49 protein-coding genes and 4 tRNA genes (1 of these 53 only partly in view) are annotated in these 56,298 nt (G+C 69.3%); 22 read left to right on the top strand and 31 right to left on the bottom strand.

Annotated elements, in window-relative coordinates; all coding sequences use genetic code 11:
* The 8 genes in view from MTDSW087_RS20825 to MTDSW087_RS20790 are tightly spaced (at most 53 nt apart) and all read right to left on the bottom strand, a layout consistent with a single transcriptional unit that may run on beyond the window.
* On the bottom strand, window positions 1-1,526 hold the 5' portion of the coding sequence (locus MTDSW087_RS20825; RefSeq protein ID WP_144766815.1) for a response regulator. 352 nt of this gene lie to the left of the window's left edge; the window shows 1,526 of its 1,878 coding nt (coding positions 1-1,526); its start codon is at window positions 1,524-1,526; its stop codon lies beyond the left edge, outside the window.
* On the bottom strand, window positions 1,523-3,238 hold the full coding sequence (locus MTDSW087_RS20820) for a response regulator (RefSeq protein ID WP_144766814.1): 1,716 nt from the start codon (window positions 3,236-3,238) through the stop codon (window positions 1,523-1,525). The genes MTDSW087_RS20825 and MTDSW087_RS20820 overlap by 4 nt, the downstream gene beginning before the upstream one ends.
* Complete coding sequence (gene cheB / locus MTDSW087_RS20815; protein ID WP_144766826.1) at window positions 3,235-4,293, bottom strand: chemotaxis-specific protein-glutamate methyltransferase CheB; 1,059 nt, start codon at window positions 4,291-4,293, stop codon at window positions 3,235-3,237. The genes MTDSW087_RS20820 and cheB overlap by 4 nt, the downstream gene beginning before the upstream one ends.
* A gap of 29 nt (window positions 4,294-4,322) precedes the next feature.
* Window positions 4,323-6,551, bottom strand: a complete 2,229-nt coding sequence (locus tag MTDSW087_RS20810; protein WP_144766813.1) for a hybrid sensor histidine kinase/response regulator — start codon at window positions 6,549-6,551, stop codon at window positions 4,323-4,325.
* A gap of 19 nt (window positions 6,552-6,570) precedes the next feature.
* Window positions 6,571-8,241, bottom strand: a complete 1,671-nt coding sequence (locus MTDSW087_RS20805; RefSeq protein ID WP_144766812.1) for a methyl-accepting chemotaxis protein — start codon at window positions 8,239-8,241, stop codon at window positions 6,571-6,573.
* A 53-nt stretch (window positions 8,242-8,294) separates the two neighbouring features.
* Complete coding sequence (locus tag MTDSW087_RS20800) at window positions 8,295-8,855, bottom strand: chemotaxis protein CheW (RefSeq protein ID WP_144766811.1); 561 nt, start codon at window positions 8,853-8,855, stop codon at window positions 8,295-8,297.
* Window positions 8,852-10,387, bottom strand: a complete 1,536-nt coding sequence (locus tag MTDSW087_RS20795; RefSeq protein ID WP_144766810.1) for a CheR family methyltransferase — start codon at window positions 10,385-10,387, stop codon at window positions 8,852-8,854. Before MTDSW087_RS20795 ends, MTDSW087_RS20800 begins: the two co-directional genes overlap by 4 nt.
* 13 nt (window positions 10,388-10,400) lie before the next feature.
* Window positions 10,401-10,877 carry a chemotaxis protein CheW gene (locus MTDSW087_RS20790; RefSeq protein WP_144766809.1) on the bottom strand — a complete coding sequence of 159 codons (477 nt, stop codon included), beginning with the start codon at window positions 10,875-10,877 and terminating at the stop codon, window positions 10,401-10,403.
* A gap of 177 nt (window positions 10,878-11,054) precedes the next feature.
* On the opposite strand from MTDSW087_RS20790, the gene MTDSW087_RS20785 reads away from it, so the two are divergent.
* Window positions 11,055-11,130: transfer RNA gene (locus MTDSW087_RS20785), tRNA-Val, on the top strand.
* A gap of 239 nt (window positions 11,131-11,369) precedes the next feature.
* Here MTDSW087_RS20785 and MTDSW087_RS20780 read toward each other — a convergent pair.
* Window positions 11,370-12,167, bottom strand: coding sequence for a class I SAM-dependent methyltransferase (locus MTDSW087_RS20780; RefSeq protein ID WP_144766808.1), 798 nt, complete (start codon window positions 12,165-12,167; stop codon window positions 11,370-11,372).
* A gap of 619 nt (window positions 12,168-12,786) precedes the next feature.
* Between MTDSW087_RS20780 and MTDSW087_RS20775 the strand changes: the two genes are divergently transcribed.
* Window positions 12,787-13,527, top strand: coding sequence for a methyltransferase domain-containing protein (locus tag MTDSW087_RS20775; RefSeq protein WP_144766807.1), 741 nt, complete (start codon window positions 12,787-12,789; stop codon window positions 13,525-13,527).
* A gap of 252 nt (window positions 13,528-13,779) precedes the next feature.
* On the opposite strand, the gene MTDSW087_RS20770 is transcribed toward MTDSW087_RS20775, so the two are convergent.
* Window positions 13,780-14,718 (bottom strand): LysR family transcriptional regulator, encoded by a 939-nt coding sequence (locus tag MTDSW087_RS20770; RefSeq protein ID WP_144766806.1) that lies wholly within the window; start codon window positions 14,716-14,718, stop codon window positions 13,780-13,782.
* Between the two features lie 116 nt (window positions 14,719-14,834).
* Between MTDSW087_RS20770 and MTDSW087_RS20765 the strand changes: the two genes are divergently transcribed.
* The 4 genes from MTDSW087_RS20765 to MTDSW087_RS20750 all read left to right on the top strand — a co-directional run bounded on the left by MTDSW087_RS20765 (window position 14,835) and on the right by MTDSW087_RS20750 (window position 18,341).
* Complete coding sequence (locus MTDSW087_RS20765) at window positions 14,835-15,446, top strand: YceI family protein (protein WP_144766805.1); 612 nt, start codon at window positions 14,835-14,837, stop codon at window positions 15,444-15,446.
* 37 nt (window positions 15,447-15,483) lie between these two features.
* Window positions 15,484-16,380, top strand: a complete 897-nt coding sequence (locus MTDSW087_RS20760) for a VOC family protein (RefSeq protein ID WP_144766804.1) — start codon at window positions 15,484-15,486, stop codon at window positions 16,378-16,380.
* A gap of 66 nt (window positions 16,381-16,446) precedes the next feature.
* A complete protein-coding gene (locus MTDSW087_RS20755; protein WP_210248300.1) occupies window positions 16,447-17,040 on the top strand; it encodes a cytochrome b in 594 nt (197 codons plus the stop codon).
* Window positions 17,041-17,123: 83 nt separating this feature from the next.
* Entirely contained in the window at window positions 17,124-18,341 is a 1,218-nt protein-coding gene (locus MTDSW087_RS20750; protein WP_144766803.1) for a caspase family protein, read from the top strand.
* A 586-nt stretch (window positions 18,342-18,927) separates the two neighbouring features.
* Here MTDSW087_RS20750 and MTDSW087_RS20745 read toward each other — a convergent pair.
* Window positions 18,928-19,509, bottom strand: coding sequence for a PAS domain-containing protein (locus tag MTDSW087_RS20745; protein WP_144766802.1), 582 nt, complete (start codon window positions 19,507-19,509; stop codon window positions 18,928-18,930).
* Between the two features lie 444 nt (window positions 19,510-19,953).
* On the opposite strand from MTDSW087_RS20745, the gene MTDSW087_RS20740 reads away from it, so the two are divergent.
* A complete protein-coding gene (locus MTDSW087_RS20740; RefSeq protein WP_144766801.1) occupies window positions 19,954-20,367 on the top strand; it encodes a DUF3597 domain-containing protein in 414 nt (137 codons plus the stop codon).
* A gap of 47 nt (window positions 20,368-20,414) precedes the next feature.
* On the opposite strand, the gene MTDSW087_RS20735 is transcribed toward MTDSW087_RS20740, so the two are convergent.
* The 4 genes from MTDSW087_RS20735 to MTDSW087_RS20720 form a co-directional block, all read right to left on the bottom strand.
* The gene (locus tag MTDSW087_RS20735) at window positions 20,415-21,686 is read right to left on the bottom strand and encodes an aminopeptidase (protein ID WP_144766800.1); all 1,272 of its coding nucleotides are present in this window, start codon (window positions 21,684-21,686) and stop codon (window positions 20,415-20,417) included.
* Between the two features lie 64 nt (window positions 21,687-21,750).
* The gene (locus MTDSW087_RS20730) at window positions 21,751-22,044 is read right to left on the bottom strand and encodes a DUF2218 domain-containing protein (protein WP_144766799.1); all 294 of its coding nucleotides are present in this window, start codon (window positions 22,042-22,044) and stop codon (window positions 21,751-21,753) included.
* 310 nt (window positions 22,045-22,354) lie between these two features.
* Window positions 22,355-22,945, bottom strand: coding sequence for a hypothetical protein (locus MTDSW087_RS20725; RefSeq protein WP_144766798.1), 591 nt, complete (start codon window positions 22,943-22,945; stop codon window positions 22,355-22,357).
* Window positions 22,946-23,144: 199 nt separating this feature from the next.
* Window positions 23,145-24,587, bottom strand: a complete 1,443-nt coding sequence (locus tag MTDSW087_RS20720) for an FAD-binding oxidoreductase (RefSeq protein WP_144766797.1) — start codon at window positions 24,585-24,587, stop codon at window positions 23,145-23,147.
* A 189-nt stretch (window positions 24,588-24,776) separates the two neighbouring features.
* Here MTDSW087_RS20720 and MTDSW087_RS20715 point away from each other — a divergent pair, with 189 nt between their 5' ends.
* The 6 genes from MTDSW087_RS20715 (at window position 24,777) to MTDSW087_RS20690 (ending at window position 27,980) form a co-directional block, all read left to right on the top strand.
* Window positions 24,777-25,472 carry a fumarylacetoacetate hydrolase family protein gene (locus tag MTDSW087_RS20715; RefSeq protein WP_144766796.1) on the top strand — a complete coding sequence of 232 codons (696 nt, stop codon included), beginning with the start codon at window positions 24,777-24,779 and terminating at the stop codon, window positions 25,470-25,472.
* A 5-nt stretch (window positions 25,473-25,477) separates the two neighbouring features.
* The gene (locus tag MTDSW087_RS20710) at window positions 25,478-25,945 is read left to right on the top strand and encodes an NUDIX domain-containing protein (RefSeq protein WP_238178637.1); all 468 of its coding nucleotides are present in this window, start codon (window positions 25,478-25,480) and stop codon (window positions 25,943-25,945) included.
* A gap of 118 nt (window positions 25,946-26,063) precedes the next feature.
* Window positions 26,064-26,138 (top strand) — tRNA-Gly (locus MTDSW087_RS20705).
* A gap of 207 nt (window positions 26,139-26,345) precedes the next feature.
* A tRNA-Gly gene (locus tag MTDSW087_RS20700) sits at window positions 26,346-26,420 on the top strand.
* A gap of 383 nt (window positions 26,421-26,803) precedes the next feature.
* Window positions 26,804-27,538, top strand: a complete 735-nt coding sequence (locus MTDSW087_RS20695; RefSeq protein ID WP_186383939.1) for a class I SAM-dependent methyltransferase — start codon at window positions 26,804-26,806, stop codon at window positions 27,536-27,538.
* A 103-nt stretch (window positions 27,539-27,641) separates the two neighbouring features.
* A complete protein-coding gene (locus MTDSW087_RS20690) occupies window positions 27,642-27,980 on the top strand; it encodes a hypothetical protein (RefSeq protein WP_186383938.1) in 339 nt (112 codons plus the stop codon).
* A 125-nt stretch (window positions 27,981-28,105) separates the two neighbouring features.
* Here MTDSW087_RS20690 and MTDSW087_RS20685 read toward each other — a convergent pair whose 3' ends face one another.
* From MTDSW087_RS20685 to MTDSW087_RS20665, 5 genes are all read right to left on the bottom strand, one after another.
* Window positions 28,106-29,011: an ABC transporter ATP-binding protein gene (locus tag MTDSW087_RS20685; RefSeq protein ID WP_144766794.1), complete on the bottom strand. Its 906-nt coding sequence runs from the start codon at window positions 29,009-29,011 to the stop codon at window positions 28,106-28,108.
* Window positions 29,008-30,024, bottom strand: coding sequence for an ABC transporter ATP-binding protein (locus tag MTDSW087_RS20680; RefSeq protein ID WP_144766793.1), 1,017 nt, complete (start codon window positions 30,022-30,024; stop codon window positions 29,008-29,010). The genes MTDSW087_RS20685 and MTDSW087_RS20680 overlap by 4 nt, the downstream gene beginning before the upstream one ends.
* Complete coding sequence (locus MTDSW087_RS20675; protein WP_144766792.1) at window positions 30,021-30,935, bottom strand: ABC transporter permease; 915 nt, start codon at window positions 30,933-30,935, stop codon at window positions 30,021-30,023. Before MTDSW087_RS20675 ends, MTDSW087_RS20680 begins: the two co-directional genes overlap by 4 nt.
* Before the next feature lie 295 nt (window positions 30,936-31,230).
* Entirely contained in the window at window positions 31,231-32,175 is a 945-nt protein-coding gene (locus MTDSW087_RS20670) for an ABC transporter permease (protein ID WP_144766791.1), read from the bottom strand.
* The gene (locus MTDSW087_RS20665) at window positions 32,175-33,665 is read right to left on the bottom strand and encodes an ABC transporter substrate-binding protein (RefSeq protein ID WP_144766790.1); all 1,491 of its coding nucleotides are present in this window, start codon (window positions 33,663-33,665) and stop codon (window positions 32,175-32,177) included. The genes MTDSW087_RS20670 and MTDSW087_RS20665 overlap by 1 nt, the downstream gene beginning before the upstream one ends.
* 327 nt (window positions 33,666-33,992) lie before the next feature.
* On the opposite strand from MTDSW087_RS20665, the gene MTDSW087_RS20660 reads away from it, so the two are divergent.
* The gene (locus MTDSW087_RS20660) at window positions 33,993-35,612 is read left to right on the top strand and encodes a gamma-glutamyltransferase family protein (RefSeq protein WP_144766789.1); all 1,620 of its coding nucleotides are present in this window, start codon (window positions 33,993-33,995) and stop codon (window positions 35,610-35,612) included.
* Window positions 35,613-35,721: 109 nt separating this feature from the next.
* Here the strand turns inward: MTDSW087_RS20660 and MTDSW087_RS20655 are convergent, their stop codons facing one another.
* The 3 genes from MTDSW087_RS20655 to MTDSW087_RS20645 all read right to left on the bottom strand — a co-directional run bounded on the left by MTDSW087_RS20655 (window position 35,722) and on the right by MTDSW087_RS20645 (window position 38,012).
* A complete protein-coding gene (locus MTDSW087_RS20655; RefSeq protein WP_144766788.1) occupies window positions 35,722-36,609 on the bottom strand; it encodes an alpha/beta hydrolase in 888 nt (295 codons plus the stop codon).
* An 80-nt stretch (window positions 36,610-36,689) separates the two neighbouring features.
* Complete coding sequence (locus tag MTDSW087_RS20650) at window positions 36,690-37,715, bottom strand: alpha/beta fold hydrolase (RefSeq protein WP_144766787.1); 1,026 nt, start codon at window positions 37,713-37,715, stop codon at window positions 36,690-36,692.
* A 126-nt stretch (window positions 37,716-37,841) separates the two neighbouring features.
* Complete coding sequence (locus MTDSW087_RS20645) at window positions 37,842-38,012, bottom strand: hypothetical protein (protein ID WP_238178638.1); 171 nt, start codon at window positions 38,010-38,012, stop codon at window positions 37,842-37,844.
* A gap of 200 nt (window positions 38,013-38,212) precedes the next feature.
* Between MTDSW087_RS20645 and MTDSW087_RS20640 the strand changes: the two genes are divergently transcribed.
* The gene (locus tag MTDSW087_RS20640; protein ID WP_373321895.1) at window positions 38,213-38,572 is read left to right on the top strand and encodes a hypothetical protein; all 360 of its coding nucleotides are present in this window, start codon (window positions 38,213-38,215) and stop codon (window positions 38,570-38,572) included.
* Between the two features lie 300 nt (window positions 38,573-38,872).
* On the opposite strand, the gene MTDSW087_RS20635 is transcribed toward MTDSW087_RS20640, so the two are convergent.
* The 8 genes from MTDSW087_RS20635 to lipB form a co-directional block, all read right to left on the bottom strand.
* Window positions 38,873-39,121, bottom strand: a complete 249-nt coding sequence (locus tag MTDSW087_RS20635; RefSeq protein ID WP_144766784.1) for a hypothetical protein — start codon at window positions 39,119-39,121, stop codon at window positions 38,873-38,875.
* 524 nt (window positions 39,122-39,645) lie between these two features.
* Window positions 39,646-40,818: a DUF2778 domain-containing protein gene (locus MTDSW087_RS20630; RefSeq protein ID WP_144766783.1), complete on the bottom strand. Its 1,173-nt coding sequence runs from the start codon at window positions 40,816-40,818 to the stop codon at window positions 39,646-39,648.
* 426 nt (window positions 40,819-41,244) lie between these two features.
* Window positions 41,245-42,267 (bottom strand): TRAP transporter substrate-binding protein DctP, encoded by a 1,023-nt coding sequence (dctP, locus tag MTDSW087_RS20625; RefSeq protein WP_144766823.1) that lies wholly within the window; start codon window positions 42,265-42,267, stop codon window positions 41,245-41,247.
* 68 nt (window positions 42,268-42,335) lie between these two features.
* Entirely contained in the window at window positions 42,336-44,303 is a 1,968-nt protein-coding gene (locus tag MTDSW087_RS20620; protein ID WP_144766782.1) for an aconitate hydratase, read from the bottom strand.
* Window positions 44,304-44,461: 158 nt separating this feature from the next.
* Window positions 44,462-45,784 carry an MFS transporter gene (locus MTDSW087_RS20615; protein WP_144766781.1) on the bottom strand — a complete coding sequence of 441 codons (1,323 nt, stop codon included), beginning with the start codon at window positions 45,782-45,784 and terminating at the stop codon, window positions 44,462-44,464.
* Between the two features lie 135 nt (window positions 45,785-45,919).
* The gene (locus tag MTDSW087_RS20610) at window positions 45,920-46,852 is read right to left on the bottom strand and encodes a hydroxymethylglutaryl-CoA lyase (protein WP_144766780.1); all 933 of its coding nucleotides are present in this window, start codon (window positions 46,850-46,852) and stop codon (window positions 45,920-45,922) included.
* A gap of 92 nt (window positions 46,853-46,944) precedes the next feature.
* On the bottom strand, window positions 46,945-48,138 hold the full coding sequence (locus MTDSW087_RS20605) for a CaiB/BaiF CoA transferase family protein (protein ID WP_144766779.1): 1,194 nt from the start codon (window positions 48,136-48,138) through the stop codon (window positions 46,945-46,947).
* A 158-nt stretch (window positions 48,139-48,296) separates the two neighbouring features.
* A complete protein-coding gene (gene lipB, locus MTDSW087_RS20600) occupies window positions 48,297-49,013 on the bottom strand; it encodes a lipoyl(octanoyl) transferase LipB (protein ID WP_144766778.1) in 717 nt (238 codons plus the stop codon).
* Between the two features lie 88 nt (window positions 49,014-49,101).
* Between lipB and MTDSW087_RS20595 the strand changes: the two genes are divergently transcribed.
* The 7 genes from MTDSW087_RS20595 to MTDSW087_RS20570 all read left to right on the top strand — a co-directional run bounded on the left by MTDSW087_RS20595 (window position 49,102) and on the right by MTDSW087_RS20570 (window position 55,807).
* Window positions 49,102-49,407: a FliM/FliN family flagellar motor switch protein gene (locus tag MTDSW087_RS20595; RefSeq protein ID WP_142585607.1), complete on the top strand. Its 306-nt coding sequence runs from the start codon at window positions 49,102-49,104 to the stop codon at window positions 49,405-49,407.
* A 128-nt stretch (window positions 49,408-49,535) separates the two neighbouring features.
* Window positions 49,536-49,620: transfer RNA gene (locus tag MTDSW087_RS20590), tRNA-Leu, on the top strand.
* 87 nt (window positions 49,621-49,707) lie between these two features.
* The gene (locus MTDSW087_RS20585) at window positions 49,708-51,210 is read left to right on the top strand and encodes a site-specific integrase (protein ID WP_144766777.1); all 1,503 of its coding nucleotides are present in this window, start codon (window positions 49,708-49,710) and stop codon (window positions 51,208-51,210) included.
* Window positions 51,211-51,345: 135 nt separating this feature from the next.
* The gene (locus MTDSW087_RS30325; protein ID WP_186383936.1) at window positions 51,346-51,489 is read left to right on the top strand and encodes a hypothetical protein; all 144 of its coding nucleotides are present in this window, start codon (window positions 51,346-51,348) and stop codon (window positions 51,487-51,489) included.
* 131 nt (window positions 51,490-51,620) lie between these two features.
* Entirely contained in the window at window positions 51,621-54,125 is a 2,505-nt protein-coding gene (locus MTDSW087_RS20580; protein ID WP_144766776.1) for a hypothetical protein, read from the top strand.
* A 151-nt stretch (window positions 54,126-54,276) separates the two neighbouring features.
* Complete coding sequence (locus MTDSW087_RS20575) at window positions 54,277-54,882, top strand: recombinase family protein (protein ID WP_144766775.1); 606 nt, start codon at window positions 54,277-54,279, stop codon at window positions 54,880-54,882.
* 430 nt (window positions 54,883-55,312) lie between these two features.
* Window positions 55,313-55,807, top strand: a complete 495-nt coding sequence (locus MTDSW087_RS20570; RefSeq protein WP_144766774.1) for a hypothetical protein — start codon at window positions 55,313-55,315, stop codon at window positions 55,805-55,807.
* The last annotated feature ends 491 nt before the right edge of the window (window positions 55,808-56,298 follow it).

Genomic DNA, 56,298 nt, shown 5'->3' with positions numbered 1-56,298 from the left:
GCGACCGGCACCTCGGCCTCGGCCGCGGCATCGGCCTGCGCGGCGCCCTCGGCGCAGGGCAGGGCGAGCTCCACCCGGGTGCCGCGGCCGACCTCGCTGTCGATCTGGAAGCGGCCCTTCGATTGCTGGGCGAGGCCGAACACCATGGCGAGGCCGAGCCCGGTGCCCTGGCCCACCGCCTTGGTGGTGAAGAAGGGCTCGCAGACCCGCTTCAGGATCTCGGGCGGGATGCCGCTGCCGGTATCCGTCACGCTCACGCGCACATAGGTGCCGGGGGCGAGGTCGGGATCGTCGGCGATCCGGCTCGCCATCGTCGCGACGGTGATCTCGCCGCCCTCCGGCATGGCGTCGCGGGCGTTGATGCAGAGGTTGAGCACCGCCAGTTCGAGCTGGTCGGGATCGACGAGCGCGGCCGGCAGGCCCGCGGCGAGGTCGGTGCGGACGCTGACGAGGCCGCCGAGGCTGCGCCCGAACAGGTCGCGCATGCCGTCGATCAGCGCGTTCACGTCGGTGGCGCGGGCGTGCAGGTCGTGGGTGCGGCTGAAGCTCAGGAGGCGCTTGGTCAGCGAGGCGCCGCGCTCGGCCGCGCCGCGCGCGTTCTCGATCAGGCGCTCCAGGCGCGGCTGGCCCTCCACCCGCGGCACGGCGAGTTCCAGGCTGCCGAGGATGGCGGTGAGCAGGTTGTTGAAGTCGTGGGCGATACCCCCCGCCAGCGTGCCGAGCGCCTGCATCTTGTCGGACTGGCGCAGCCGGGCCTCCAGGCTCTTCTGCTCGGTGACGTCGCGCTCGATCGTGGCGAGATGGGCGACCGCGCCGCTCGGGCCGCGGATCGGCACGCGCACGACGTGGCTCCAGCGCTCGGCCCCGATGGGTCCGTCCGAGACGAGGCTCTCCGAGACCGCGCCGGTGCGGATCGCCGCCTTGTCGGCCGCGACGCTGTCGGCGCGGGCGGCGGGAAACTCCGATTCGCGCCGGCCGAGGCAGGCGGCGACGTCGCTGCCGAGCAGGGCGGCCTTGCGGGCGTTGAGGCGCACGAAGCGCCCCTCGCCGTCCTTGAAGGCGATGGCCTCTCCGGCATGGTCGAGGAGGCCGCGCAGGAGCGCGCGCTCGGTGGCGAGGTCGCGGCCGAGGCGGTGGCGCTCGCAGGCGTTGCGCACCGTGCCGCGCAGGAGGTCCGCGTCCCAGGGCTTGGTGACGTAGCCGATGATGCCGCCGCGGTTGAGCGCGGCGATCACCGCCGTGATGTCGGCATAGCCCGTGAGCAGGATGGCCTGGGCGTCGTGGAAGGCGCGCGCCTCGGCCAGCATCGCGTCGCCCGTCATCTCGGGCATGCGCTGGTCGGAGAGCACCACGGCGATGTCCGGCTCGGCGCGCAGGATCTCCAGCGCCTCGGCGGGCCGGGTCGCCGTGAGGATGCGGTAGGCGTCCTCGAACTGATCCTCGAGGGCGATGAGGATGTCCGGCTCGTCGTCGACGGCCAGGATCGTGGCCCGGTCCCGGCTCCCGTCTGAGAGGTTCTGCGTCATGCGCTCGCCGCCTGGCGCGGAATCCCGATCACGAAACAGGCTCCTCCTCCGGGCGCCGTCTCCACACTGAGCATGCCGCTATGAGCCTGAACGACGCTGTATGCAATCGCAAGTCCGAGGCCGGTCCCGGACCCCACCGGCTTGGTTGTAAAGAACGGTTCGAAGATCTTCTCGCGCAAGGGCTCCGGGATGCCGGGGCCCGTGTCGCTGATGCGGATCTCGTCGGTCTCCTCGGTGGAGCGCGTGCCGATCCGGATGGTGCCGCCCTCCGGCATGGCGTCGGCGGCGTTGGCGAGGATGTTCATCACCACCTGGTTGAGCAGCGCCGGGGTGCAGCGGATCTCCGGGCGCCCGGCGAAGTCGCGCTCCACGGCGATGCGCGCCCCGAGCTTGTGCTGGAGCAGCGCCAGCACGGTCTCGATCGCCTCGGGCACGTTCACCAGGGCGCGCTCGCCCTCGTCGAGGCGGGAGAACTTGCGCAGGTTCAGGACGAGGTCCTGGATCCGGGTGAGGCCCATCCGCATGGTGCCGACGCGGTCGCGCGCCTTGGCGAGCACCCGGGCCGACTTCTCCTCCGGCTGGGGCGGCATCTCGCCGAGCAGGCGCTCGACGGTGCCCTGGTGGGCCAGGATGAAGGCGAGCGGGTTGTTGATCTCGTGGGCGATGCCGGCGACGAGCTCGCCGAGCGAGGCCATCTTGGCGGCCTGGACGAGCTTGGCCTGCGCCTCGGTCAGGCGGCGGTTGGCGGTGGCGAGATCGGCATTGGCCTGTTCCAGGGCGTCGGCGAGCCGGGCGCGGGCGGCGGCCGCCTCGGCCTCGGCGCGGGCCCGCTCCACCGCCCGCTCGCGCGCCCCGAAGGCGCCGGCGATGCGGCGGTCGTCCTCCTCCAGCAGGCGGCGGCGGACGAGGCCGCGCACGCGCAGCGCCAGCACCTCGGCATCGGCCTTCGCGACCACGTCGTCGGCGCCGGCCGCATAGGCGCGGACCAGGAAGTCCTTGCCCGGGGCGGAGCCGGAGATGCCGACGAGGTGGAAGCCCGCCCCGCCCACCCCGGCGCCGCGGCGCTCGTCCACTGCCCGGCACAGGGCGAGCCCGTCATAGGACGGGCTGAGGAGGTCGAGGGTGACGCAGTCGAAGGGCTCAGGGCCGGCATCGAGGGCGGCGAGCGCCGCCTCGGCCCCCTCCGCCACGGCGACCGCGTGGCCCTCCTGGCCGAGCAGCCCGGCGAGGAAGGTGCGGTAGGTGGCGCTGCCGTCGATGACGAGGACGCGCCCGCGCCGGAAGCCCGCGGCGCCGGGCGCCTCGGAGACGGGGGGCGCGGCCTTGCGCTCGCGCAGGAGGGCGCGGATGCGCAGCACGAGCAGGTCGCGGTCGTCGGACTTGGCGACGTAGGCGTCGGCCCCGCTCTCCAGGCCCTGGCGCTCGCCGTCGCGGGCGCCGGTGAGCATCAGCACGGGCAGCGCCCGCGTGCGCAGGGACAGGCGCATCTGCCGGGTCAGCTCGTCGCCGTTCATGCCGGGCAGGTGGTAATCGGCCACGACGAGGTCGGGCAGGCTGCCGTTGAGGCGGTCGAGGGCGGCCTCGGCGGTGGGGCAGCGCTCCACGGAGAAGCCGCTCGCTTCGAGGAGCAGGCGCAGCTCCAGGGCCTGCGTCTCGGAATCCTCGACGAGGAGGATGCGGGCCGGGTCGTCGAGCACCGCCGCCTCGCTCATGGCGCCGCCCCCGCAGGCCGGCCGGGCTCGGCGAGGCGGAGGATCTCGGGCCCGACCCGGTCGAGGGGCAGCACGAAGCGGGCGGCGCCGAGCCGCACGGCGGCGGCGGGCATGCCGTAGACGACGGCGCTGCTCTCGTGCTCCGCCACCGTGGCGGCGCCGGCCCGCTGCATGTCGAGGAGGCCGAGCGCCCCGTCCTCGCCCATGCCGGTGAGCAGCACGCCGATGCCGGCAGCGCCGCATTGCCGGGCGATGGAGCGGAACAGCACCGTCGCGGCCGGGCGCTGGCCCGAGACCGGCGCGCTGTCGAGGATGCGCAGGGTGCGGCCGGGGCCGAGTTCGAGATGGCGGTCGCCCGGCGCCACGTAGACGTGGCCGGCCTCCGCCCGCTCGCCGTCCCGGGCCACCGCGACGGGCAAGGGCACCACGCTGTCGAGCCAGGCGGCGAACCCGTCCATGAAGGCCGCGCCCATGTGCTGGACCACGAGGACGGGCAGGGGGAAGTCGGCGGGCAGCGCGCCGAGCACCCGGGCCAGCGCCGGCGGTCCGCCGGTGGAGGCGGCGAGCCCGAGCACCGTCGGCGCCTCGGCCGAAAGCGGCCCGGCGGCGGCGGCCGGAGCGCCCTTGCGGGTGGCCCATTCGGTGCCGATCGGGCGGCGGCGGATCACCGGCACCTGGGCCATGATGCGCAGCTGCGTGCAGATCTCGTCGGCCACCGCCTCGTAGCCGGCATTGGTGGTGGCGACGGGCTTCTCCACCACCGAGAGCGCGCCGGCCCGCAGCGCGTTCATGGAGATGCGCAGGGAGGCATCCTCCACCGCGTCGGCCACCACGACGATCGGGGTCGGGCGCTCGGCCATGATGCGGCGGGTGGTCTCCAGCCCGTCGATGCCGGGCAGGCGGATATCCATCGAGATCACGTCGGGGCGCACCACCTCGATCATGCCGAGCGCCTCCTCGCCGGAAGCCACGGCGGCGACGATCCGCAGGCGCGCGTCGCGGGAGACGATGTGGCGCAGGAGCTCGCGCACCACGAGGCTGTCCTCCACCAGCATCACGCGCACCGGCCCGTCCGCGTCCTCGCTCACAGGAGCCGTCCGATCGTGTCGAGCAGCGCGCGCTGGTCGAAGCTCTGCTTGGTCAGGTAGGCGTCGGCGCCGAGTTCGAGGCCGCGGGCCACGTCCTCGGCGGCGCCGCGCGAGGTCATGAGGACGACCGGCAGGCGCTGGAAGCGCGCGTCGGCGCGAAGTGCCTCCAGCAGCCCGAACCCGTCGAGGCGCGGCATCTCCACATCGGCCAGAACAAGATCAACCCGCTCAATCTCGGCGCGCAGGCGGTCGAGGGCATCCTGGCCGTCCACGCAGACGACCACGCGATAGCCGGCCGCTTCCAAGATCCCCTTCTCCAGCGTGCGGGTGGTGATGGAATCGTCCACGACGAGAATCGTCGCGCGAAACGTCGAACGTCGCGCATCGGCCATCGTTCCGCCCGGGGGCTCGGCCGCGTCCGCACCGGCGGCGCCCATCCCCTCCGCCCGCGCGAGGAGACCCTCGGGATCGAGGACGAGGACGGGCCGGTCGCCCTGGAGGAGGGCGGTGCCGGCGACGAGGTCCGGATCGGCGCCGAAGGCCGGCATCGGCAGGACGAGCAGGGTGTTGACGTCCTGCAGGGCCTCGACGGCGAGCACGAGCCGGCTGGCGCCGGCGCGGAGCAGGATCGCAGTGACACGGGGCTCGGCGGGCGCGCCCGGCAGGCCGAGGATGTCGGCGAGCGCCACCACCGGCAGGCTCGCCTCCGCCCCGCCGGGCAGCGGCAGACGCAACAGGGTACGGCCGAGCGCCCGGGACAGGCTCGCCCGCTCGACGCGCAACAGCCGCTCGACGGCGGCGCCCGGCAGGGCGAAGGTGCCGCCGCCCGCCTTCACGAGGAGCAGGCTGCGGCGCGCCGCCGCCAGGGGCAGGCTCATGGCGAGCCGCGAGCCGTGGGGCTCGCGCACCTCCAGGCGGACGCTGCCCTGAAGGGCCCGGGCGGCGTCGGCTGCGACCGACAAGCCGAAGCCGCGGCCCGACAGGGTATCGACCCGGGCGGCGGTGGAGAAGCCCGGCTCGAAGACCAGGGCGAGGAGCGCCTCGGGCCCGGCTCGCTCGTCCGGCGCCAGTAAGCCGCGCTCGCGAGCCCGCGCCTCGATGGCGGCGAGGTCCGGGCCCGGCCCGTCATCCGAGACCGCAACGACGAGGCGACCGCCGCGGACTGCCACCTCCAAGGCGACGGCGAGCGCCGCCGGCTTTCCGGCGGCCTCGCGCAGAGTCGGCTCCTCGTAGCCGTGGCTCAGGGCATTGCGCAGGGCGTGCAGCACCGGGTCCTTCAGCACCTGGAGCGTCGCCCGGTCCACCGGCACGTCGAGGCCGCGCATCGCCACGTCGACCTCGCGGCCCTGCTCGCGCGCGGTCTCGCGCAGGGAGCGGGCGAGGGGGCCGAGCACTGTCTCGGCCGGGACCAGGGCGAGGCGCTCGGCCTCGGCCCGCACCCGGGATACGGCGCTCTCCAGCGCGTTCGTCGCGGCCGCGTGGCGCCGGACGAGGTCGGAGGCCTCCCGGGCGAGGCCGGCCAAGGCCGTCTCGACGGCGCGCAGCGGCTCCCGCCCCGGGCTCGCCTCGGCGCCGAGCCGGGCCGCCCACCGGCTCAGCTCGCCGGCCTGCCGGGCCAGGTGGGTGAGGCCCTCGTTGAGCCCCACGCCCGCACCGAGGGTGCTGGCAAGGTCGTGGCTCGCCCGCGCCATCGCCTCGACGGCCTCCGCCGGCACTCGCAGCATCGCCTGAGTGAACTCCGCGGCGGGCTCGGCCGGGGCAGGGGGGGACGGGACCGTGGGAGGGGGTGCGGCGGGCCCCGGGGCCGGCTTCGCAGCCGACGCTGGAGCTGCGGCCTCCGTCGGGCCGGCGAGGCAGGCCTCGAGCGCCCGCAGCGCGTCGCCCGGCATCGCGGGCAGGGCGGCGCCCGGCGCCTGCCCGAGCGCAGCAACGTAGGCCTCGATCCGGTCGAGGGCGAGCTGCGTGGCGTTGGCGGCCTCGCGGTTCAGGGGCGTGCCGGTGCGGACGCGCTCGAACAGGGCCTCCAGACGGTGGGCAAGCGCCTCGACGGCGGGCAGGTCGACGGCGCGGGCCGCGCCCTTCAGGCTGTGGGCGCGGCGGAACACGTCGTTCCAGTCGGGCAGGCGGTCCTCGCCCGCGGCGCCGAGCGCGGCCCGGATCGCCTCGATATGCTCGCGATGCTCGACCTCGAAGGCCGCGAGCAGGAGCTGGCGGATGTCGCTCACGGCCCGCTGCGCCCGGGGCTCAGTGGCGGTAGCGCTCGGCCAGCGCCATCAGCGCCTGCGCGAGCTCCGTGAGGTTGGCCGAGGCCGCCTCGACCTCGCGGGTGCCGGCCGCCGTCTGCTGGCTCGCCTGGCGGATGTTCTGGAGCGCGCCCATCACCTGCTCGATGCCGAGCTGCTGCTGGTTCGTCGAGGCGACGATCTGCTGGAAGGTCTGGACGTTCTCCTCGACGCGGGCCGAGATCTCCTCGATCGTGCGCTGGGTCGTGTCGGAGCGCGTCTTGCCGGTGGCGGCGCGCTTCACTGCTTCCTCGGTCAACATCACCGAGGTGTTGATGCCCCGCTGGATCTCGCCGAGGATGCCGCGCACCTGCACGGTCGCGGCCTTGGCCTGGTCGGCGAGCTGCTTCATCTCGGCCGCCACCACCGCGAAGCTGCGCCCGCTCTCGCCGGCGGCGGCCGCCTCGATTGCCGCGTTGAGGGCGAGCAGGTGCGTGCGCTCCGAGATGTCGTTCACGGTCTCGATGATGTCGCCGATGGCCTGCGTCTTCTCCGACAGGGTCACGATGTTGCCGGCCACCGCCTCCGCCTGCTCGCGGATGGCGTCCATGGCCTTGGCCGTGTCGGCGACCGCGCGCAGGCCCTGTCGCGAGGTCTGGGCGGTGGCCTTGGCCGTGGCGATGACCTCGCCCGCGCGCTTGGTGATCTGCGCGCCCGAATGGGTGATCTCGTCCACCGTCGCCGCGGTCTCCTGGACGGCGGCGAACTGCTCCTCCACCGAGGCCGCCTGCTCCTGGGCGGAGGCGCGGATCTCGGCTGCCGCGGCGTTGAGGTCGGCGGTGGCGGCACGGTTGGTGCGGGCGAGCTCGGCGAGGCCCCCGACCATGGCGTTGAGGGTGCGCGAGAGCCGGGCGATCTCGTCGTTGCCCCGGGCCGGCAGCGCGCCCGAGAGGTCGCCCGAGCCGACGCGCTCCACGAAATCCATCACGATGCTCAGGGGGCGCACCACCGCGCGGCTGATCAGGATCGTGACCAGGATGCTCAGGAGGGCGCAGGCGGCAAGCGTCCCGAGGATCGAGAGCCGGCTCGATTCGTAGACGCCCTGCACCGCGCGCTGCCCGGCGACGATCCCCTCGTCGAGCACGTCGCGGCCGCGGTCGATCCCGCGCAGCACGGCCTCCTGCTGGCGGTTGATCTCCTCGTTGCGGGCCTCGACGGCGTCCGCGTCGCGGGCGGTGATCGCGGAGATCTGCGCCTCGCTCGCCGTGCGGAGCTGGCGGAACTGGGCGGCGGTGTCGGCGATGTTCTGGGCGAGGCGCTTCCAGATCGCCGCGCGGGCCGGAGAGGTCGCGTTCTCCGCGTAGGATTCGGCCGAGCGGTTCAGGCTGGTGAAGATCCCGTCCGCGTCGCCCGCCGCGCCGCGCCAGCCGTCGAGGGCCCGGTTGATCTCCTGAGCGTCGGTCTTCCGGGTCAGCACGGCGATCACCGCGTTGCGGCGCATCAGCCCCATGTCGCGGGCCTTGTTGGCGAGGTCGTCGAACTGGCGCGCCATCGCGAGGTCGCGCGAGACGATGGCGTCGGTGGTGTCGCGCACCACCCCGATCTGGCCGATGGCGTAGAGGCCGAGCGCCACGATGACCACGGTGACGGCGACGAAGCCGAGGAGGATCCGTTTTCCGATCGAGATCGACACAGGCGGTCAGGCTCCGGATCTGGCCCCGGCGGGGCGTCGGCGGGTCGGGCGGGTCAGGGCAGGGCGCGCCGCAGAAGGCGGGCGAGGTCGAGCACGAGGAAGTCGCCGAGGGCGGCGCCCTCGGCACCGGCCGGGCAATAGCCGGAAACTGCCTCGCCGCCCATCCCGCCCGCGGCGGAGGGGGGTTCGACGACCTCATCGTCCACGCTCGCGACGCCGAGCACCCGGTCGACGGCGAGCGCCACCGGCTGGGCCGTCCCCTTCAGCGCGACGAGATGGCCGTCGGGGCCCGGATCGCCGATCCCGCGGCCGAGGGCCCGGGCGAGCCCCAGGACGCCGACCATGCGCCCCGAGAGCGCCGCGAGCCCGATCAGGGCCGGGACCGCGCCGGGCACCGGCGTGCAGGGCCGCATGGGTAGGACTTGGATGGGCAGGACCTGGGCGGCGACCGCGATGGAAAGCCCGTAGCGCTCCGGCCCGCAGGCGCAGACGAGATAGCGGGTGGCGGGCCGCGCCGCCTGTGCGGCACCGCGCCGGGCAAGCGCCGCGGTGCGCTCGGCGCGCAGGATCCGCGCGCGCTCGGCCGACCGTTCCTCCGCTCCTCGCGCGCTCACGCCGGTCCTCGTCCGATCCTGTCCGCGATCCCGTCGCGCGCGCGGGCGGCGCTGAGGCCGATCTCGCCCGCGGTCCCGCCATCGCCCTCACGCAGGGCCTCGTCCTGGGGCAGGGATTGGCTCAGCCGCGCGGCATTGTCGAGGGCCCGCCGCGCCGCCTCGGGCCGCCCGAGCCCGGCGAGCAGCAGGCCGAGATGGTAATGGGCCATCACGAAGCCGGGCTCCAGGTAGATCGCCGCGCGGAAGGCCCGCTCGGCCTCCGCGTCCCGGCCGAGCGCCCCGGCGATGAGCCCCTCGTAGAAGCGCAGGGTGGCGTCGGTTGGCCGCGCGGCCAGCCCCTCTCGCAGCAGCCGCCAGGCCGCGCCGGTATCGCCGGCATCGGCGAGCGCGCGCAGGCGCGGCAGGATGTCGGCGTCGTCCGTCTCCTCCGCCGGCCCGCCATCCGCGGCGGGCGGCCGGGGCGGGGGCGGGGCGGGGAGCACCGGGCCGTCGGCGACGGCCTCGGGCATCGCCTGCGGCGGCAGGGCGGGAAGCGGCGGCAGCTCGGGCGGGATCCAGGGGGCGGGCGACGGGGCGGGGAGGGGCGCGCCGTCCCCGGGCCGGCGATAGGCCACCGTGCCGGGCAGGCTCACTGCATCGAGCCAGTCGGCGAAGACCGGACTCGGCTCGGCATGGCCGATCAGCAGCCAGCCGCCCGGGCGCAGGCGGCGGGCCAGCGCCCGCATCAACCCCGCGACGGTGGCGGCGTCGAAATAGATCAGCACGTTGCGGCAGAGGATCAGGTCGAACCCGTCGAGATGCGGCGGCGCCCGCCCGTCGAGGAGGTCGAGCAGGTTGCCGCGCTCGAAGCGGACCATGCGGCGGTATTCGGGCTTGAGTGCGTAGCCGCCCTCGCGCGCCGCCCCCGGCCGCGGCGGCAGGGGGAGGAAGTAGCGCCGCCGCTCCTCGGCCGGCGAGGTGCGCAGGGCCCAGCGGCCGTACTCGGCGGCGCGCGCCGTCGCCAGGGCCTCGGCGCTGATGTCGGTGCCGAGGATCGTCACCTGCCAGGCCGGCAGGTCGGGCCCGATCAGCTCGTGGGCGAGGATCGCCACCGAGTAGGGCTCGGCCCCGGTGGAGCAGCCCGCGCTCCAGATCCGCAGGGTCTGCTCACCCGCCCGCGCCGCGACGAGGTCCGGCAGGATGGTGGCACGGAGCGCCGCGAACTGCTCGGCGTAGCGGAAGAAGAAGGTCTCGCCGATGGTGATCTCGGCCTCCAGCGCCCGCCACTCGGCGGGTTCCGCGGCGAGCAGCAGCGCGTAGGCTGCGGCGTCCGGGACGTCGCGGGCGCGGAAGCGGCGGCGCAGGCGGTCGGAGAGGAGATCGTCCTTGTCGGCGTAGTAGTGGTGGCCGGTGCGTGCGATGACTTGGGCCTTCAGCGCCGCGTAGCCGGGATCGGCGCACAGCGTCCGAGCCGAGCCCTTGCCGCTCCCCTTGCCCCTGCCGGAATCCCTGGCCCCGTCCGGGCCGCCCTCGCCGGCGGCGATCGTCGGCATGCGCCGCCCCGCTTCAGGCGGGCGGCAGCGCGGCGAGCCGCGCGACGGCAGCGCGCGTGGCCGCCGCGACCCGGATCCGCTCCTCGGCCCTGAGCAGGCGCGCGGGATCGAGCACGTGGACAAGGCGCTCGCCGAGGCGAATCTCGCCCGCGACGCATCCGTTGAGGCTGTGGACGGCATCGACCGGGCTCACCGCCTCGCCGGCGACGATGTCAGCGGCGCGGTCGACGCAATAGGCGAGCTCGCCCCCCGCCATGAGGACGAGATGGGCGTGCAGGTCCGGCTCGACCGGGTCGGCGCGCAGGCCGAGGAGCTGGGCGAGGTCGATCACCGGCACGACCGCGCCGCCGAGATCGAGGAAGCCGGAGAGCCAGGCCCCGGCGGAGGGCGGCCGGAACAGGTCCGGCAGCGGCAGGATCTCGTCCACCGCCGCCCGCGGCAGGGCGCAGGCCGTGCCCGCCACGTCGAGCAGGAGATGGGCATCGGGCAAGGCGGCGTTCCGCGGACATTCGAGTGCGGCGCGCGGGGCCCCCTGCCCGACGCGTCCGGGATGACCGCTCCCAGATAGGCCCGCCCGCCGGGCCGGGCAATGCGCGGCGCGGGATCGCCCACGCGACGAACGCCCTTGCGTCCCGCCGCCGCCTTGCCGTACCAGCAGGACGCACCGGGGCGGTTAGCTCAGTTGGTAGAGCGTCTCCTTTACACGGAGAGGGTCGGGGGTTCGAGTCCCTCACCGCCCACCAAATATTTCAGACATTCCGTGAATGCAATTTGTCATAGAACAGGCTCCCGTGCGAAATTTAAAATATTGAGCAGATACACAATATATATCGATAGCAATAAACTTATTAACAAACTTCATTGGACTGCTTGCTTTTTGCGTGCAAGGCTTTCTGTGGCTGCCCGACAGACGCGAAAAAGCCCGCCTCGGCGCTTGCCGGGCGGGCTGAACAAAAACCGGACGAAATGCGCCTGCTTGTCGCTATACTGCCGATTTGCTGACCTCGGGCTTCCTCAGAAGGTAGAACGCGCAATTATCACGGCGATCCGTAGTGCAACCAACTTCCTGCAAAAGCCTGCGTATTGCGTTGTAATGATTTTCATCCGCAATGTGATAACACTCAAAAGTCTCAAACATCTCCATTTGAAAGCCAGCGCTCAGCGCAAAATTCTTGACTTGCTCTGCTGAAAGCTCTCGAACATGAAGCTCGTAAAGGAACGACGGCGCACCCCAGGCTGTTCGAATGATTGTTCCGAGCGAATTTGCATTAGGGGTTGTTAAGACGAGAACGCCTCCTGGCCGCAGAATTCTATAAGCTTCGTCAAATGCGTTTAAGATGCCGCTATAGTTGAAATGCCCAATACGCTCAATATCAGTCTCGCTTGCGGGCGCGTCCTTGAGATGTTCGATGACCTCAAGGCAGAGGACGCAGTCGTAAGATTCGCTTGGGAGTTCAAAGGGCTTCCGAAGATCGTTCTCGTATGAGCTGAAATTGGCATTGAACTCTTGTTCAAAGAACTTTCCAATCCTGGACAATCCCCCAAGCTCAATAATTTCGGAACATTTTTTCACATAATCCCAGTATATCGCTACCGTCGTCCTAAATCTTTCACCATGAAAATTGTCGTATGAGTTCAGATCGCGGGTTCCCTCATAATCCGAGTAAGTTGTTTTACGAGATTCGAATAAGTTTTTATCGAAATCGATCCGGCTAGGCAGAGAAATATCACGGTATTTATCGTACAATTCCTGATAGTTTGTCCAATCAAGAAGGCGCATCTCAGTCCTCGCATCTACCTTTATATTCAATAAATCTTGTCAGAAATAAATCCGACGAGAAAGGTGCGCAATTTTAATCTACCCCCCTGGCGGCGCAAGATGTCCATCAAGGCGCCCGTGGAACATAGGCTCTTCTTTCCGATCATCCCTACCTTGTCGGAGAATGTGCCTGGCTGCGACCGCAGGCCTGGGCGCATCGATGCGGCGCACCCGAGTCCGGATCTCGTCCGGCCACCGGAGCGCAGCCAAAGTCCGAAGGGCACGCCGATCTGCCTCCTCTCCGCGCGCCCGGGGGACTGGATGGCGATCTGCACACTCGGTTCGGCAAGTCGGCCAGGTTGTCCGCCTCATGCCGGCTGGCCTCCAACCCGGAGGGCCTGACGAGCGCCGTCGAGAGCGTCAATCCATGCGTGAGAGCGCCGGAGCGCGGCCGGTTGAGAGTAGCGGATTTCCGAGATTGTGCTATCTCGGCGCATGGTCAGCAACTGGGCCGCTCGCCTGCGAGTGCGCCAAGTTACAAGTGTAGCCGTGAGACATTTCGAGCGGCGAAGGGAGACTTATAGCCGAGTATAACGAAGCTGCCGACGTTGCAGAACATGCTAACAAAGTCGGTGTCTTGATGGAATATGTTCGATACCTTGGACATCCAACAAGCGGATACAAGCTCGGCCTCGATATCGGCGGCGGCCTGGGCGGCCACGCGCCCTGGCTTCTCGGCATCACCGAACGGCTATATGTAGCCGACGTCATCCCATTCTCATCAGTATTGGATGGCCGCCTGCCATTCGAATTCAGCAACAAATGCAAACGATACGACATAAACGTAGATCTAGCAAATATCGAATTCCATCAAGTTGATGGACGCAAGCTGATCTATAGAGACAATCTGTTTGATTTTGTCTTCAGCATCAATGCCTTTGAGCACATCCCGGAGCCGCGCCGCGCGCTCAATGAGATCATCCGGGTTACGAAGCCCGGCGCTCTCGTGGTCATTCAGTTTGATCCGACTTGGTACTCTGCCTATGGCAGCCATTTATGGGGCTTCGATGTCGATCCTTGGTGCCATTTGCTCCTTTCTGATCAGGAGATGGAGGCTGAGATCAAGCGCAAGGGCGGTACGGATCAGGACGTTTTCAATTTCAGAAACGATATGAACCACGTGCCATTCTCGACGTTCCGCGACATGTTCGAAAAGCCGTCGCCGGACTTCTTTAGGACCTCGAATTTTTCGTACTGGTCCATGGATGTCGAGAGCGATCCGTACGCTGCACATCCAAATTTCAAGAAATGCCTCGAGTTGGGCTATCCGAAAGAGGACCTTTTGGCGCGCGGGGTCCAGTTCATTGGCATAAGGGCTTAGGGTTCAGGACCTGATCGGCAGCCAACGACGATGACGGCGGGGCCGGCCGAGGCATGGCGGCCGCCTCGCCCTGTCTACCTGACCCTAGGCCAGGGCGGGCGGCATCGCCCGCTGGAAGCCCCGGCATGACCACCTGTCGAAGCGCTCTCAGATCGCGGCGCACGATCCACAGGGAATCGGATCGGAAGCCCCACCGCGTCGGCTACCGGTCAGGTGCCAGGCAACCCCGTCTACGGCCCCCCGCCAGTGCACTCACCTCCGGTCGGGCTCGATGGCGAAACGGGCCATCATCTCGGTGCGCACGTGCTCGCGGAAGACGCGCACGCGCGCGGGCAATTCGCGTCCGGCCAAGCTCAGGGCCCGCAGGGCGCCGCCCGCGGTCGCCCAGGGGGCGAGGACGCGCACCAGGGCTCCCGTCCCGACCGCCTGCGCCGCGACGATGCTGGGGAGGTGGCCGATGCCGGCTCCGGCCAGGGTCAGGCGCAGGGAGGTGGCGAAGTCGCTCGACCGGATGGCGGGGCGAAGGGCGACCTGCTCCGTCCGGCGACCTCCGTCGTCGAGGAGGATCCCCGCCACGCCGGGCCGCTCGCGCGAGAGGATCAGGTCGTGCTCGGCGAGCGCCGCGAGGCTCGCGGGGGCCGGACGCCGGGCGAGGTAGGCGGGCGCCGCGTAGAGGCCGATCCAGAGGTTCACGATCAGCGCCGCCCGGTAGCCGGTCTCCACCGCATCCCCCAGCCGTAGGGCGAGGTCGATCCGGTTGGCCGCGAGATCGAGCCGCGCATCCGTGTTGAGCAGATCGACGGTGATCTGCGGGTAGGCCGCCCGGAAGCTGGCGATGATCTCGGGCATCACCTCGATGCCGAAATCCACCGAGGTGGTCACCCGCAGGTTTCCCGCCGGGACGGTGCGGGCGTCGCGCGCGGCCTCGGCCGCCTCGTCGAGCAGGCTCAGGCTCTCCTGCGCCTTGGCGTAGAAGGCGAGGCCCTCCGCCGTCGGCGAGACGGCACGGGGATGGCGCGCCATCAGGGTGGCGCCGAGCGCCGCCTCCAGCCGCGAGATGCGCCGGCTGACGCTGCCCTTGGTCTCGCGCAGGCTCGCCGCGGCGGCCGTCACCGTCCCGAAATCGACCACCGCGCAGAAGGCGCGCAGATCGTCCAGGCTGCCGCCGAAGGTTTCCGTTCTCGCAACCATGTGGTGCCGGATAGCAGGCTCAAACTCGGCCGCCAACGGAGCTACCTCACGGCTCGCAAGCACAAGCCCGCTTCGCACGCGAGCGGCGGGCCGCCATCCACGCACCGGAGACACCCGTGAAGCCGTTCCTCGCCTCAAGCCTCGCCCTCGGCCTCGCGTTCGGCAGCGCCGCGCTCGCCCAGACGCCGCCCACCCGCGACCCGGCGCAGATCCAGGCCGGCACCTACGCGGTCGATCCCGGCCACACCCAGGTCGGCTGGCGCGTGTCGCATATGGGCTTCTCGAACTATGCGGGCGGCTTCTCCGAGGTCTCCGGCACCCTCGACCTGCAGCCGAAGAACCCGGCCGCCGCGAAGCTCTCGATCCGGATCCCGGTCGCCTCCGTCGCCACCACGAACGCCAAGCTCACGGACGAGCTCAAGAGCGCGCAGTGGCTCGATGCGGGCCAGTATCCCGAGATGACCTTCGTCTCGACCAAGGTGGCGCCGGCCGGCAAGGACAAGGCGACGGTGACCGGCGACCTGACCCTGCACGGCGTGACGAAGCCCGTGACCCTCGACGTGACCCTCGTCGGCGCGGGCGTGAACCCGCTCAACAAGAAGGTGACTGTCGGCTTCGAGGCAACCGGCGTGCTCAAGCGCTCCGAGTTCGGCGTGAAGACCTACCTGCCGCTGATCGGCGACGCCCTGCACCTGACGATCGCGGGCGCCTTCGAGCGCCAGGACTGACGCCGCGCTGCGTCCCCACCCGAACCGGAGACGGACCATGCCCCACGGAGCGACCGAGCCAGACGACCGGCAGGATCCCATCCTGGCCACAGCGCCGTACGGGATCGCGGCGGTGAGCCTCGTCGCGCGCGACCGCGACGGCCTCGCCCGCTTCTACCGGGAGGCGATCGGCCTCGCGCCGGTCTCGGAGGAAGGCGACATCCTGCGGCTCGGCGTCGGCGACAGGGTGCTGCTGGAACTCCGGCAGGACCCGGCCGCGCGTCCCCCGGGCCCATACGCGGCGGGGCTGTTCCATACCGCCTTCCTGCTGCCGGGCCGCGCCGATCTCGGCGCCTGGCTCGCCCATGCGGCGGCCCGGGGCATCCGCCTCTCGGGCGCCTCCGACCATGTGGTCAGCGAGGCGGTCTACCTCACCGACCCCGAGGGCAACGGCATCGAGATCTATGCCGACCGGCCGAGCGCCGCCTGGCCGCGGATGCCGGATGGCAGCGTGGTCATGCGCACCGACCCGCTCGACGGCCCCGCGCTCGTGCGGGCCGCGGACGGCCCCTGGCAGGGCATGCCGCGCGGCGGCGTTGTCGGGCACATCCACCTGCAGGTCGGCGCCCTCGAGCCGGCGGAGCGGTTCTACGCGGACCTCCTCGGCTTCGACGTGACCTGCCGCTATCCGGGCGCGCTGTTCCTCGGCGCGGGCGGCTATCACCACCAACTCGCGGCCAACATCTGGAACAGCCGCGGCGCGCCCGTGCGGGTGGCCGGGACGACCGGGCTCGCCGAGATCGCGCTGCACGCGGACGCGGCCATGCTGGCCGGGCTGCGCGCCCGCTGCCGGCAGGCCGGCCAGCCGGCCGGGGCGGGAGAGGGCGCGCTCGTCCTGGACGATCCCTGGGGAACGCGGCTGCGCATCTCCGCGCCCGGCAACGCGGCGGCATAGGTTGCCGGACGCAGAAGAGCCCTTCCGAACCGCGCCACGGCGCCCATCGAGGTGGAGACAGTTCCCGTGAACGCTCATTCCTACACGCCGACCGCCAAGCTGCTGCACTGGCTGATGGCGTCTATCTGGATGGTGGCCTGGTTCCTCGGCGCCGCGGCCGTCTACATGCGCGAGGCCTGGAACCCGCATCACGGCCTCACCATCACGCACAAGGCGCTGGCCAGCACCCTGCTGTTCCTGATCGTGGTCCGCGTGGCGTGGCGGCTGACGCACCCGGCCCCGGCGCTGCCCGCCAGCATGAGCGCGCCGATGCGGCGCGCGGCGGTCCTCGGCCATCTCGCGCTCTACGCCGCGGCGCTCCTGGCGCTGCCGCTGTCCGGCTGGCTGTGGAGCTCGGTCGCCGGCAAGCCGATCCTGGTGCTCGGCCTGTTCCAGCTCCCGCCTCTGACCGCCCCGGCGAAGGAGTGGTACGATCTCGCCAAGCTCGCCCACGTCACCCTGGCCTGGGGCACCGGCGCGCTGGTGCTCGGCCACGTCCTCGTGGCGCTGAAGCACCATGTCGTCGATGGGGACGGGGTCCTGCGCGGCATGCTGCCCGAGGCGCGGGCCGGCCGGTCGCCCGGGCGAGGGGGCGAGACGGCCGCGCCGGAGATCGGCTGAGCGTGCGAATCGGCGGCGTGTCGGCCAGGGTGGGAGGTGGGCCGGCATCGATCCGGACCGTGCCGCGCGCCGGAGCCGTTCCCGTGAGAGCGATCAGACCAGGGTTGGCCGTCTTCTGCCTCTGCCTCCTCTCCGTCGCGGCGCAGGCGGCCGACCGCTTCGCCTTCGTCGTTGGCGTCGATGCCTATCCCAATCTCGGCGCGGCCGCGCAGCTCGAACGGCCCGTGGCCGATGCGGGCGCCGTCGCGGCGGCGCTCACGCAGGTCGGCTTCCGCGTCACGCTCCTGTCCGGCACCGTCACGCAGGAGGGCATGCTGCGCCGCTTCGGCAGCTTCGCCGAGGCGGTGCGCCCCGGCGACACGGCCGTCGTCTACTTCGCCGGGCACGGCATCGCGCTCCAGGGCACGAACTTCCTCCTGCCCTCCGACATCCCCGCCATCGAGCCCGGCCAGGAGATGCTCGCCCGCAGCCGGGCTCTCGCCGAAACCGACCTCAGCGCCGCCCTGCGCGAGCGGGGGGCGCGGGTCGTGGTGATGGTCATCGATGCCTGCCGCGACAATCCCTTCCCGAAGACCGGCACCCGCAGCGTCGGCCAGAGCCGCGGCCTCGCCCGGACCGAGCCGGCCGAGGGCGTGTTCTCGCTCTACGCCGCCAGCGCCGGGCAGCAGGCGCTCGATCGCCTGCCAGGAACGGATCCGAGCCCGAACTCAGTGTTCACGCGGGTCTTCGTCGCGCAGCTCCGGCGGCCCGACCTCAACCTGATCGACCTCGGCGAGAGCGTGCGCGACGAGGTCGCCAAGCTCGCCGAAACCGTGCCCCACCGGCAGGTGCCGGCCTATTACAACGAGGTGCGGGGCGCGCGCTTCGTGTCGCTGGCCAGTCCCGACGAGCTGCCCAGGCCCGGAGCCACGCCGACCGCAGTGGCGCCTGTCCCGACCGCTCCGCCTCCTCAGGCGGCCGCGCCGCCGCCGGCGCCCGAGCCGCGGATCGCGGCCCTGCCAGAGCGCGTTCCACCGCAGCCCATCCCGCAAGCCGCACCTCAAGCCGCGCCGCGCGTGCCGGCGACGGCCAGCTTCAGCTACCCGATCGGCCTGGACCCGTCCGGCGACAACTGGGTGGCTTTGCGCAGCCTGCCGAGCGGCAGCGCGGGCACGCGGCTCGCGAAGCTCGGGCCGAACGCCCTGTTCACCGTGGTCGGCCGCCAGGGCGCCTGGGTCGCCGTGCGGCTGCCGAGCGGGCAGGGGGGCTGGGTGCATGGCGACTATGTCGGCTGCTGCCGCCGCGCGCCGGCCGCTCCCTGAGGGCCCTTCGATCCGCAGACAGGACGGAGAACTCGGGACGGTTAACGGCAGCCGCGATGGGCCGCGGCGCCTTTAAGCATTCGTTTACGCCGTTCTGTGGAAAGGCCGGCGCGGATCTTAATGGAGCGTGAAAGGACTCGCCTCGAAGCCCTGAATCGGGACATCGTTAAGCACTGGGAAACACAAACGATCCAATTCGAGACAGGGCTGGGCCATGAGCACGTTCGAAGACCTGAAGTTCATCGTCACCCTGACCGTCGTCGTCCTCTGCGGCAGCGGCCTCGATGCGCTCCTGCGCTGAAGCGCCCGATGATCCCCGGCACCACGGCGGGTGTCCCGCCGCACTCCGTTACGGAAAGCTTAAGCCTATCTCCTGGTCACAGAGCGAATACAGGTTCGCATCACAGGAGACCGGTCATGACCCGCCGCATCGAACTGACCCTCGCCGCCCTCACCGGTGCCGCCGCCCTCGCCTTCTACGCGCAGAGCCTGGCGCTCCCGACTCACTTCGTCTGACGAAGATCCGGTTCGGGCGGCCCTCAGGCCCGATCCGTACCGGCAGCGGCGCCCGCTCGCGGGCGCCGTTCTAGTGGCGCGTGCCCGTAGCCGGGTCCGACTTGCCGCTGGCGGCCTTGGCCAGTTCCTGGCCGATCTGGAAGAGGGCCGCCTCGAGGATGTTCATCGCCTGCCGGCCGCCCATCTGCTTCATCAGGACGTGGAGCGCGATGAGGTGGTCGGCGAGGCGCTCTAGGTCGTTGCTCGGCGTCAGGACGCCCGGCTGCAGGGGCGGAGTGAAATCCCCGAGCCCGCCGGAAGCCGGAGCATCGCTGTCCGTGGCCGCGCCGAGGCTCGTCAGGGATCCCAGGAAGCCGAGGAAGGTCCGGTCCGGCGGCCCGAAGGAGGGCACGGCACCCGAGGCGAGCCAGAGCCGGCGGCCGTCTTTGCAGAGCAGGCGATAGCGCACGTTGAACGCCTGCTGCGTGCGGATGGCCTCTTCGACGATGCGGCGCACGGTCCCCCGGTCGTCGGGATGGATGACGTCCATCCAGCCGTAATCCGTCGTCTCCGCGAGGCTGCGCCCGGTCAGCTCGGCCCAATCCGGGCTGACGTAGATCGCCTTCCCCTCGGCGTTGGTGACGAAGATCATGAACGGTCCCGATGAGGTCATGCTCGAATCCGCTGCCGCAGCCTGGGCCGCGGACCGGCCACGCTTCTCTCGCCGGTCAGTCTGCGTGTACAATCACCGATATCAATCTCTTGTCTGTTTCGGCCGCGCACAGCGTTAGCGAGGCGTGATGCCGGGCGCGGTCGGGCCATGCCGTGGCGGGCAGCGCCCGGATCGTCCAAGGCGTTGCCGCGGCCACGCTTTCCGTAAGCATCCCCGCACCAGGGCGCCGATTCGGGCGGCTTGGCCCTGCGTCGTCATGGCACTGCCGCACGCGCCGACTACACCGCCGGCCGGCACGGATGCGGCTTCGCCGGCCGGACGGACCGAACCGCGTGACACCTCGGAGGTTCGACAAGCGGGGCCGGGGAACGCCGGCACCGACCGATCCGTTGTCAGGCCGCCGCGGCGAAGGGTCCCGGCCTCGCATCGTAAGGAAATGCTCCCATGAGCCTTCTCGGCAGCATCGTCAGCAAGATCCTGCACCCCTTCGGCGGCGGCTCCGCGGAGGCTGCGCCGGCCTCGACGGGGGGATCGAGCGGCGCCTCGACCGCCACCACCGGGTCCACCTCCTCCGGCGCGGCGCCGACCGCCTCGGGCGGCCAGGTCGACGTCGAGCAGGTGCTCAACGACATGGCGGCGAAGAACCCGCAGACGCTGAACTGGCGCACCTCGATCGTGGACCTGATGAAGCTCCTCGATCTCGATTCGAGCCTTCAGGCCCGCAAGCAGCTCGCCGACGAGCTGCACTACACGGGCGACAAGGAGGATTCGGCCTCGATGAACATCTGGCTGCACAAGCAGGTGATCAAGAAGCTCGAGGAGAATGGCGGCAAGGTGCCGGCCGACCTGAAGGACTGAGCGTGACCGGCCCTCCCCCGCCCGGCGGGGGAGGGCGAATCAGACGTTCACGCCCACTCGCCGCCGCGCATCACCGGCACGGCCTGACCGTCGGCCCGGATGCCGTCCACGTCGATCTCGGACGAGCCGATCATCCAGTCGATGTGGATCAGGCTGCGGTTGGCGCCGCGGGCGGCGAGGTCCGCCTCGCTGAAGGCCGCCCCGCCATCGCGAAAGCACTTGCTGTAGGCCTGGCCCAGCGCGATGTGGCTCGCGGCGTTCTCGTCGTAGAGCGTGTTGTAGAACAGCAGCCCCGAGGCCGAGATCGCCGACGAGGCCGGCACCAGCGCGACCTCGCCGAGATGGCGCGCGCCCTCGTCCGTGTCGAGGACGTTCGCCAGCACGTCGCCGCCGGTGCGCGCCCGCGCCTCGACGATGCGCCCCGCCTCGAAGCGCACCGCGATCCCGTCGATCAGCGTGCCCTGGTAGGAAAGGGGCTTGGTGCTCGTCACATGGCCGTGCACGCGGTCGCGGTGGGGCGTGGTGAAGACCTCCTCGGTCGGGATGTTGGCGTTGCAGGTGACGCCGCTGCGCGACGTCGCGGCGCCTCCGCACCATTCGTGGTCGTCGGCTAGGCCGACCGTGAGATCGGTGCCGGGGCCGTGGAAACGTAATGCCGAGAAGCGGTTGGCGTTGAGCGCGTCCATGCGGGCGTGCAGGTCGGCGTTATGGGCCGCCCAGGCGCCGAGCGGGTCCGGCCCGTCGACGCGCGAGGCGGCGAAGATCGCGTCCCAGAGCTTCGCCACGGCCTCGCCCTCGGGCAGGCCGGGGAAGACCGTGCGGGCCCAGGCCGGGGTCGCGGCCGAGACGATGGTCCAGTTGGTGGCGAAGTTGGCGATGAGCTCCAGCGCCGGCACGTAGGCCTTCGAGCGGGCCCGGTTGGCGCGGGCGACCTTCCCGGGATCCTGGCCGACGAGGAGCGAGGGGTCGTCGCCGCTGATCGCGAGCCGGGCGGCGCCGTTGCGGTAAGCCTCGGCCATGCCGGCATAGAGCCAGCCGGCCGCCGTGTCGAAGGCCGCGTCCGGCGCGTGGGCGAAGCGGGCGAGGCTCTGGACGTCGTCGCCGAGGAAGGTGGTGACCAGGGAGGCGCCCGCCCGGTAGGCCTCCGCCGTGATGGCCCGGGCCAGCGGCAGCGCCTCCAGCGGCGCCGTCATCACCAGCTCCTGGCCGGGCTGCAGGTTGAGCCCGACCCGCACCGCGACCGCAGCCAACCGGTCGAGGCGCGGCTCCAGCGCCTCGGCAGGCGGCGTCCCGGCCGGTGTCTCGGCATGTCCCGTCATCGTGCAGCGTCCTCCGGCCTCGTCCTCGGATCCGGCCCCGAAGATCGTTGCCCGAGGCCGCGAATCAAGCGGCGCGCGACCAGGTGATCTCGCCGAGGCTCTCGCGGAAGGCGAAGCGCATCAGGTGGTCCGAGACCACGTTCTCCAGGCGGGTGAGGCCGGCCGGGTCCGTGGTCCGGATGCGCATGAGCAACGCGTCGGGCTCGGCCTCGAAGGTGCAGATCCGGTCCTCGCCGAACGGCACGGTGCCGTATTCCGACGTGCTCTCCACCGGGAATTTGTGGCTCCAGTGCCGGCAGAGCTGCTGCAGGTAGCGGCTCGCCTCGGCGGTCTGCACGCGGGCCAGGGAGGTGGGCATGGCTGAGGTCTCCTGAACGGCGTCGGCTGGGACCTGCGCGGCGGCGGGCGACAGCGTTCGCACCTGCGAGATGGGCGACAGGGCGAAGCAATCGGCGGGCCTGTTCCACTCGGGGCCGTCCGACGGATGACGATAAAAGTCCGGCAGAGGCGTTAACGCTCCGATAACGCTCGGGGCCGCCTCGGATTTCCGTCCGCAGGGGAAATCTGCGGGGATAGCCGCCACGGCCCCGTTCAGCGCAGGATCGCGCCGGTTTGTGGCACGGCTGCGGCCGAATGGTGCAATGCAACAGCCCAGCTTGTGGCGGGCGCTACAGACGGCGCGCCCGTGTCATGCCGTCCGGCAGCACGGCCTCCGGGATGCGGCCGCCGCCGGAGGCCGGCTCGGGCCTGGGACTCTCGAACGGAACCATGAGGATCCGGTCCGCGACGGGAACCGGATAGGGCACGGAGGCGGCCACCGTGGCGAGCCGCGGCTGCAGGGTTCGGCGCACCTGACGCGGGCGCGGCGCGGATTGCCTCAGGCGCGGCACGGCCTGTCCATAACGTCGGCGGATGCCCTTCCGGAGACGGGCCTGGGCCCAGCGGGCGCGGTGCAGGCGGGCGTTTCCGAGCCGTGACCGGGCGGATGCCGGACGCGCGGGCGGATCGAGCAGGCGCGCCAGCGGCACCCGCTCGTAGGAGACGGGGCGCACGCGGTTCTCAGGCGTGATGCAGCCGGTGCAGATCGAGGCGGCGAGGCGGCGCCACGTGCGCGCCTGCCGCTCGACCAGATCGACCTCGCGCGCCGAGGCCGCGGTCCCGGTCGAGGGCGCCTTGGCGGCGCGGGACATCGTCACGGGCATCAGCACGAGGGCCGAGACGGCGATCGTCGCGACCATGCAGCGCACGAGACGGATCATGGCGGCCCCCGCGGCACGAATCGGCTGGAACGACGGATCGAACCTGGTCCCGCCCGATCTTCGAGCCCGCCATCCATCACGCCGACACGAAGCAAGTGCCGGGCCGTGATTGCTCAGCACAAACCCCATTTTTAGAGGCGAATTCAAATCAACATTCAATCCAAGATTGCACTCACCTCAAATCAGACGCCGAAACCTCCTATCGCACACTGTCGTCGGATTCCATGCCGGCCTCCGGCACGACCTTGCCGGGGTTGAGGATGCCGTGCGGATCGAGCGCGGCCTTGAGCCTGCGCATCAGGTCCAGCCCGACGGGATCGCCGTAGCGCAGGAGCTCGTCGCGCTTGAGCAGGCCGACGCCGTGCTCGGCGGCGATGGAGCCGCCCATGGCGTGCACGATGTCGTGCACGATGCGATTGAAGCGGCCCCACTCCGCCAGGAAGGCCGCCCGCGCCATGCCCTCGGGCTGGGTCAGGTTGAAGTGGATGTTGCCGTCCCCGAAATGCCCGAAGGCGCAGACGCGCAGGCCCGGCATCTCCGCCTCGCAGGCGGCGGCCGCCTCGGCGAGGAAGGCGGGCAGGCGGGCAAGCGGCACCGAGACGTCGTGCTTGATCGAGGCGCCCTCCCGCTTCTGCGCCTCGGGGAGCGACTCGCGCAGGCGCCACAAGGCCCGGTTCTGCGCCTCGCTCGCGGCCACCGCGGCGTCCTCGACGATTCCCTCGGCCATCGCCTCGGCGAGCGCCGCCTCCGTCTCGGCCCGCGTATCGGCCTCCGGCCGGCTGGAGGCGATCTCGATCAGCGCGTAGGCGCCGTGCGCGCCCGCGAGCGGCCGCACCGTGCCGGGGGCGTGGCGCAGCACGAGGTCGAGCCCGAAGGGCGGCATCACCTCGTAGGCGGTGAGGTCGCGGTCGCAGCGCGCGCGCAGATGCGCGAACAGGTCGAGCGCCCGGGCCGGGGAGGCGAGGCCAGCGAAGGCCACCGTGGTCGAGCGGGGCCGCGGATAGAGCTTCAGCACCGCCGCGGTGACGATGCCGAGCGTGCCCTCCGAGCCGATGAAGAGCTGCTTGAGGTCGTAGCCCGCATTGTCCTTGCGCAGGGACCGCAATCCGTCCCAGACGCGCCCGTCCGCCAGCACCACTTCGAGGCCGAGCACGAGGTCGCGGGCATTGCCGTAGGCGAGCACGGCGACGCCGCCGGCATTGGTGGCGATGCCGCCGCCGATTCGGGCCGAGCCGCGCGAGGCGTAGGAGAGGGGGAAGAGCAGGCCCGCCGCCTCGGCCGCCGCCTGGACCTCCGCGAGGATGGCGCCGGCCTCGACGGTGATGGTGGCGCCGATGGGATCGACGGCGCGCACCCGGTCGAGCCGGGCGAGGGAGAGGACGAGGCCGCCCCGGGGCACGCCGCCGCCGACGAGGCCGGTATTGCCCCCCTGCGCCACCACCGGCACCCCGGCCGCCGCGCAGGCCCGCACCGCGAAGGCGATCTCTTCGGTATCGGCGGGCCGCGCCACGGCGAGCGCCTCGCCCCGGAACAGACCGCGCTGCTCGTCGAGATAGGGCGCCACGTCCTCCGGCGCGGTGAGCACGTGCCGCGGCCCAAGCCGGGCGCAAAGCGCGGCGAGAAGCGCCTCGTCACCACCCATCGGATCCCCCCTCCCAAGCCAGTCCGGGATCCCAAAGGGATCATCCCTTTGGCGGGGTCTCGGGGCAGAGCCCCGAGGTCTTCCAGGGCTCCGCCCCGGACCCGCGAGAGGGATGATCCCTCTCGACACCCGGGATTCCGGCGCGGCTCGGTATATATGATGCCGCGCCATAGCGCTCACGAGGCCTGCATGCTCTCCGTCATCCCCAATCCCCCGCGGATCGCCCTGCCGATCGCCGGCAGCGCGGATCTGTTCCCGGTGCGGCGGGTCTACTGCGTCGGCCGCAACTACGCCGCGCATGCCCGCGAGATGGGGGCCGACCCGGACCGCGAGCCGCCCTTCTTCTTCATGAAACCCGCGGACGCGCTGCAGATCGTCGGCACGGAGCCGGCGCACCATCCCTATCCGCCGCGGACGGAGAACTACCATTTCGAGGTGGAGATGGTGGCCGCGCTCGGCCGGGGCGGGCGCGACATCCCGGTGGAGGCCGCCCTCGGCCACGTCTACGGCTACGCGGTGGGCCTCGACATGACCCGGCGCGATTTGCAGGATGAGGCCAAGGGGCTGCGCCGGCCCTGGGACCTCGGCAAGGCGGCGGACGCCTCCGGGCCGATCGGCCCGCTCCACACGGTGGAGGCGGTGGGCCATCCCGAGCGCGGGCCGATCACCCTCTCGGTGGACGGCGCGGTGCGGCAATCGGGCGACCTCTCGGAGATGATCTGGTCGGTGGCCGAACAGATCGCCTACCTGTCGAACTATTTCGAGCTGGCCCCGGGCGACCTCATCTTCACCGGCACGCCCTCCGGCGTCGGGCCGGTGCGGCGCGGCGAGCGCATGGAGGCGGCGGTGGCCGGCCTCGGCGCGATCGTGCTCGACGTGGCCTGAGCCCGGTGCTGCTCGATTCCCCGATCGTCCGGCATCTGTTCCATCTCGGGGCGCTCGCGCTGCGGGGCATGACGCTCGGCGTGCGCGGCGCGGCGATCGACGGGGAGGGCCGGGTCTGCCTCGTGCGCCACACCTACGTCGCCGGCTGGCACCTGCCGGGCGGCGGCGTGGAGCCCGGCGAGAGCGCGGTCGAGGCCATGCTGCGCGAGTTCCGCGAGGAGGCGGAGATCGGCGTCGCCCCGGACGGGCTGCGCCTGCACGGCTTCTACCGCAACCTTGCGGCCTCCGGGCGCGACCACGTCGCGCTCTACGTCGCGCCCGCCTTCACGCGCCTGCGCGAGAAGGCGCCAGACCGCGAGATCGCGGAATGCGGCTTCTTCGCCCTCGACGCGCTGCCCGAGGGCACCACCCGCGCCACCCTGGAGCGCCTGCACGAGATCCGCGAGGGCCTGAGCCCGGCCGCCCTCTGGTGAGGAAGCCGGGCTTGGCCGAATTCCGGTCCGGGCCGCTTGCGCCGCCCGGTGGAATGGTGTTTAGAGAGCGCGGCCGGCGCCGGCGGTTCCTACGGACCGAACGGGCGAGGCTCAGTGAGCGGGTGTAGCTCAGGGGTAGAGCACAACCTTGCCAAGGTTGGGGTCGAGGGTTCGAATCCCTTCGCCCGCTCCAATTTCTTCCAACCGACATGACGACGACAGGCCGCCCTTGGGCGGCTTTCGTCGTTTCGGTCGATGCCCCGGGCCGCCGGCATCCTCTCGCTCCGAAAGACCGTAGGCGGCGACATTTGGCCTTTGCATTCCGCCGCGGAATGGTGTTTAGAGAGCGCCGTCCGGGGCCGCCGGGTCGAACGAGACCTGGGGCGGCACGGATCTGCGAGCGGGTGTAGCTCAGGGGTAGAGCACAACCTTGCCAAGGTTGGGGTCGAGGGTTCGAATCCCTTCGCCCGCTCCAATTTCTTCCAACCGACACGACCACGACAGGCCGCCCCAGGGCGGCCTTCGTCGTTTCGTCCCTCCGTCAGCGGCCGTCTTCATCCCTGGAGCCGTTGCCGGTCGCATTGCGATCGGCAACGGCTTCAGGTCCTTGTTTCGACGCGCTCTCTTGCGCCGAACCGGTGTCCACTTCGGCGGAGAGCGCTCTAAACGAGAGAGGCGAATTTAAGAGATCGACGCCGGGAAAAGCCTGACTTGAATAAAAATCTGAGCGTGCTGATCTGATTTTATCGAGTATTTTCGCGCTCGATCAAGTCAACAATATCAGGACTGCGTCCAATGCCTCCTGCATTTGCATTGCACGGCTCGCCCACATTGGGTATGCACCATTCCCCTGATACGTTGCCAACCATCGTCGGATCCGACCGGATCGTCCGCCAGACGGAATCGGCCTGGACCAGCCTCAAGCCGACCCTGGAACATGTCATCTCGCATCTGCAGGCGAGATCCGTCCTGGAGATCGGCGCCGGGCGCCACCCGTTCTTCTCGATGGACGATGCGAAGCGCCTCGGCTTCGCGCTGACCATCAACGACATCGAGGCGGACGAGCTCAAATACGCCCCGCCCGGCTTCGATCAACTCGTCCTCGACGTCGCGCAGGACGTCGACCGCGCGATCCTCGACGGGCACAGCTTCGACCTGATCTTCTCGCGGATGGTCTTCGAGCACGTGAAGGACGCCCGGAAGGCCTGGACCAACCTGCGCGACCTCCTCGCGCCCGGCGGCGTCGGCTTCGCCTTCGTGCCGACCCTGTACTCGCCGCCCTTCGTGCTGAACCGGCTGCTGCCGGACGACCTCACCGGGCGGGCGCTGCGGCTCATGGACAAGACGCGGAACGACAAGGAGATTCCCAAGTTCCCCGCCTATTACGACGCCTGCCGCGCCAGCGAGGCGCGGCTCCGGCCCTTCCTCCAGGATGTCGGCTTCAGCGAGGTGCTGGTCGTGCCGTTCTACGGGACGCCGTACTTCCCGCGCATCCCGGTCCTCCGGCAGGTCTTCGGCGCCTTCGACAGGCTCTGCACGCAGTACGACCTCAGGACATTCGCGAGCTACGCCTACATCATCGCGCGGAAGTGAGCTGCCGCGCCGGGCCGTCGCAGGCCTCGCAAGACTTGAGGCGACAGCCGTCGCGCTTGTACTCTGCGGGCATGAGCAAGAGCCCTGAACGGACGGCGCACTGATGCGCGCCGCATGCGAGATGCAGGTGCCGCGGGAGAAGGTGGCCGAGATCGAACGGCTCGCCATGGCCCTCGCCGCCCGCCTGCGCTACGCCCAGATGGTGAGCCTGCCGGTGCCGGACGAGCAGGTGAGCGCCCTCGCACGCGCGGCGCAGGTACTGTCCGAGAGCCGGGTGCCGCCGCCCTCCCTGGTCCGGCAGGTGCTGCGGGAGGCCGCGGATGGCGGCCGCGCGCCGCCGGGGGAGCCGGCCCCGGACGCGCCGGGCCTGCTGGTGCGGCTCGGCCGGAATTTCCGCATCAGACGCCGGCGGCGCCACGAAAGCCTGGCCGAAGCGCCCTGACATCCGAACATCCGGGATCCCAAAGGGGTCACCCCTTTGGCGGGTCCGGGCGGCGCCCGGGAACAGGCCGGGGCGCTGCCCCGGCACCCCACCCAAGGGACTTGTCCCTTGGGGATCCCATGGCTTCAGTGATCGGCCACCCAGTGGCCCGGGGCGACCTCGACCAGATCGCCCGGCAGCCCGTCCGCCTGCTCGTCGCGCGCGCGGGCGGCGAGGCGGGCGCGCTCGGCCGCGGGGTCGGGGAGCGGCACCGCCGCGAGCAGGCGGCGCGTGTAGGGGTGGCGCGGATCCTCGTAGAGCCGATCGCTCTCGGCCAGTTCCACGATGCGCCCGCGCCAGAGCACCGCGACCCGGTGGCAGAGGTAGCGCACCATGCGCAGGTCGTGGGAGATGAAGAGGTAGGCGAGGCCGAGATCCGCCTGGAGGTCCTGGAGCAGGTTCACCACCTGCGCCTGAATCGACACGTCGAGGGCGGCGATCGGCTCGTCGGCGACGATGAAGCTCGGCTTGAGGGCGATGGCGCGGGCGATGCAGATGCGCTGGCGCTGCCCGCCCGAGAACTGGTGCGGAAAGCGCCCCATGAAGGCCGGGTCGAGCCCGACCCGCTCGAACAGGTGGGCCACCGCGGCCCGGCGCTCCGTCGCATTCATGTCCGGCCGGTGCAGGCGGAACGCCTCGGCCACGTAGGCGCCGACGCTCATGCGCGGGTTGAGCGCCGCGTAGGGATCCTGGAACACGGTCTGGATGCGGCTGCGCATGCGGCGCAGCGCCCGCGGGCTGAGCGTGGCGAGGTCGGTGCCCTCGAAGGCGACGGTGCCCGCGGTCGGCGGGTTCAGCATGGTCACGGCCCGCCCGATCGTGGACTTGCCGGAGCCCGATTCGCCGACGAGGCCCAGGGTCTCGCCGGGGGCGATGTCGAAGCTCACGTCGTGGACGGCGCGGAAGACGGTTCCCTTGCCGCCCCACCAGGCCCGCAGGGGATAGGCCTTCGAGAGGTTGCGCACCGAGACGACGGGCTGGACGCGGCTCATCGGGCGCGCTCCTCGGCGAGCCGCGCCGGCAGGTCGTACCAGGCGGCCACGAGATGGCCCGGCGCGGCGCCCTCGGCCTGGACGAGGGGCGGCATCTCGGCCCAGCAGCGGGCGGTGGCGTAGGCGTTGCGCGGGGCGAAGGGGTCGCCCGGCGGCGGGCGGCGCATGTCGGGCGGGCTGCCGTCGATCTGCTGCAGGCGCCGCCGCCCGGCGCGGCCCCCGCTGAGGTCCGGCAGGGAGCGCAGCAGGCCGAGCGTGTAGGCGTTGCGCGGGTCGCGGAAGATGTCGTCCACCGGCCCCCGCTCCAGGATGCGCCCGGCATACATCACCTGCACGGTGTCGCTGATGCCGGCGACCACGCCGAGATCGTGGGTGATCCAGATGATCGCCATGCCGAGCTCGCGCTTCAGCTCCTGCACCAGGGCGATGATCTCGGCCTGCACGGTCACGTCGAGCGCGGTGGTCGCCTCGTCGGCGATGAGGAGCTTCGGGCGGCAGGCGAGGCCGATCGCGATCATCACGCGCTGGCGCTGGCCGCCGGAGAATTCGTGCGGGTACTGGTCGAGGCGGGCGGCCGCGTTCGGGATGCGCACGAGGTCGAGGAGCTCGCGGGCACGCGCCCGGGCCGCGCGCCGGTCGAGGCCGAGATGGATGCGCAGGGGCTCGGCGATCTGCGCGGCCACGGTCATGCCGGGGTTGAGCGAGCTCATCGGGTCCTGGAAGACGAAGCCGATCTCGCCGCCCCGCACCCGGCGCAGCGCCCGCTCGGGCAGGGCGAGGAGGTCGCGCCCGCGGAACAGCACCTGCCCGCCGTCGATCCGCCCGGGTGGGCGCGGGATCAGGCCGAGCATGGCGAGCACGTGCACGCTCTTGCCCGAGCCCGATTCGCCGACGACGCCAAGCGTCTCGCCCTCGTTCAGCGTGTAGGAGACGCCGTTGACGGCGTGGACCGCGCCGCCCTCGGTGTCGAAGGTGACGCGGAGGTCCCGCACGTCGAGGAGGGGCCGGCTCATGTCCGCTGCCTCGGGTCGAGGGCGTCGCGCAGGCCGTCGCCGAGCAGATTGAAGGCCAGCACCGCGAGGAAGATCGACAGGCCCGGCCAGATCGCCATCCACGGTGCCTGGTCCATGAAGTTCTTGGCGACGTTCAGCATGGCGCCCCAGGAGGGCTCGGGCGGCTGCTGGCCGAGGCCGAGGAAGGAGAGGCTCGCCTCGGCGATGATCGCCGCCGCGATGGTCAGCGTCGCCTGGACGAGGATGGCCGGCACGATGTTGGGCAGGATGTGCACCAGCGCGATCCGCCAGGGCGGGTTGCCCACGGAGCGGGCCGCCTCCACGAATTCCTCCGCGGCCACCGCCCGCACCTGCGCGCGGGTGAGGCGCACGAAGGTGGAGGTGGCCGACAGCCCGATCGCCAGCATGGCGTTGGTGAGGCTCGGCCCCAGGAAGGCGGCGAGCGCGATCGCCAGGATCAGGAAGGGGATGGCAAGGAGCGCGTCGGTGAGGCGCATGATCGCCGCATCGATCCAGCCGCCGGCATAGCCCGCGACGAGCCCGATCGGCAGGCCCAGCGCCACGGCGAGGCCCACCGAGACGAGGCCGGCCCCGAGCGAGGCGCGCGCGCCGTAGATGATGCGCGAGAGCACGTCGCGGCCGACCTCGTCGCCGCCGAACGGATGCGCGAGGCTCGGGGCCGCGCGCACCGCGCCCCAATCGGTGGCGGTGGGGTCGTAGGGCGCGACGAGATCGGCGAGCGCCGCCGTCGCGACGAGCGCCACGACGATGGCGAGGCCGATCAGCGCGCTCCGCCGCGCCGCCAAGCGCCGCCAGAAGGCGGCGAGCGAGCCGGGCTCCTGGAGGATCGCGAGGTTGCCCGCGGGCGCCGCGACGCCGGCGGATTCGGTGAGGGGGGTGCCGGTGCTCATCGCCGCCTCGCGACCTCGCTCGCCGTCCGCGGCCGAGCGCGACGGGCCCCCTCTCCCGTTCGGGTGAGGGTTGGGGTGAGGGATGAGAACGATCCGAAGGGGTCGCGACGGTGCCGCGGGCCTTTCGGAGTTCGATCCTGAAAGTTCTCGACCCTCTCCCGACGGATCTCGGGCCTGCCCGAGATCCGCATCCCGGTGCCCAAGTCGGGCAGGCCCGACTTGGGTGGAGAGGGGACCCGCGCCCGATCCGAGACCGCCCCAGCGGTCCGGCGGCGCGACATGACAAGATTCCCCCTCATGCCCGGCGCAGCTTCGGGTTGACCACGGCCGAGAGGACGTCCGCGGCGAGGTTGAGGGCGATGTAGGTGGCGGCGGTGCAGATCACGACGCCCTGCACCGTGGCGAAGTCCCGGTTGAACACGGCGTCCACCATCAGCTTGCCGAAGCCCGGCACGGAGAAGACCTGCTCGGTGAGCACGGCCCCGGAGAGGAGCTGCCCGAATTCGAGCGCGCCGAGGGTGATGATCGGGATCGCGGCATTGGGCAGCGCGTGGCGCAGCACGAGGCGCAACGGGGAGACGCCCTTGGCGCGGGCGGTGCGCACGTAGTCCGAGCCGAGCACGCCGAGCATCGCCGCGCGGGTGTGGCGCATCATCACCGCGGCGATGGCGTTGCCGAGCACGAAGGCGGGCATCGCCATGGCCTTCAGGTTGTCGATGAGGCCCTCGCCCGGCGGCACGTAGCCCGAGGCCGGCAGCCAGCCGAGATGCACCGAGAACAGCAGGATCAGGAGGATGCCGAGCCAGAAGTTCGGCACCGACAGGCCCCAGAGCGCGACGCCGTTGGCCGCCGCATCCAGCCAGGTGCCGCGCCGGACCGCCGAGAGGATGCCCATCGGGACACCGATGGCGAGCGCCACCAGCATGGCGAGGCAGGCGAGTTCGAGCGTCACCGGCAGCTTCTCGAGGACGAGCTCGGCCACCGGCTTCTGCAGGCGCACCGAGACGCCGAGATCGCCCTGCAGCACGCCGCCGGCCCAGTAGGCGTAGCGCACGGGCAGGGGCTGATCGAGGTGGTACTTCTCCCGGATGAAGGCGATCACCTCGGGGTCGCGCTCCTCGCCGGTCAGGGCCGTGGCGACGTCGCCCGGCAGCAATTGCTGCAGGGCGAAGATGATCATCGAGGCCAGGACGAGGGTCGGGACGGCAAGCGCGAGACGATGGGCGAGGAACCGCAGCATCAGTTGAGCTTCAGCCCCGTGAAGCGGGCGAGCCCGTCCGGATAGGGCACGAAGCCGGTGAGCTTCGGGCTGTAGGCCCAGAGCAGCTTGCGGTGCATCAGGTAGACGCTCGGCCGGTCGGTGAGGACCTTGTCGGCGAGCGCCTTCCAGGCCGCCTTGCGCTTCTCCGGATCGACCGAGCCGCGCTCGGCCTGGAGGGCAGCGTCGGCCTCCGGGCTGCAATAGCGCGGGTAGTTGAGCGGCGCCTTGCAGGCGAGGAAGCTGAAGGTGTTGCCGTCCGGGTCCGGCCGGCCGCTCCAGTTGTAGAGATAGGCCTCGTAATTGCCCTTGTCGGCGAGGTCGAGGGCGGTGGTGAAGTCGGTGGCCTGGAGCTTCACGTCGAAGCCCGCCTCCTTGGTCATCGCCTGGATCACCTGGCCGACCTGGGGCGCCTCGCTGTTGGCGTAGACCATCATGGTGATCTGGGGCCTCGGCTGGCCGGCCTCGGCGAGCAGCGCCTTCGCTTTCGCCACGTCGCGCTTCGGCAGCGGGTAATCCTTCACGTAGTCCGGGTGCTTAGGCGAGACCCACTGGTTGCCGGGCAGGAACTCGCCGTTGAACACCACCTGGCTGATGGCGTTGCGGTCGAGGGCGAGGTCGAAGGCGGCGCGCACGCGGGGATCGGCGACCGGGGAGCCGGCCTTGCTCAGGTTGAACAGGACCGACTGGAAGCCGAGCTCGTAGGTCGAGGCGAGCTTGAGCTTGGCGTCGCGGGCCACCTGGGGCGCGTCGGTGGGGGCGAGGCGCTCGAGCAGGTCGAGCTGGCCGGCGCGCAGGTTCGTCAGCCGCACCGTGGTGTCGGGGATCGGCCGGAACTCGATGCGCTGGATGTGGATCTGATCCTTGTTCCAGTAATCGGGGAAGCGCTCCACCACGATGCGGTCCTGCGGCACCCGCTCCACGAACTTGAAGGGGCCTGCGCAGACGGGACCGCTGGCGAACTTGTCGCCGAGCCGCTCGGCGGCCTTGGGCGAGACCAGCATGCCGGCCCGGTCGGTGAACTGGGCCATCAGCGGCGCGAAGGGCTGCTTGAGGTTGATCCTGACGGTGAGGTCGTCCACCACCTCGACGGAATCGATCGGCGCGATCTCGCCGCGGCGCTGCGAACCCGGCATCTTCAGGTGGCGCTCGATCGAGTACTTGGCCGCCGCCGCGTTCACGGGCTCGCCGTCGTGGAATGTCACGCCCGGCCGCAGCGTCATGGTCAGCACCTTCTCGTCGGGCGAGAGCTCCCACGTCGTGGCGAGCTGGGGCACCGGCTTCAGGTCGGGGCCGATATCCACGAGCTTGTCGCAGAGCGCGGCGAAGACCATGCGGCTCGCGAAGGTGCGGGCGAGCGTCGGGTCGAGGGCGTCGGGATCCTCCATCATGCCGTAGCGCAGGGTCTGGGCCGAGAGCGGCGCGGTGAGCGCGAGCCCGGCGACGAGGCAGGCGGCGGCAAGACGCAACATCCAGGTGTCCCGTTCGTGCGAGTGTTCTGCAAGATCGTGCCGGGGGAGGGTCCGGCGGCGGGGCCGGCGCGTCAAGGCCGCAACCAGCGACCCTGTGGCACACCGTGTTCCAAGCAGCTTCCGTGCCAGTGAATGCAAAATGCGGCACACCTTGTGCCCCTCGAGAGAACGGCGCAACACGGCACCTGATCCCGCGTCCGGTCGACCGGACCGGAGGCGGGACAGCCAAGCCCGCGCGGCGGCGGGGCGAAGACGACATCCGCCATCCCGAAGGGATCAACCGGGTGTCGTATGCGCCTCCGACCCGCAATCCACGGACGCGAATCGATGAAGCCCTTCGTCTGGAATCACGGCTATCCCTCGCTGCGCATGCCGATCTTCGGCCGCAACGTGGTGGCGACCTCGCACGCGCTCGCGGCGCAAGCCGGGCTCAAGACGATCTGGCGGGGCGGCAACGCCGTCGATGCCGCCATCGCGACCGCTGCCGCCAAGACCATCACCGAGCCGTGCAGCAACGGCCTCGGCTCGGATGCCTTCTGCATCCTGTGGGACGGCAAGCAATTGCACGGGCTGAACGCCTCGGGCGGTGCGCCGGCCGCCTGGACCCCGGACTATTTCCGCCGGAAATACGGGGAGGCGCAGCGCCCGCCGATGCGCGGCTGGGATTCCGTCACCGTGCCCGGCGCCGTCGCGGCCTGGGTGGCGCTCAGCGAGCGCTTCGGGCGCCTGCCCTTCGCCGACCTGATGGAGCCGGCGATCGAGATCGCCGAGCGCGGCTACCTCGCCCCCATCGTGGTGCAGCAGAAATGGGCCGCCGCCGCCCGCCTGCCCGAACTCGCCGGCCAGCCGGGCTTCGCCGAGGTCTTCCTGCCGCACGGCCGCGCGCCGGAGGTGGGCGAGCGCGTGCGGCTGCCAGGGATCGCCCGGACGCTGCGGGCGGTGGCCGAGACCAAGGGCCGGGCCTTCTACGAGGGCGAGATCGCGGAGGCGACCGCCCGCCACGCGGCCGCCCATGGCGGCGCCATGACTGTGGCGGATCTCGCCGCCTTCCGCCCCGAATGGGTCGAGCCGACGGGCAAGGATTACCGCGGCTACACGCTCCACGAGATCCCGCCGAACGGGCAGGGCATCGCCGCCCAGATCGCGCTCGGCATCCTGGAGGATTTCGACCTCGCCGCCCTGCCCCCCGACGGGCCGGAGAGCCAGCACCTCCAGATCGAGGCGATGAAGCTCGCCTTCGCGGACACCTACCGCTACGTGGCCGACCCCTCCGGGATGACGGTGACGCCTGACCAGATGCTCGACCCGGCCTATCTCCGGGCACGGAGCAGGCTCATCGACCGGACGCGGGCGCAGGATTTCGGACCCGGCAACCCGGCGAGCGGCGGCACGATCTACCTCACCACGGCGGATTCGTCGGGCATGATGGTGAGCTTCATCCAGTCGAACTTCATGGGCTTCGGCTCGGGCGTGGTGGTGCCCGAATGGGGCCTCTCCCTGCAGAACCGCGGCCACGGCTTCCATCTCGATCCGCAGAGCCCGAACGTGGTGGCGCCGGGCAAGCGGCCCTTCCACACCATCATCCCGGGCTTCCTGACCAAGGACGGCGCGCCGGTGATGAGCTTCGGCGTGATGGGCGGCAACATGCAGCCGCAGGGCCATGTCCAGACCCTGGTGCGCATGCTTGACCACCACCAGAATCCGCAGGCCGCCTGCGACGCGCCGCGCTGGCGCGTCAACGAGGGTCTCAGCATCAACGCCGAATCCACCATGCCGGCCGAGACGGTGCAGGGGCTCACCGAGCGCGGCCACCGCATCGAGGTGATCAACGACAGCTACCAGGATTTCGGCGCCGGCCAGTTCATCTGGCTCATGGGCGATCCGGACGAGGACGGCTACGTCGCCGCGAGCGACCCGCGCCGCGACGGGCAGGCGGTGGTGTGCTGACGTCGATCCAGAGCTGCTCCCGAACGCGCGGCATCAGGAAACGGCTCTGAATCCTTGTTCTAACGCGCTCTCTCGCGCCAAACCGGCATCCATTTCGGCGGAGAGCGCCCTAACCCGCGCACTCAGCCCGGACGAAGCGGCCGGCGCTCGCGAGCGAGCGCCTTCCGTCCTCGACCTCGGGGAAGAACAGGTGCCAGGCGTGGATCATGTGCGGCCACACCTCGAGCCGCACGGAGACGTCCGCCGCGCCCGCGACGCCGGCGAGCCGCACCGAATCGTCGAGCAGGGTCTCGGCCGAGCCGACCTGGATCAGCATCGGCGGCAGGCCGGCGAGGTTCGCGTAGAGCGGCGAGACCAGGGGCCCGCGCGGATCGGCGCCGGCGAGGTAGAGGCCGGCGAGCTCCGCCAGATAGGCGCGGCTGATCAGCGGGTCGGCGCCGGCCTTCGTCTCCAGGCTGGCCCCGGTGAGCGCGAGATCGGTCCAGGGCGAGCTGAGCCAGAGGCAGCCCGGCAGCGGCAGGCCGGCCTCGCGCAGCGACAGGGCCACCGCGAGGGCGAGGCCGCCGCCCGCGCTCTCGCCCGAGAGCGCGATGCGCCGAGGCGCCACGCCGGTCTCGAGGAGGAAGCGGTAGCCGGCCAGCGCATCCGCCAGCGCCGCCGGGGCAGGGTGCTCGGGGGCGAGCCGGTAGGCGAGGGCGAGCGTGCGCGCCCCCGCCTCGCGACCGGCCTGCGCCACGGTGTGGCGGTGGCTCGCGAGCGAGCCGGAGACGTAGCCGCCCCCGTGCAGGAAGAGGATGACGGGGCCGTCCTCCGATCCGGGGATGCGCGTCCATTCCGCCGGCACGCCGCCCGCATCCACCGGCTCCACCGTGACGTCCGGCGGCAGCCCGTAGCCGGCGCCGAGCGCGTCGACCCGCGCCCGGCGTGCGGCGAGGTCGGCAGGCCGCGGATGCGCGGCGAGGCGGGCCCGGATCTGGTCGATGTCGGAGGCGGGCATCGGCGAGTCACCCCATGGAAGCGCCCGATGGTCTCACCGGGGCGCGGCCGCGTCGAGAGCCGGCCCGCGCGGGATCCGGGTCAGCTCCGCTGGGCGTTCATCATCGCGTCGATCACCCGCTCGACCGTGGCGCGCGCGCCGTAATGGATCATGTGGCCCTGGCCGGGCAGGACCTTGAGCGTGCTGCCGGACAGGACCCGGTGCAGCCGCATGGATTGCGTCGCCGGGTTCACGATCTTGTCCGCGGAGCCGGTCACGATGGCGACGGGCAGGTCGAGGCGGTGATAGCCGGCCTGCAGCCAGCCCGCCGCCGCGTTCATCGTCGCCGCGTCCTCGGTGGCGGCGCGCAGCTGCGTCGCGCCGGTGGCGATCTCCACCGGGAAGGTCGCCGCGAAGCGCGCCGGCACCGGCTGCGGCCAGAACACCCGGTGGAACGCCTGGACCGCGAGCGCCCGGTTCACGGGCGCCGGAACGAGAGCCCGCGCCGCGTCGCCGACGCCCGGCAGCGCGAGCGGCCCGGCGAGGCTCACATCGGCGCGCTGCTCCGGAAAGTAGTAGCCCGAGAGCAGGACGAGCCCGCGCAGGGTCCGCCCCGGCTCGAACGCCATGGCGAGCGCCACCAGCGTCCCCCAGGAATGGCCGACGAGCAGGGGCCGCTCGGCCTTCAGGCTCTCCAGCACCCGGTGCAGGAGCGCCCCTTGGGCTGAGGCGGTCCAGATCCGGTTCCGCGGCCGGTCGGTGCGGCCGAAGCCAGGCCGGTCGATGGCGATCACCCGGTAGCGCTCCGCCAGCCGGTCGATCAGGCCGCAGACCGCGAAATCCTCGGCCATGGCGCCGTTGCCGTGGATCAGCACGACCGGCCGGCCGCGCCCGCGCACGACGACGTGCACGCGCAGCCCGTCGACGAGGACGAAGCGCCCGCGGGGGGCCCGCCTTTTCGCCGGAGCCGGGCCGGCGAGCGCCCTGGCCGCCTTGTCGGCCTGCCGGAACGCGGTCTCGGTCGCCTTCTGGCCGGCCTTGAGCGCCGCCTTCACGCTGCGGTGCAGGCTGGCCGTGCTGCGCCGGCCGAGGCGCCGCGCCTTCCGCGTCGGGACGAGAGGGAACACCGGCACCTCCGGGCGCGCTTGCGGTCGGACCTGCAAGCGGACTTGCGATCGGGCTCGTCGGGAGCGGCGCGACCGGCGCCGCTGCAGTGCTCGTGATCCGAAGCGGAGGCCGGCTCGGCGGATGCTCTAGATCGGCATCTTGCCGGCGTCGAAGGTGCGCACCCAGAACTCCCCGGAGATCCGGGCGCCGTCCCGGGTGGCGAAGCTGTAGGCCGAGCGCTCCGTGCGGCGGCCGTCCGGCGAGCGGACGACCCAGCGGTAGCAGCCGGCATCGACGGGGCAGGGTACCACGCTCACGCTGTGGCCTCCCGCGCCGCGGTCTGGTGTCGGAGGAGCATCCATGCCCGGAACATGGTGCGGCCGGCCGCCGGCACCAGCCCCGCGGGCCGCGAAGCCTGCATTCCGGGGGCCGATGCGTGCGGCGATGCGCGCGATCCGTGAACCGCCCGGGCGGCGGCGGCATTGCTCCTCTGCATCCGCACCGGAGGTCCGCCGTGGTGTTCCGCTCCGAAGATCCGCCGCCGCCCGCCGGCCTGCCGGCGCACAGCCCGCCCCCATCCGACAGGCCGACGAGCGCCATGCTCAAGGCCGACATCGACAGCGGCGCGACCGGGGACAAGGTCTGCCACTACGATCCCGGCATGGCCCAGCTCGGCACCTGCGACGAGGCCGCCGGCACGCCGCCCACGCCGGAGCGCATCGCCCTCGCGCGCCGGACGGAAGCCGCCACGCCCGCGGTCCGGGCCGCGGCGGACCCACAGGGGCGGCGCGCCTGGGTCCTGCCGGCCTTCGTGGCCTTCGTCGCCATGGCAGCCCTGATCATCGCCGGGGCGCTCTGGCTCGGCTCGCCGGTCTGAGCCGCCCGCCGGCCCGAAAGGCCTAGGCCCGGTCTTCGCCTATGTGAGCGAATCGCATCGAGCCCGGCCTTAGGATGGCCGCGTCGGCCGCAGAGGCGGCGGCCGGCCACCTGCGGGTGGCTCCGGTTCTTCCCCTGACGCGGGGTCCGCAGGCGCATCGAGCCCTCTTGGCCCGCCCGGCAGAAGCCGCGGCGGGTCCTTCTTCGACAGGCCGCCTTCGCCGATCCCCACGCAGCCAAGCCCTATGAAGCCAAGCCCCGCGAATCGGCATCCATGGGGATCGCTCCGGGGCGGGCCGGATCAGGCGCCGGTATCGGCCGTCAGCGCCGCGTTGGCCATCCGGCTCACCAGGGCGTCGCGCTTGGCCTGAAGCAACACGATCCGGGCGGCGGCGCGGGCATTGGCGGCGCGCAGCTCGGCCTGGGGCCCGCCGTCGCGCAGGGCCCGCCACGCCATCGCGCGGAACCAGTGCACATTGGCGATCGCGACGGCGCGGCGCTCCGCGAAGGCGCCGCGGGAGATCGGTTCGGGTGCCGTCAGCGTCAGCATGGTCTCAACCCCACAACCCCGCTCGGAGGCAATTGGAGGCCGCTCGAAACGTCCGTGAATCGCAAGAATACGGTCCCGCCGCATGAGCAGTCATTATCGTCCGACACAGGTTTACGGTCGTTGTGACGAAGAACGGGTATGCTGGCGCACATGGCGGCAAGACCCCGGCAAGACGGGACCCGCGCGGCGAGCCTCGTGCCGGGCCAGATGCCGGATCGGCAGCGCGATCCGCCGCGCGCTGGGGCGATTGTGAATGCAATCGACGGGGGCGGCAATTCCGGACTGGAACAGGCGCGCGGTTTTATCAATCTCGCAGTGCCGAGATCGATCGTTTTTCGGAACATCCGGCGCGCAGATCAGACGAGGGCGCGCGACCGTCGGGTCCGGAACTGCCTTCGCGGATCCCCGCCGCAGTAGCCTCAGAGCATTGTCCGCGGACGTGGCCGCCGGTTCCGCGAAAGAGAATGCGGCACGATCAAAACAGATCGATGAGCCTCCGGGATCCTTGGATCACGGAGACTCGGCTATCGGCCGAACAGGCGTGCGACGCCGGAGGAGAGGGCGTCGCCGCTGCCGGCCACCACCACAAGGCGGCGGATCTCGCCGCGCAGATAGGCCTGCAGGAAGCGGTCGTAGTTGCGGAACACGACGCAGCCGTTCGAGGCGCCGCTCGGGCCGAGCATGTAGGTGTGGGCGAGGATGCCGTCGCGGCCGTGGATCGATGCGCTGCCGCCGACGGGGGTGAGGCGCAGCGCCCGCACGCCGTGGAACAGGGCCTCGCGCTCGGTGACCACGTAGGTGCCGGGCGGCGTCGCGCCGCGCATGCGGATATGCACGTCGCGCGGGTTGTCCTGGCTCTTGCCGAGGCCGGAATGGGCCTCCAGCACCTCGCCGCTCGGCAGGGTCACCGTGCGGGCGGTGATGTCGTAGATCGCGGTGCCGCCCTCGGCGCGCGGCTCGAACAGGCCGCCGCCGCCCCGCGGCGGGAGGCCGGCATCGCGCCCCGTCCCGGCATAGGCCAGCGCCGTCGGCCGCGCCTCGGGCGCGGGGGTGGCTTCGGGCGCGGCCGGCTTGGCCCCGAACACGGCGTCGAAGAAGGATTGCTCGGCCTCCGCCTCCTGACGGGCCGCGATGCGCGCGCGGCGGGTGGAGGGGCGCTCGGCGACGCGCTCGGCGAGGCGCAGGGGCCGCGGGCGCAACTCGGCCGGGCGGGCGACGGGCAGCGGGACGGGGGTGGCGAGAGGGGCGGCCTCGGCGAGGCGCGCGGCCGGCTTCGGCTGGGGCGCCGCGGCGAGGGCAGGGGAGGCGGATGAGGGGGCGGATTCGGGCGCGGGCTTCGTCGGAGCCGCCGCGAGGAGCGCGGGCGGCGGCGCGGCCGGGACGAGATCGCCCGCGAGCGGAGCACTCCCGGCCAGGGTCGGCGTCGCGGCGCCGAGCACGGCAACCGGCTCGAACAGGGCATTGAGGCCGCGGCGGCGCGGCGCCGCCGGAATGGGCGCGGGCGTCGGCGCGGCCCGGTCCGAGACCACCACGAAGCGCTCGGCGGCCGGGGCCGGCGGCGCGTCGACGGAGGAGAGCAGGCGGGGCAGCCCCACGGCGCCGAGCGCCAGGACGGGGACGAGGAGGGCGAGACGGCCGCCGCGCGACCGGCGGCGGGCGCGGATCGGGCGGCTCGGCGGATACGCAGCGTCGAACATGCGGGCGGAACTCGGGGTACGCTCAGGTCCCCGCGCCCGAGATCCGGCGCGCCTCGACGGGAGGCGGAACCGGTTCGCGGCAGGAAACCATCAACCTTAACCGTCGCTCATTGAGCGCCCGTCCGGTTAATCTCCGCTAAACCGCGATCACAAAAAGACGGCGCGGCGCGAAACCTTCGCACCGCGCCGTCTCGGCTCTTCGGGCGGGAGTCCTGTCATACGACATCCGGGTGATCCCTTCGGGATGGCGGATGTCGCCTTCGCTCAAGCGCCGCGCGGGCTGGCTGATATCGCGTCCGGTCTGACCAACCGGACGCGATATCACAAGGTCTCCGGTTCATCGGATCGGCCATAGTGGATCCCCTCGCCCCGCAAGCGGGGAGAGCGGGACGCGCTCCCAGCCGAGGCGATCAACCGGCGGCCATATCAGGCCACCTCCTCGGCGAGCTTGAGCAGTTCCGCCGTGCGGGCGCTCTTGCCCGAAAAATCCTTCCAGGCGGTGGGGCGGGCGGCCTCGCGCCACTTCTCGATATGCTCCGCCGTCAGGTCGTGGATCTTGGCGCCGCGGGCGGCGTAGATCTTGGTGATCTCCTCGTCATCCGCCTTGGCCGCGGCGAAGGAGAACGCCTCGAGTTCCTGGCCCACGTCGCGGACGGCCTTCTGCTGCTCGGGCGTCAGGGCGTCGAAGGTCGCCTTGGAGATCATCAGCGGTTCGAGGATGAACCAGAACGAGCGGCCGCGTCCCGCCGTGAGGTTCTTGGTCAGCTCGTCGAGGCGGAAGGAGATCAGGCTCGTCGAGGCGCTGACGGCGGCTTCCAGCGCGCCGGTCTGCATGCCGATATACATCTCGCTCGACGGCATGGTGGAGACGATGCCACCGGAGGCCTGGAAGACGAGGTCCATCTCGCGCCCGCCGCCGCGGATCTTCACGCCCTTCACGTCGGAGGGAACGAGGATCGGGTGCACGCGCGAGGCGACGGCGCCCGACTGCCAGACCCAGGTGACGATGATGACGCCCTTGTCGGAGAGCGTCTTGGCGAGTTCCTCGCCGACCCGGGCGGTGCGCCACTTGGCGGCCTGGTCGTAGTTCGTCACCAGCGCCGGCATCAGGGCGAGGTTCGCCTCCGGCACCTCGCCGCCCGCGTAGGAGAGCGGGATGAGGCTCATGTCGAGGGCGCCCTTCCGCAGGGCGCTGAACTGCGCCAGCGTCTTCATCAGCGAGGAGCCGGGATAGACCTGCACGGACAGGCTGCCGCCGGTGCGTTTCTCGACCTCCTGGCCGAAGCGGCGGCAGATGCGGTCGCGGGCATCGCCCTGTTCCAGGGTCCCACCGGGGAACTGGTGCGAGAGGCGCAGGATCCTGGGCGCCTGGGCCCGGAGCACGGCAGGGCAGGCGAGAAGGCCGGCGCCCGCCGCGGCCGTGCCGAGCAGGCGGCGTCGTGTGACGATCATGGCGTTTCCTCCATTCGGCCGCGGCTTGCTTGTGCCATCGGTCCGGGTTCCTCGGTCGTGTCGGCTTAGGCGACGGTGCGGGCGGGCTCGGACTGAAGCCTTGCGCGCAGCCAGTTGATCACGCCGCCCGCGAGCAGCACCTCGATCTGGCGCGCCGAGAGGTCGTGCCGGAGCGCGATCTCCCGGCCGCGCACCCGCGCCGTCACCGCCTTGCCGCCCTTCAGCGCGCCGGCGACGTCCTCGATCTCCACCATGTCGCCGATCTCCAGCCCGTCGTAATCGGCCGGGTCGGCGAAGGTGAGCGGCAGGACGCCGAAATTGACGAGGTTCTGCCAGTGGATGCGGGCGAAGCTCTTGGCCAGCACCGTCTCCAGGCCGAGATAGCGGGGCGCCAGGGCCGCGTTCTCGCGGCTCGAGCCCTGCCCGTAATTGAGCCCGCCGAGGATGGCGTGGCCGGCCCGGCCCGGGCCGGCCTGCTTCGCGCGCTGCGGATAGGTCGGGTCGATCGGCTCGAAGGTGAAGTCCGAGGTCTTGGGGATGTTCGACCAGTAGGGCATCACCCGCGCGCCCGCCGGCATGATGTCGTCGGTGGAGATGTCGTCGCCGGTCTTGAGGAGCACCGGGACGCGGATGCTCTGCCCGAGCCTGCCCAGTTCCGGCAGGGTCGTGATGTTGTCGGTCTTCTCCAGCCGCGCCGCGCGCGCCTCCGCCTCGGGGAGCGGGGGGACCAGCATGGTGGTGTTGGTCTTGACCATCTCCGGCGCCGCGACGCGCGGATAGGGCATGGCGAGCGTGCGCGGATCGGTGATGACGCCCGACAGCGCCGAGGCCGCGGCGGTCTCCGGGCTGCACAGGAAGACGCTGTCCTCGCGGGTGCCCGAGCGGCCGGGGAAGTTGCGCGGCACGGTGCGCAGCGAGTTGCGCCCCGAGGCCGGGGCCTGGCCCATGCCGATGCAGCCGTTGCAGCCGGCCTGGTGCACGCGGGCGCCCGCATGGATCAGGTCGGAGAGGTGGCCCTTGGCGATCAGGGTCTCCAGCACCTGCCGGGTGGAGGGGTTCACGTCGAAGGAGACGCGGTCGTGGACCTGTGAGCCCTTCACGATCTCGGCGGTCACCGCGAAGTCGCGGAAGCCGGGATTGGCCGAGGAGCCGATATACGATTGGTAGATCTCCTCGCCCGCGGCCTCGGAGACCGGCACCACGTTGCCGGGGCTCGACGGCCGGGCGATGAGCGGCACCAGCGTCGAGAGGTCGATCTCCTCGTGGTCGTCGTAAGTCGCGCCCGCATCGGGGCCGAGCGCCACCCAGTCCGCCTCGCGGCCGACACTCGCGAGATACTGGCGGGTGGCCTCGTCCGAGGGGAAGACGCTCGTGGTGGCGCCCATCTCGGCGCCCATATTGGCGATGACGTGCCGGTCCATCGCCGAGAGGGTGTCGAGGCCGGGGCCGTAATACTCGACGATGCGCCCGAAGCCGCCCTCCACGCCGTGGCGGCGCAGCATCTCCAGGATCACGTCCTTGGCGCTCACCCAGTCGGGGAGCTGCCCGGTCAGCTTCACGCCCCAGACGCGCGGCATGCGCAGGTAGAGCGGCTCGCCCGCCATGGCGAGCGCCACCTCGACGCCGCCCGCGCCGAAGGCGAGCATGCCGAGCGAGCCGGCGGCCGGGCTGTGGCTGTCGGAGCCGACCAGCGTCTGGCCCGGCTTGCCGAAGGCCTGCATGTGCACGGGATGGCTGATGCCGTTGCCGGGGCGCGAGTACCACACCCCGAAGCGGCGGCAGGCCGAGCGCAGGAACATGTGCTCGTCGGCATTGAGATGGTCGTTCTGGACGAGGTTGTGGTCGACATACTGCGCGGCCAAACCCACCTTGACCCGCTCGACGCCCATCGCCTCGAGTTCCAGCATCACGAGGCTGCCGAGCACGTCCTGAAGCAGGGTCTGGTCGATCCGGAGCGCGATCTCGGAGCCGGGCGTCAGGTCGCCGTCGGCGAGGTGCGACGCGATCAACTTCTGCGCGAGGTTCAGCGCCATCCTCTCCTCCCTGTTCTTTCGTTCTGGCCCGGCGCTTCCGGCCGATTCGATTGTCGAGAACGCGCAGGCTCCGCATCGGATCATGCACGGCGGTGACACGGGCACCGAAACGTCGGCGCCCGCCGGTTCGGGACCGGAGGGCGCGGGGTTCGCAAGCGTCAGTGGGCGCGGTCGCTGCGGCGCAGGCTCTCGGGCATGGCGAAGAGCAGGAGCGCGGCGGCGGCGAGGCAGAGGCAGCCGATGCCGTAGAGGGCGGGCGTCGTGGAGCCGGTGAGGTCCTTCACCCAGCCGACCGCGACGGGGCTGACGATGCCGCCGAACTGGCCGAGCGTGTTGATGAGCGCGATGCCGCCCGCCGCGCCGACGCCGGTGACGAGCTTGGCCGGCAGCGTCCAGAAGGTCGGGATCGAGGCGACGATGCCTGAGCCCAGCAGCGCCAGCGCGATCATCAGCGGCACGATCTGCTTGTCGAACAGGCCCGCCGCGAAGAAGCCGACCGCCGCGGCCACCGCGAGGCCGGCCACGAATTTCGGCCGCTCGCCCGAGGCGTCCGAGAGGCGCCCGATCACCACCATGCTGATCGCGCCGCAGATGTAGGGGATCGCGGTGAGGAAGCCGACCGAGGCCGCCTGGCCGCCGCTCGCGGTCTTGATCAGGTCCGGGCCCCAGAAGTTCAGGCCGTAGGAGCCGACCTGGAGCAGGAAGTAGACCAGCGCGATGAGCAGGAAGCCCGGCTGCTTGATCGCGCCCCAGAGCGAGTGGTCGCCGATGTCGCGGTTGTGGTGCGCGATGCGGGAGGAGAGCAGCGCCTTCTCCTCCGCCGAGAGCCAGCGCGCGTCCGGGATCTGGTCGTCGAGGCGCAGCAGCACCAGGGCGCCGAGGATCAGGCAGGGGATGCCGCCGGCCAGGAACAGCCATTGCCAGCCGGCGAGACCGGCGACCCCGTTGAGCCCGCCGAGGATCAGGCCCGCCACCGGCGCGCCGAAGATGCCGGAGAAGGCCGAGGCCACGAACATGAAGGAGGTGACGCGCCCGCGGAACGAGGCCGGGAACCACAGGGTCAGGTAGTAGAGGATGCCCGGCGCGAAGCCCGCCTCCATGGCGCCGATGAGGAAGCGCAGCGCGTAGAAGTGCCACTCGGTGCGGATGAAGATCATCAGCGCCGTGGCGATGCCCCAGGAGATCATGATCCGCGCGATCCAGCGGCGCGCGCCGACCTTGTAGAGCATCAGGTTCGAGGGCACCTCGAAGATGACATAGCCGATCACGAACATGCTCGCGCCGAGCCCGTAGGCGACGTTGCTGAAGCCGAGATCGCTCTGGAGCTGGAACTTGGCGAAGCTGATGTTGATCCGGTCGAAGAAGGCGAACATGTAGCAGATCATGATCAGCGGCATGCACCGCCAGGCGACCTTGCGGACGATGCTCGCCTCGGTGGCCGCCTCCGCGGCGGCCGGCGTTCCGGACAGGGCGATGGACATGGGCGTTTCCTCCTGGGTCGCGTAAGGACGCAACGGTCCATCCGGCGGACCGCGAGAGGGTCTGCCGGGGGCTTGCGTCACCGGGTTGGTATCGAGCGGGGCCGCCTTCGGACGGGCGGCTTCTCCGCGGCTGGCTCAGGCCGCTTTCAGCGGCGGGGCGGGGTGGAGGTCGCAGGGGCGACCGGCCTTGGCGACCTGGCCCGGCACGTCGTGGCCGACGAGGCGGGGCAGGTCGCGGGAGAGGCCGAGCAGGGCCTCGAGGTCGAGGCCGGTGGTCAGGCCCATCTCGTGGGCCATGCTGACGAGGTCCTCGGTGCAGATGTTGCCCGTGGCGCCCGGCGCGAAGGGGCAGCCGCCGAGCCCGCCGAGCGCCGCGTCGAAGCGGCGCGCGCCCGTCTCGAAGGCGGCGAGCACGTTGGCGAGCCCGAGCCCGCGGGTGTTGTGGAAGTGCAGCGTCAGCCGCTCCGCCCCGACGAGGGGCAGCACGCGGGCGACGAGGCGGGCGACCTGGCGCGGATTGGCCATGCCGGTGGTGTCGGCGAGCGTCACGCCGTCGACGCCGAGGGCGAGGTAGCGCTCGACCTGGGCGACGACCTTGTCCTCGGGCTCGTCGCCCTCGAAGGGGCAGCCGAAGGCGGTGGCGGCCGTGGCGTTCACGCCGACCCCTGAGCCCGCCACCGTCTCCATGATCCGGGCGAAGCCCTCGATCGAGGCGTCCGGGCTCATGCCCATATTGGCGCGGTTGTGGGTCTCGCTCACCGAGGCGACGAGGTTGATCTCGCCGACCTTGGCCGCGAGCGCCCGCTCGGCGCCCTTCGGGTTCGGCACGAGGGCGACGAAGACGGTGCCACGCCGCCGCCGGATGCCGGCGAAGACCTCGGCCGCGTCACTGAGCGCCGGCACCGCCTTCGGCGAGACGAAGGAGGAGACCTCGATCCGGCTGAAGCCGGCCTCGGCCAGCGCGTCGATCAGCCGGATCTTCTCCGGCGTCGGCACGAAGACGGGCTCGATCTGGAACCCGTCGCGGGTGGCGACCTCCTGGACGATCAGGGTATCGCTGATGCTCATGCCGGGTTTCACCGCTCCGCTCTTGTCGGGTTTCACCGCTCCGCTCTTGTCGGGTTTCACCGCTCCGCTCTTGTCGGGTTTCACCGCTCCGCTCATGCCACGGCTCCCTTCTCGCGAAGGCGCGCGATACGCTCCGCGTCGAGGCCGAGATCGGAGAGCACGGAATCGGTGTGGGCGCCGAGCGCGGGGCCCTGCCAGCGCACCGTGCCGGGGGTCTCGGACAGCTTGGGCACGATGCCGGGCATCTTCACGCTGGTGCCGCCGGGCAATTCCGCCTGGAGGATCATGTCGCGGGCCTGGTAGTGCGGGTCGGCGACGATGTCGGCCACCGAGTAGATGCGCCCGGCCGGCACGTCCGCGGCGTCGAGGGCGGCGAGCGCCTCCTCGACGGTGCGCGCCTTCGTCCACTCGCCGATCGTGGCGTCGAGCAGGGCGGCCTGCTTCGAGCGGCCGTCGTTGTTGCGGAAATCCGGGTTCTCGGCGAGATCGGGCCGGCCGATCGTCGCCATCAGGCGCTTGAAGATCGGATCGCTGTTGCCCGCGATGACGACGAAGCCGCCGTCCTTGGTCGGGTAGGTGTTCGACGGGGTGATGCCGGGCAGCGCCCCGCCGGTGCGGGTGCGGACCTCGCCGAGGAGGTCGTATTCCGGCACGAGGCTCTCCATCACGTTGAAGACGCTCTCGACGAGGGACACGTCGATGACCTGTCCGCCGCCCTGGCCGGTCTTGACGCGCAGGAGCGCCATCAGGGCGCCGATGACCCCGTGGAGGGAGGCCAGCGTGTCGCCGATGCTGACGCCGACCCGGGCCGGAGGCGCCTCGGGGCTGCCGGTGGTGTAGCGGATGCCGCCCATCGACTCGCCGATGGCGCCGAAGCCCGGCCGGTCGCGGTAGGGGCCGGTCTGGCCGTACCCTGAGATGCGGACCATCACGAGGTTCGGGTTGAGCGCCGAGAGCACGTCCCAGCCGAGGCCGAGCTTCTCCAGGCCGCCGGGACGGAAGTTCTCGACCACCACGTCGGCGCTCCGCGCGAGCTGCTTGACGACGTCGAGGCCTTCCGGCGACTTCAGGTTGACCGCGATCGACTTCTTGTTGCGCGATTGCAGGTACCACCAGAGCGAGGTGCCCTCGTGCATCTTGCGCCACTTGCGCAGGGGGTCGCCGTCGCCCGGCGGCTCCACCTTGATCACCTCTGCACCGAACTCCGCCATCAGTCGCGTGGCGAAGGGGGCGGCGATCAACTGCCCAAGCTCAAGGATTCGAATACCGTCGAGCGGACCGGACACGGCTATTTCCTCCATGATTATTGGCAGGCGTTATAACGCGCCGCGCGGCGCCGGGTCCAAACGCCATGCGCCACCATGCGTTCTCGAAACGAGAACGCTGCCCGAACGTGCCGACACGTCCGGGGATCCGGGAGGGCCTGGTCCGGCGAATCTGCCTCTCAGCCGGCGACGAGGACCGTCTCGCCGAAGATCGGCTCGAAGGCCGCGCGCAGCTGCATGTCGACCTCCGGCATGCTCACGATCTGCCCGAGATCGACGAGGCTCGTCACCCCGTGCTCGCGCACGCCGCAGGGCACGATGCCGGAGAAATGCCCGAGATCCGGCTCGACGTTGAGGCTGATGCCGTGGAAGCTCACCCAGCGGCGCACGCGGATGCCGATCGCGGCGATCTTGTCCTCCGCGCCGGCGCCCTTCTCCGGGCGGCGCACCCAGACCCCGACCCGGTCCTCGCGCCGCTCGGCCCGCACGTTGAAGGCGTCGAGCGTCGCGATCAGCCACGCCTCCAGGCTCGCCACATAGGCGCGCAGGTCCGTGCGGCGGCGGCCGAGATCGAGCATCACGTAGGCCACGCGCTGGCCGGGCCCGTGATAGGTGTACTGGCCGCCCCGGCCCGTGGCGTGGACGGGGAAGCGGTCCGGCGCCACCAGATCCGCGGCCTTGGCCGAGGTGCCGGCGGTGTAGAGCGGCGGGTGCTCCAGGAGCCAGACGCACTCGCCGGCCTCCCCGCGCGCGATGGCCGCGGCGCGCGCCTCCATGACAGCCACCGCCTCCGCATAGCCGACGAGGTCCTCGGCGATGCGCCATTCGACCGGCGGCGAGCCCGGGCGGGGCAGGAAGGTCTCCGGCGCGGCAGCCAGACGGGACGCGTTTACCAAGAGTTCACCATGATGCGCGGAAGCTCTCCCTGAGCACCCGTTCGCGCGCGAAGGCAAGCGGACGGGGCGGCGGGCGAGAGTGCGGCGCGTGGCGGTTCTGGACAATCTGCAGGTCGATGTCACGGTGGTGCTGGGGCGCTGCCGCATGCCGCTGCACATGCTGCTGCGCATGGGCCGCGGCGCCGTGATCGAGCTGGAGGCCAGCGAGACCGACATGGTCGAGATCCTGGCCAACGACCACCCGATCGCCCGCGGCCAGATCGTGGTGACGGGCAACCGCATCTCGGTGGAGGTGACCGAATTGATCCGCAAGGCCGAGGCCCAGCGCGAGCCCGGCCTCAGCATCGGCGACGGCGCGATGCCCCTGTTCGAGCCGGCCCACGAGCCGCTCTGAGGCGCGAACGCGACAAAGATCGCACGACGGCGCTTGTCGCGGCCGAATGTATCTGTTATCCGCTGCGCCGCTCACCCGAGACGGCAACGCCGCCGGGGAGCGAACGGAACCCGGAACCGGGTACCGATGCGGCCATGGCGGAATTGGTAGACGCGCTAGCTTGAGGTGCTAGTCCCGCGAGGGGTGGAGGTTCGAGTCCTCTTGGCCGCACCAAACCTTTCCCGAGGTGAACCGGGAACTTAAGGAAAATCAGTCGGATAGCGCGTCCCGGTAGCACACCTGGGACACACACCGTTGCGTATGGCTCATCCCTGGAAAGACCCGAAAAGCGGTGTCTGGCAGCTTCGCCAGAAAACACCTCGTGACCTTGTGGGCCGTTTGCGTGGGACCACACTGACGCTGCCCATCGGGGATGGGTCCCAGGTTGACCTTAAAGTCGGCGACATCGTCCGAGCTTCGCTGCGTACCAAGGATGATCGGGTTGCAAGAACGCGGCACGCGATTGCCGATGCCGCGTTACAAGCATTCTGGGACGCCGCTAGATCGCCGCAGGCAATCGTCGCGTCGGAGCAAGCTACCGAAGCCGCGAGACCGGGCACACTCTCCGGACCTGCGGGCGGTATGGCCTGGGAGGAGGCGGTCGCGCGCTTCAGGCCGGGCTCTAAGAAACTTCTAGGTGACTTGAGCGAGCCGGCGACAGAGGCAAACCAAGCCCGGATCGTCAGCGCGACCGCCAGCATCATGGATGAAGCCTGGGCGATGCTGCGCGGGGAGAGGCTTGAGGAGCCCACCGCGCCATCATCGCCCAAGACCTCCGGGCTCACAGCGCGACCCCGCCATGGTGGAGCCGCAGCCCAAGGACCGCGCGGTATGCCGATCACCGTCAGCGACCTCTGGAGCCGCTACCGTCTCTATCACTCAGACAAGTTGGCTACGAACACGCTGCATCGATACGAGGCAAGCATCAGCAGGCTGGCAGCGTATCTGCCGGATCGTGACGTCCGCCACATCACTGGCGACGACATCTACTCCTGGGCGGAGCACAGGCAGTCCTCTGAGGGCATTCATCCAAGGACCATCAACCGCAACGATCTCGTCGCAGCGTCGTCCTTGTTCTCCTGGGCTACGAAGCGGCAGGGCGGGCAGATCGTGGACGCCAATCCGGTCGAGGGGGTGGCGCTCGACCTTCCGCGCCACGTCAAAACCCGGGAGAGAACATTTCGCGACGCAGAGGTCCTGGCGATCCTACGAGCCGCGCAGGAGGTCGCGCCCTGGGGCCCGCATGATAAGGCCAATCAGGGGAAGCGGTGGTGCCCTTGGCTGGCAGCCTACTCCGGTGCACGCATCTCGGAGCTAACAGCGTTGGAGGCCACCGACATCCGCCAGGAGCAGGGCTCCCATATCATGCACTTTTCGCGGACGAAGACGTCCGAGCCGCGATCTGTGCCGATCCACCCCCATTTGATCGAGCGGGGGTTCCTCGACTTTGTCGCGGCCATTGGATCAGGGCCTCTGTTTTTTGACCCGGCGCGCCATTCGAAGAGTGCCCGTACTCCCCCGCATGAGGTGAGGTCGCGCAAGATCGCTGAGTGGTTGCGGAAAAAGGTAAACCTCGACCCAGCCGTAGATCCAAACCACGGATGGAGGCACACCTTCAAAACGCGTGCCGTCAATCTCATGGACGCGCGGGTGCGGGACGAGATCGTCGGCCACACGCCCGGAGCGGTGCGCCGGAAGTACGAGGCACCCACCATTCCCATGATGGCGGAGGCCATGGCAAATTTTCCACGCTACGACGTCTAGGCAGTGGGCATCGGCGGAGTCGCCGGCACTCGCCAGTGGACCTTTGGACGATCAAGCCCGCTAAACGCTGGGGCTCGCTGGCGGGTCTAGCGAATACGCAAACCCTCCAAACTGGCGGCAGAGCGATCTGACCGGGTGATCGCCGCCGACATCAGCGCGCAGCAGATCGCGAGCGTGGCTTTGAATAACCGGCCTGCCTGTCATGCAGCCCTGGTCGAACTCTCAAGGCTACCCAAGGCTCCGGTCGGCCTGATTACCGCCGCGCAGCCTACGTACTGACAGGACCACGATGCACTCTAAACCGAGATGCTCTGCATCGTCCCCTCACAGGACCCTTGTGGAGACGCCTTGTGGGGAGAGCCGAACACGCACATAACGGTCACACAGATTTCCTGCCTTGCAGATTGCCAATGCGCGCACCTTTCGAAATGACGGATGGCCTTTCGAAGCTGAAGGACATCATAGCTAATCTGCCGCCCGATAGTAAGCATTGGGACGAGGCTACAAATAGATTTCAATTTATAGACAGATTTGTAATTGAATGCTTGGGCTGGGAGCGGCCGAATATGCGCGTCGAGGTCACTGACGACCTCGGAGGGCGCAGCGACTACATACTTGGAAATGCGCGTGCAATTTTAGAAGCAAAGCGCGAAGCGAAGATCTTTTCAAAGCTTCCTGTCGGTAGACCTAGCAGCATAAGGAAGATGCGTCCCCTACTGGCTGCGTCTCCAGAATTTACTGCTGCTGTGCATCAAGTGCTACCTTACTGTGTTATACACGGGGCACCCATAGCTATAGTATGTAACGGTCCTCAACTTGCAATATTCCAGGCTCTAACCCCTGGTATGTCTCCGCTAGACGGAGAGTGCTATTTCTTTAACGGCTTTCAGAGCTACATAGATTTCTTTCCGCTACTCTGGACACTGCTTTCGCCCGAGGGCATCTTTGAAAACCGAGCGCATCAAGATCTGGCTATTCACCGCAACCCTCGGATACCTCCCAAAGCTTCAGAAGGCATCCCGGAACTCCGCAAATTTAGGTATAGAAGCGAGTTCGAAGAGAACCTTCGCGGACTTTCGGAGGTTTTGCTTGAAGAAATCGAAGATAATCCTAACATAAAAAAGGATTTTTACAGGGAGTGCTATGTGCCGCTGGAGGCAAACAACCAGCATCTCCTTCTGAGCAAGCGGATTATCTCCGCTCGATATCGTAGAGTTGGCGGTGACAGTGTTACGCCATCGGCAGTAAACTCTGCGACCGGTACCGGTAAAAACGGCGATCTTTTGAATGATCCTGCAATTTTATCTTCTGGATCTCGTCCTATAGTCGTAATCGGCGATGTCGGAGTAGGCAAGACCTCTTTCTTCGAAAATCTTTACGAAAGCTTAGACCAAGAGGAAAAAGCAGAAACTTATTTCATTCACATCAATCTAGGTCTCAAGGCAAATCTGACCTCAGATATAAAATCTCACGTTCTATACGAAATACCGAATAGCTTAAATCAAAAATATGGCATCGACATCCATAAGTACGAGTTCATCGAGTCGGTATATTATCGCGAGATCAAGTCATTTGACGGCGGAGTCGATGGCCGCCTGAAGGGAATTGATAATGCTGCCTACGAAAAGGAAAAGATCGCGTTTCTGAAGACATTAGAAAACAGAAGTGACGCTCACTTGCACGCGTCGCTGGGGCATCTAGCAAAGGGACGAAACAAGAAGATCATCCTTATAATGGATAATGCGGATCAGCGCAATTTTGAAGTCCAGCAGGAGGCATTTCTAATTGCTCAAGAGCTTGCCGCGACGCGCAATCTCCTTGTGTTCGTAGCTCTGCGTCCGAGTACCTTCTATCACTCTAAATCATCTGGCTCATTGTCGGGCTATCAAAACAAAATTCTAACGATCTCTCCGCCGCCTGCTGACGAAGTAGTTCAGAAAAGGCTGTCGTTTGCGGTCAGAGTTGCTGAAGGAAAGGTCGAACATGCAGGTTTGCATGGGGCAATGATCAAAATTGGTAGTGTGGCGACCTTCATGAACGTCACTCTGAGATCGATTAGGAACAATGAGGCTATTCGAGCTTTTCTTAGCAACATTACCGGCGGAAATACGCGAGCAGTGATAGAGTTGATAACTGGTTTTTGTGGCAGCGCTAATGTTGACTCGCAGAAAATCGTAAAAATGGAGGAGCAATACGGCAACTACAGAGTTCCTCTGCACGAATTTACAAAGCACGCTTTGCTTGGTGAGTATGCATATTTCAATCCTCAATCATCGCAGGTTGCGTGCAATATCTATGATACGTCAATGGCCGACCCCCGTGAGCATTTTTTGTGCGGATTGGTTGTCGCGTATCTAAGTTCGAATGTCGGCGTAAGAGACAATGACGGGTTCATAAGTGGAAGCAGCATAATCGGTGAGATGTCAAAACTGGGGTTCATTGAGGCTCAAACTAGACATGCGTTGCGCAGACTTGCTACGAAGAAGATGATCGAAACTCCCTATGCTCATTACAGAGAAATACCTGTTGCCGAAACCGCCAATCCAGACGAGTTTTACTTTAGGGCGACGTCTGTCGGCATTTATCATATCCGATTTTGGGGTGGCGCATTTACTTACCTCGACGCAACATCTACGGACACTCCGATCTTTGACCAGAATATAAGAGCAGACGTATCTGATCTGGCTCCTTCATTCTCGATCTCGGATCGATACAGGAAGGCGTACCAGTTTCGGGAGTACCTTTTCGAACAATGGAGCGCTGCAAATATTGGCGCTTCTTATTTCGATTTTGTAGATCTACTCCAAACACAGGATAAAACGTTCATAGACGTCAAAGATGCTATAGATGGGGTGCCGAAAGCCCGAGCCAAGGGTGTAAAACAGAGAACCAAAGGTGGTGCTAGAAGGAGATAGATGGCTGGCGGTTCTTGTTTGCGTACACCCAACCGAGGCAGAATATCGAGACGCCTCTGCCATCTGTTCACTGTCTTATATGGATCGCCTCGCGGCTTCTGAGACGCTCTGATACTGAGGTCTAGGACCATACGAGACAGGGGTGAGCGCAATGGCCATCGTCGCGTACGCACGCGTTAGCGCCGCGGATCAAGACCTTACGACGCAGATCGAGAAGCTCCGTGCTGCCGGCGCTGAACGCGTTTTCGCGGAGAAGCGGAGCGGTAATAGCTTGAGCGGACGCTCGGAGTTCGAAGCGCTAATGGCCTTCGTGCGTGAGGGAGACGAAGTCATCATGACGCGTATCGACCGATGCGCGCGATCCATGGCGGACTTTCAGGGCATCATAACAGCGTGGAAGAAGCGAGGGGTGAGGTTCCGCGCCATCGATCAAGCTGGCGTAGTGCTCGATGGGTCATCCACCAGCGATCTGTTCTTGAACCTATTGATGGCTTTCGCGGAGTTCGAGACCCGGCTCCGGAAGGAACGACAGCTTGACGGGATTGCAGCCAAGAAGGCCGCCGATCAGAGCAAGCCGAGGCATGAGCGCACATACAAGGGCCGCCCTCGGTCCATCGATGCTGATGCAGTCCGCTACCTGCGAGAGGTTGAAAAGCTTGGCGCGTCGGCCATCGCCAAGCGCCTAAGAATTGGCCGGGCGAGCGTCTACCGCCTCCTCGACCAGCACCACTCGTGCATTAAAGGGACCGGCTCATAGGCGGGAGAGCCGCAAGAGTTGCCCTGGTCAGCGGTTCCGAAATCATCGGCCTCTACAACGGCCTCTAGACCCTACGCCCGTGGAGTGTAGCCGACGCAGCTAAGTATCTGAAATTACATGCGTTTTGCCGGGAGTGCTTCTCGGGTTGGCTTTGGCGCGGGCTCGATCTCGCTCGCGTAAATACGGTATGCGCTTCTACGAATTTGCCCACCCGTCCTCAGAGGCTGGCATACGCAAGCCTTTGACACCAGCCCAATCTCGAACTGCTGCCAAAAAGAGGCAGCAGGCTAATGAGAAGATCAAGGATCTTAAAGCGGAAACATCCGCAAAGATATCAGCGATAAATGCCAAGTCCGTAGCTGAGTCTGGTAAGTAGACGTGGTTCCATCAGGCATCGTTGAAGCGTTGAACGAATGTCAAGGAGCCAAAAATGAAGGGTCGTTTCTCCACCGCCGCTGACCTGATCGCGATGCTGAATAAAGTTGTTCCGCGGTTGCTTGGTCGTGACGGGCCCTGCCCTACCGTCCTGCTCCATCCGGGCGACTACGGCCTGATAGAGTCGCCCACACGGTCGCGGCTCACTCAACGGTATCTGCCTGCCATCCAGTGCTACGTCTTTTTCGAGATGGCAAATTCGGTCGGCCTTCATGCTGAGGGCACCTACATATGCGGTGTATCTGCCGGCGACAGCTACGGTCATGCTGTGCGCCGGGTCACGAAGGATGAAGCGTCCGAAGGCATCTTGCCGGTGTGCGAGATCAAGGGCACGCCATGCGGCGTTCGCGAGTTTCTCGACTGGTGGTCGCCCCGACGCAAGAACATCTATCTGGCCGAAAATCCCGGGTACCGGATAGCCTTCTTCCACGACACCGACGAAATGACCAGCAGCCACAGCGAGTACGAGTTTTTCAATCGCTGGTTCTAATATGATCGAGCGGTAACTCACATTCGTTCGTTCCCGCTACTGGCTCCCTCTCTCGTTCCGCGGGCTTCACTCGTTCGCGGAGCCAGATCTTTAGTTAAAAATCTGTCCTCTCACATGAGTTGAGGCACACTTCTATTCCCCCCTGACACTCAAGAGGCATATAGATCCTGCCCTCCCGGGTAGGTCGTCCTCATGAATGTCAGGGGGAGAAGTGGTTATGCGTTCTCTCACATTGAGATCAGCACGTGATCTAGCGACGTAACCGCGTGTCTACGCGGTAGCAGGAGGCTGCCCGAGCCCTGCATATGTTCGCCCTTCCCAAACCATTGCGGGTTTCAGCGGTTCACCGAAGTGGCTTCCCAGTGGAGCCGATCAGCTTTTGACCACCACTGAGAGCCCGTCCGATAAGGGGCTGAGGCAGGGTTGAGTGGCCGGGATGGCAGTGATTCCAAGAGGGTGCTGAAACCTGACCTGGATCTGCCATGTGGACC

It is taken from the genome of Methylobacterium dankookense (assembly GCF_902141855.1).
GTDB classification, from domain to species: Bacteria; Pseudomonadota; Alphaproteobacteria; order Rhizobiales; family Beijerinckiaceae; genus Methylobacterium; species Methylobacterium dankookense.
This window is presented reverse-complemented; position numbering and strand designations above follow the sequence as displayed.

Excerpts from the sequence above, each read along its gene's own strand:
- MTDSW087_RS20820 (WP_144766814.1), bottom strand. The coding sequence starts at position 3,238 with ATGAGCGAGGCGGCGGTGCTCGACGACCCGGCCCGCATCCTCCTCGTC.
- cheB (WP_144766826.1), bottom strand. The coding sequence starts at position 4,293 with ATGCTGGTGGAGGACAGCCTCGTGGTGCGCGAGCTCCTGCGCCACATC.
- MTDSW087_RS20795 (WP_144766810.1), bottom strand. The coding sequence starts at position 10,387 with ATGCCGACGATCGCCGCCGGCGAGGGCGGCCCGGACGGGGCCAGGGAT.
- MTDSW087_RS20780 (WP_144766808.1), bottom strand. The coding sequence starts at position 12,167 with ATGCGCCTTCTTGATTGGACAAACTATCAGGAATTGTACGATAAATAC.
- MTDSW087_RS20775 (WP_144766807.1), top strand. The coding sequence starts at position 12,787 with ATGGAATATGTTCGATACCTTGGACATCCAACAAGCGGATACAAGCTC.
- MTDSW087_RS20770 (WP_144766806.1), bottom strand. The coding sequence starts at position 14,718 with ATGGTTGCGAGAACGGAAACCTTCGGCGGCAGCCTGGACGATCTGCGC.
- MTDSW087_RS20760 (WP_144766804.1), top strand. The coding sequence starts at position 15,484 with ATGCCCCACGGAGCGACCGAGCCAGACGACCGGCAGGATCCCATCCTG.
- MTDSW087_RS20745 (WP_144766802.1), bottom strand. The coding sequence starts at position 19,509 with ATGACCTCATCGGGACCGTTCATGATCTTCGTCACCAACGCCGAGGGG.
- MTDSW087_RS20740 (WP_144766801.1), top strand. The coding sequence starts at position 19,954 with ATGAGCCTTCTCGGCAGCATCGTCAGCAAGATCCTGCACCCCTTCGGC.
- MTDSW087_RS20735 (WP_144766800.1), bottom strand. The coding sequence starts at position 21,686 with ATGACGGGACATGCCGAGACACCGGCCGGGACGCCGCCTGCCGAGGCG.
- MTDSW087_RS20730 (WP_144766799.1), bottom strand. The coding sequence starts at position 22,044 with ATGCCCACCTCCCTGGCCCGCGTGCAGACCGCCGAGGCGAGCCGCTAC.
- MTDSW087_RS20725 (WP_144766798.1), bottom strand. The coding sequence starts at position 22,945 with ATGATCCGTCTCGTGCGCTGCATGGTCGCGACGATCGCCGTCTCGGCC.
- MTDSW087_RS20720 (WP_144766797.1), bottom strand. The coding sequence starts at position 24,587 with ATGGGTGGTGACGAGGCGCTTCTCGCCGCGCTTTGCGCCCGGCTTGGG.
- MTDSW087_RS20715 (WP_144766796.1), top strand. The coding sequence starts at position 24,777 with ATGCTCTCCGTCATCCCCAATCCCCCGCGGATCGCCCTGCCGATCGCC.
- MTDSW087_RS20690 (WP_186383938.1), top strand. The coding sequence starts at position 27,642 with ATGCGCGCCGCATGCGAGATGCAGGTGCCGCGGGAGAAGGTGGCCGAG.
- MTDSW087_RS20685 (WP_144766794.1), bottom strand. The coding sequence starts at position 29,011 with ATGAGCCGCGTCCAGCCCGTCGTCTCGGTGCGCAACCTCTCGAAGGCC.
- MTDSW087_RS20680 (WP_144766793.1), bottom strand. The coding sequence starts at position 30,024 with ATGAGCCGGCCCCTCCTCGACGTGCGGGACCTCCGCGTCACCTTCGAC.
- MTDSW087_RS20675 (WP_144766792.1), bottom strand. The coding sequence starts at position 30,935 with ATGAGCACCGGCACCCCCCTCACCGAATCCGCCGGCGTCGCGGCGCCC.
- MTDSW087_RS20670 (WP_144766791.1), bottom strand. The coding sequence starts at position 32,175 with ATGCTGCGGTTCCTCGCCCATCGTCTCGCGCTTGCCGTCCCGACCCTC.
- MTDSW087_RS20665 (WP_144766790.1), bottom strand. The coding sequence starts at position 33,665 with ATGTTGCGTCTTGCCGCCGCCTGCCTCGTCGCCGGGCTCGCGCTCACC.
- MTDSW087_RS20660 (WP_144766789.1), top strand. The coding sequence starts at position 33,993 with ATGAAGCCCTTCGTCTGGAATCACGGCTATCCCTCGCTGCGCATGCCG.
- MTDSW087_RS20655 (WP_144766788.1), bottom strand. The coding sequence starts at position 36,609 with ATGCCCGCCTCCGACATCGACCAGATCCGGGCCCGCCTCGCCGCGCAT.
- MTDSW087_RS20635 (WP_144766784.1), bottom strand. The coding sequence starts at position 39,121 with ATGCTGACGCTGACGGCACCCGAACCGATCTCCCGCGGCGCCTTCGCG.
- MTDSW087_RS20630 (WP_144766783.1), bottom strand. The coding sequence starts at position 40,818 with ATGTTCGACGCTGCGTATCCGCCGAGCCGCCCGATCCGCGCCCGCCGC.
- MTDSW087_RS20620 (WP_144766782.1), bottom strand. The coding sequence starts at position 44,303 with ATGGCGCTGAACCTCGCGCAGAAGTTGATCGCGTCGCACCTCGCCGAC.
- MTDSW087_RS20615 (WP_144766781.1), bottom strand. The coding sequence starts at position 45,784 with ATGTCCATCGCCCTGTCCGGAACGCCGGCCGCCGCGGAGGCGGCCACC.
- MTDSW087_RS20610 (WP_144766780.1), bottom strand. The coding sequence starts at position 46,852 with ATGAGCATCAGCGATACCCTGATCGTCCAGGAGGTCGCCACCCGCGAC.
- MTDSW087_RS20585 (WP_144766777.1), top strand. The coding sequence starts at position 49,708 with ATGGCTCATCCCTGGAAAGACCCGAAAAGCGGTGTCTGGCAGCTTCGC.
- MTDSW087_RS20580 (WP_144766776.1), top strand. The coding sequence starts at position 51,621 with ATGCGCGCACCTTTCGAAATGACGGATGGCCTTTCGAAGCTGAAGGAC.
- MTDSW087_RS20575 (WP_144766775.1), top strand. The coding sequence starts at position 54,277 with ATGGCCATCGTCGCGTACGCACGCGTTAGCGCCGCGGATCAAGACCTT.
- MTDSW087_RS20570 (WP_144766774.1), top strand. The coding sequence starts at position 55,313 with ATGAAGGGTCGTTTCTCCACCGCCGCTGACCTGATCGCGATGCTGAAT.